49 protein-coding genes (2 of these 49 only partly in view) are annotated in these 57,671 nt (G+C 70.6%); 29 read left to right on the top strand and 20 right to left on the bottom strand.

Annotation, left to right across the window (positions count from 1 at the left end):
• Positions 1–1,500 carry the 5' portion of an aminotransferase class V-fold PLP-dependent enzyme gene (locus ACFVXA_RS07720; RefSeq protein ID WP_384395716.1) on the bottom strand. The gene continues 96 nt to the left of window position 1, outside the view, so the window shows 1,500 of its 1,596 coding nt (coding positions 1–1,500); its start codon is at positions 1,498–1,500; its stop codon lies off the left edge, out of view.
• Between the two features lie 224 nt (positions 1,501–1,724).
• Between ACFVXA_RS07720 and ACFVXA_RS07715 the strand changes: the two genes are divergently transcribed.
• The 10 genes from ACFVXA_RS07715 to ACFVXA_RS07670 all read left to right on the top strand — a co-directional run bounded on the left by ACFVXA_RS07715 (position 1,725) and on the right by ACFVXA_RS07670 (position 11,521).
• Positions 1,725–1,940: a DUF4177 domain-containing protein gene (locus ACFVXA_RS07715; RefSeq protein WP_362021348.1), complete on the top strand. Its 216-nt coding sequence runs from the start codon at positions 1,725–1,727 to the stop codon at positions 1,938–1,940.
• Between the two features lie 219 nt (positions 1,941–2,159).
• Positions 2,160–2,960: a VOC family protein gene (locus ACFVXA_RS07710; RefSeq protein WP_383910428.1), complete on the top strand. Its 801-nt coding sequence runs from the start codon at positions 2,160–2,162 to the stop codon at positions 2,958–2,960.
• 328 nt (positions 2,961–3,288) lie between these two features.
• On the top strand, positions 3,289–3,741 hold the full coding sequence (locus ACFVXA_RS07705; protein ID WP_383744344.1) for a Crp/Fnr family transcriptional regulator: 453 nt from the start codon (positions 3,289–3,291) through the stop codon (positions 3,739–3,741).
• Between the two features lie 89 nt (positions 3,742–3,830).
• Entirely contained in the window at positions 3,831–4,628 is a 798-nt protein-coding gene (locus tag ACFVXA_RS07700) for an N-formylglutamate amidohydrolase (RefSeq protein ID WP_362021357.1), read from the top strand.
• A 227-nt stretch (positions 4,629–4,855) separates the two neighbouring features.
• Positions 4,856–5,530 (top strand): amidohydrolase family protein, encoded by a 675-nt coding sequence (locus ACFVXA_RS07695; protein WP_390024197.1) that lies wholly within the window; start codon positions 4,856–4,858, stop codon positions 5,528–5,530.
• A gap of 66 nt (positions 5,531–5,596) precedes the next feature.
• Entirely contained in the window at positions 5,597–6,877 is a 1,281-nt protein-coding gene (locus ACFVXA_RS07690; RefSeq protein WP_390024195.1) for a DUF4032 domain-containing protein, read from the top strand.
• Between the two features lie 121 nt (positions 6,878–6,998).
• Positions 6,999–8,675 (top strand): FAD-dependent oxidoreductase, encoded by a 1,677-nt coding sequence (locus ACFVXA_RS07685; protein ID WP_390024193.1) that lies wholly within the window; start codon positions 6,999–7,001, stop codon positions 8,673–8,675.
• Entirely contained in the window at positions 8,672–10,114 is a 1,443-nt protein-coding gene (locus ACFVXA_RS07680; RefSeq protein WP_383744356.1) for an ATP-binding protein, read from the top strand. Before ACFVXA_RS07685 ends, ACFVXA_RS07680 begins: the two co-directional genes overlap by 4 nt.
• On the top strand, positions 10,111–10,461 hold the full coding sequence (locus ACFVXA_RS07675) for a UBP-type zinc finger domain-containing protein (RefSeq protein ID WP_362021371.1): 351 nt from the start codon (positions 10,111–10,113) through the stop codon (positions 10,459–10,461). Before ACFVXA_RS07680 ends, ACFVXA_RS07675 begins: the two co-directional genes overlap by 4 nt.
• Before the next feature lie 100 nt (positions 10,462–10,561).
• Positions 10,562–11,521 (top strand): threonine/serine dehydratase, encoded by a 960-nt coding sequence (locus ACFVXA_RS07670; RefSeq protein WP_362021374.1) that lies wholly within the window; start codon positions 10,562–10,564, stop codon positions 11,519–11,521.
• A gap of 201 nt (positions 11,522–11,722) precedes the next feature.
• Here the strand turns inward: ACFVXA_RS07670 and ACFVXA_RS07665 are convergent, their stop codons facing one another.
• On the bottom strand, positions 11,723–12,214 hold the full coding sequence (locus tag ACFVXA_RS07665) for a VOC family protein (protein WP_390024191.1): 492 nt from the start codon (positions 12,212–12,214) through the stop codon (positions 11,723–11,725).
• 127 nt (positions 12,215–12,341) lie between these two features.
• On the opposite strand from ACFVXA_RS07665, the gene ACFVXA_RS07660 reads away from it, so the two are divergent.
• On the top strand, positions 12,342–12,557 hold the full coding sequence (locus ACFVXA_RS07660) for a hypothetical protein (protein ID WP_362021380.1): 216 nt from the start codon (positions 12,342–12,344) through the stop codon (positions 12,555–12,557).
• Positions 12,558–12,757: 200 nt separating this feature from the next.
• Positions 12,758–13,057 (top strand): hypothetical protein, encoded by a 300-nt coding sequence (locus tag ACFVXA_RS07655; RefSeq protein ID WP_362021383.1) that lies wholly within the window; start codon positions 12,758–12,760, stop codon positions 13,055–13,057.
• Here ACFVXA_RS07655 and ACFVXA_RS07650 read toward each other — a convergent pair.
• Positions 13,044–13,511, bottom strand: a complete 468-nt coding sequence (locus ACFVXA_RS07650) for a hypothetical protein (protein ID WP_362021387.1) — start codon at positions 13,509–13,511, stop codon at positions 13,044–13,046. The genes ACFVXA_RS07655 and ACFVXA_RS07650 overlap by 14 nt on opposite strands.
• Positions 13,512–13,868: 357 nt before the next feature.
• Between ACFVXA_RS07650 and ACFVXA_RS07645 the strand changes: the two genes are divergently transcribed.
• From ACFVXA_RS07645 to ACFVXA_RS07635, 3 genes are all read left to right on the top strand, one after another.
• Positions 13,869–14,840, top strand: coding sequence for an LLM class F420-dependent oxidoreductase (locus ACFVXA_RS07645; RefSeq protein ID WP_362021390.1), 972 nt, complete (start codon positions 13,869–13,871; stop codon positions 14,838–14,840).
• A 290-nt stretch (positions 14,841–15,130) separates the two neighbouring features.
• Positions 15,131–16,342, top strand: coding sequence for a 4-hydroxybenzoate 3-monooxygenase (locus tag ACFVXA_RS07640; RefSeq protein WP_390024189.1), 1,212 nt, complete (start codon positions 15,131–15,133; stop codon positions 16,340–16,342).
• A gap of 160 nt (positions 16,343–16,502) precedes the next feature.
• Entirely contained in the window at positions 16,503–18,083 is a 1,581-nt protein-coding gene (locus tag ACFVXA_RS07635) for a serine/threonine protein kinase (protein WP_390024187.1), read from the top strand.
• On the opposite strand, the gene ACFVXA_RS07630 is transcribed toward ACFVXA_RS07635, so the two are convergent.
• From ACFVXA_RS07630 to tgmA, 3 genes are all read right to left on the bottom strand, one after another.
• On the bottom strand, positions 18,075–21,266 hold the full coding sequence (locus ACFVXA_RS07630) for an amidohydrolase family protein (RefSeq protein ID WP_390024185.1): 3,192 nt from the start codon (positions 21,264–21,266) through the stop codon (positions 18,075–18,077). The two genes, ACFVXA_RS07635 and ACFVXA_RS07630, sit on opposite strands and share 9 nt — an antisense overlap.
• A gap of 100 nt (positions 21,267–21,366) precedes the next feature.
• A complete protein-coding gene (gene tgmB, locus ACFVXA_RS07625; protein WP_362021401.1) occupies positions 21,367–22,320 on the bottom strand; it encodes an ATP-grasp ribosomal peptide maturase in 954 nt (317 codons plus the stop codon).
• Positions 22,321–22,335: 15 nt separating this feature from the next.
• Positions 22,336–22,527 carry a putative ATP-grasp-modified RiPP gene (gene tgmA, locus ACFVXA_RS07620; RefSeq protein WP_028804150.1) on the bottom strand — a complete coding sequence of 64 codons (192 nt, stop codon included), beginning with the start codon at positions 22,525–22,527 and terminating at the stop codon, positions 22,336–22,338.
• A gap of 261 nt (positions 22,528–22,788) precedes the next feature.
• On the opposite strand from tgmA, the gene ACFVXA_RS07615 reads away from it, so the two are divergent.
• The gene (locus ACFVXA_RS07615) at positions 22,789–23,031 is read left to right on the top strand and encodes a hypothetical protein (RefSeq protein ID WP_390024183.1); all 243 of its coding nucleotides are present in this window, start codon (positions 22,789–22,791) and stop codon (positions 23,029–23,031) included.
• Between the two features lie 398 nt (positions 23,032–23,429).
• Here ACFVXA_RS07615 and ACFVXA_RS07610 read toward each other — a convergent pair whose 3' ends face one another.
• From ACFVXA_RS07610 to ACFVXA_RS07575, 8 genes are all read right to left on the bottom strand, one after another.
• The gene (locus ACFVXA_RS07610) at positions 23,430–26,405 is read right to left on the bottom strand and encodes a glycoside hydrolase family 2 TIM barrel-domain containing protein (RefSeq protein WP_390024181.1); all 2,976 of its coding nucleotides are present in this window, start codon (positions 26,403–26,405) and stop codon (positions 23,430–23,432) included.
• Positions 26,406–26,460: 55 nt separating this feature from the next.
• A complete protein-coding gene (locus ACFVXA_RS07605; RefSeq protein WP_389746780.1) occupies positions 26,461–29,190 on the bottom strand; it encodes an alpha-mannosidase in 2,730 nt (909 codons plus the stop codon).
• Between the two features lie 59 nt (positions 29,191–29,249).
• The gene (locus tag ACFVXA_RS07600; protein ID WP_362021413.1) at positions 29,250–30,107 is read right to left on the bottom strand and encodes a carbohydrate ABC transporter permease; all 858 of its coding nucleotides are present in this window, start codon (positions 30,105–30,107) and stop codon (positions 29,250–29,252) included.
• Positions 30,104–31,048: a carbohydrate ABC transporter permease gene (locus tag ACFVXA_RS07595; protein WP_390024179.1), complete on the bottom strand. Its 945-nt coding sequence runs from the start codon at positions 31,046–31,048 to the stop codon at positions 30,104–30,106. The genes ACFVXA_RS07600 and ACFVXA_RS07595 overlap by 4 nt, the downstream gene beginning before the upstream one ends.
• Positions 31,049–31,055: 7 nt before the next feature.
• The gene (locus ACFVXA_RS07590) at positions 31,056–32,390 is read right to left on the bottom strand and encodes an ABC transporter substrate-binding protein (protein ID WP_390024177.1); all 1,335 of its coding nucleotides are present in this window, start codon (positions 32,388–32,390) and stop codon (positions 31,056–31,058) included.
• Between the two features lie 271 nt (positions 32,391–32,661).
• Positions 32,662–33,666 carry a LacI family DNA-binding transcriptional regulator gene (locus ACFVXA_RS07585; protein WP_390024175.1) on the bottom strand — a complete coding sequence of 335 codons (1,005 nt, stop codon included), beginning with the start codon at positions 33,664–33,666 and terminating at the stop codon, positions 32,662–32,664.
• A 324-nt stretch (positions 33,667–33,990) separates the two neighbouring features.
• The gene (locus ACFVXA_RS07580) at positions 33,991–35,151 is read right to left on the bottom strand and encodes an FAD-dependent oxidoreductase (RefSeq protein ID WP_390024173.1); all 1,161 of its coding nucleotides are present in this window, start codon (positions 35,149–35,151) and stop codon (positions 33,991–33,993) included.
• Between the two features lie 92 nt (positions 35,152–35,243).
• Positions 35,244–36,050, bottom strand: a complete 807-nt coding sequence (locus tag ACFVXA_RS07575) for a TetR/AcrR family transcriptional regulator (RefSeq protein WP_390024171.1) — start codon at positions 36,048–36,050, stop codon at positions 35,244–35,246.
• A gap of 261 nt (positions 36,051–36,311) precedes the next feature.
• On the opposite strand from ACFVXA_RS07575, the gene ACFVXA_RS07570 reads away from it, so the two are divergent.
• Positions 36,312–36,989 carry a DUF2238 domain-containing protein gene (locus ACFVXA_RS07570; RefSeq protein ID WP_390024169.1) on the top strand — a complete coding sequence of 226 codons (678 nt, stop codon included), beginning with the start codon at positions 36,312–36,314 and terminating at the stop codon, positions 36,987–36,989.
• A 57-nt stretch (positions 36,990–37,046) separates the two neighbouring features.
• Here ACFVXA_RS07570 and ACFVXA_RS07565 read toward each other — a convergent pair whose 3' ends face one another.
• A complete protein-coding gene (locus ACFVXA_RS07565) occupies positions 37,047–38,030 on the bottom strand; it encodes an aldo/keto reductase (protein ID WP_390024167.1) in 984 nt (327 codons plus the stop codon).
• 276 nt (positions 38,031–38,306) lie between these two features.
• Here ACFVXA_RS07565 and ACFVXA_RS07560 point away from each other — a divergent pair, with 276 nt between their 5' ends.
• The 5 genes from ACFVXA_RS07560 (at position 38,307) to ACFVXA_RS07540 (ending at position 44,778) form a co-directional block, all read left to right on the top strand.
• Positions 38,307–38,468, top strand: coding sequence for a cholesterol oxidase substrate-binding domain-containing protein (locus ACFVXA_RS07560; RefSeq protein WP_390024165.1), 162 nt, complete (start codon positions 38,307–38,309; stop codon positions 38,466–38,468).
• 304 nt (positions 38,469–38,772) lie between these two features.
• Positions 38,773–39,291: a DUF2231 domain-containing protein gene (locus tag ACFVXA_RS07555; RefSeq protein ID WP_362021436.1), complete on the top strand. Its 519-nt coding sequence runs from the start codon at positions 38,773–38,775 to the stop codon at positions 39,289–39,291.
• A gap of 497 nt (positions 39,292–39,788) precedes the next feature.
• A complete protein-coding gene (locus tag ACFVXA_RS07550; protein WP_362021439.1) occupies positions 39,789–41,183 on the top strand; it encodes a ricin-type beta-trefoil lectin domain protein in 1,395 nt (464 codons plus the stop codon).
• A gap of 46 nt (positions 41,184–41,229) precedes the next feature.
• On the top strand, positions 41,230–43,455 hold the full coding sequence (locus ACFVXA_RS07545; RefSeq protein ID WP_383748174.1) for an RICIN domain-containing protein: 2,226 nt from the start codon (positions 41,230–41,232) through the stop codon (positions 43,453–43,455).
• Between the two features lie 27 nt (positions 43,456–43,482).
• Positions 43,483–44,778: a ThuA domain-containing protein gene (locus ACFVXA_RS07540; RefSeq protein WP_362021441.1), complete on the top strand. Its 1,296-nt coding sequence runs from the start codon at positions 43,483–43,485 to the stop codon at positions 44,776–44,778.
• 60 nt (positions 44,779–44,838) lie between these two features.
• On the opposite strand, the gene ACFVXA_RS07535 is transcribed toward ACFVXA_RS07540, so the two are convergent.
• The gene (locus ACFVXA_RS07535; RefSeq protein ID WP_390024163.1) at positions 44,839–45,987 is read right to left on the bottom strand and encodes a glycoside hydrolase family 88 protein; all 1,149 of its coding nucleotides are present in this window, start codon (positions 45,985–45,987) and stop codon (positions 44,839–44,841) included.
• Positions 45,988–46,255: 268 nt separating this feature from the next.
• Complete coding sequence (locus ACFVXA_RS07530; RefSeq protein ID WP_362021447.1) at positions 46,256–47,095, bottom strand: DUF1206 domain-containing protein; 840 nt, start codon at positions 47,093–47,095, stop codon at positions 46,256–46,258.
• Positions 47,096–47,299: 204 nt separating this feature from the next.
• On the opposite strand from ACFVXA_RS07530, the gene ACFVXA_RS07525 reads away from it, so the two are divergent.
• The 6 genes from ACFVXA_RS07525 to ACFVXA_RS07500 all read left to right on the top strand — a co-directional run bounded on the left by ACFVXA_RS07525 (position 47,300) and on the right by ACFVXA_RS07500 (position 53,426).
• Positions 47,300–48,223, top strand: coding sequence for a MurR/RpiR family transcriptional regulator (locus tag ACFVXA_RS07525; protein WP_383748166.1), 924 nt, complete (start codon positions 47,300–47,302; stop codon positions 48,221–48,223).
• 451 nt (positions 48,224–48,674) lie between these two features.
• Positions 48,675–49,052, top strand: a complete 378-nt coding sequence (locus ACFVXA_RS07520) for a hypothetical protein (RefSeq protein WP_362021610.1) — start codon at positions 48,675–48,677, stop codon at positions 49,050–49,052.
• Positions 49,053–49,103: 51 nt separating this feature from the next.
• Entirely contained in the window at positions 49,104–50,006 is a 903-nt protein-coding gene (locus ACFVXA_RS07515) for an MBL fold metallo-hydrolase (RefSeq protein WP_390024161.1), read from the top strand.
• Between the two features lie 244 nt (positions 50,007–50,250).
• A complete protein-coding gene (locus ACFVXA_RS07510) occupies positions 50,251–50,565 on the top strand; it encodes a DUF1232 domain-containing protein (protein ID WP_390024159.1) in 315 nt (104 codons plus the stop codon).
• A 35-nt stretch (positions 50,566–50,600) separates the two neighbouring features.
• Positions 50,601–51,953, top strand: a complete 1,353-nt coding sequence (locus tag ACFVXA_RS07505) for a CAP domain-containing protein (protein ID WP_390024157.1) — start codon at positions 50,601–50,603, stop codon at positions 51,951–51,953.
• Between the two features lie 225 nt (positions 51,954–52,178).
• Positions 52,179–53,426 carry a serine hydrolase domain-containing protein gene (locus ACFVXA_RS07500; RefSeq protein WP_390024155.1) on the top strand — a complete coding sequence of 416 codons (1,248 nt, stop codon included), beginning with the start codon at positions 52,179–52,181 and terminating at the stop codon, positions 53,424–53,426.
• A gap of 17 nt (positions 53,427–53,443) precedes the next feature.
• Here ACFVXA_RS07500 and ACFVXA_RS07495 read toward each other — a convergent pair whose 3' ends face one another.
• The 3 genes from ACFVXA_RS07495 to ACFVXA_RS07485 form a co-directional block, all read right to left on the bottom strand.
• The gene (locus ACFVXA_RS07495; RefSeq protein ID WP_390024153.1) at positions 53,444–55,789 is read right to left on the bottom strand and encodes a glycoside hydrolase family 65 protein; all 2,346 of its coding nucleotides are present in this window, start codon (positions 55,787–55,789) and stop codon (positions 53,444–53,446) included.
• Positions 55,786–56,526 carry a beta-phosphoglucomutase family hydrolase gene (locus ACFVXA_RS07490; RefSeq protein WP_362021467.1) on the bottom strand — a complete coding sequence of 247 codons (741 nt, stop codon included), beginning with the start codon at positions 56,524–56,526 and terminating at the stop codon, positions 55,786–55,788. Before ACFVXA_RS07490 ends, ACFVXA_RS07495 begins: the two co-directional genes overlap by 4 nt.
• A 65-nt stretch (positions 56,527–56,591) precedes the next feature.
• A complete protein-coding gene (locus tag ACFVXA_RS07485) occupies positions 56,592–56,987 on the bottom strand; it encodes an SgcJ/EcaC family oxidoreductase (RefSeq protein WP_362021470.1) in 396 nt (131 codons plus the stop codon).
• A 105-nt stretch (positions 56,988–57,092) separates the two neighbouring features.
• On the opposite strand from ACFVXA_RS07485, the gene ACFVXA_RS07480 reads away from it, so the two are divergent.
• Positions 57,093–57,671 carry the 5' portion of a nucleoside/nucleotide kinase family protein gene (locus tag ACFVXA_RS07480; protein ID WP_383748156.1) on the top strand. The gene runs 159 nt beyond the window's last position, so 579 of the gene's 738 nt are visible here — the first part of the coding sequence; its start codon is at positions 57,093–57,095; the stop codon falls past the right edge of the window.

The following is a 57,671-nucleotide window of genomic DNA, read 5'->3' as shown; positions in this document are numbered from 1 at the left end:
CTGCGACGGCAGGCCCACCGAGACGCGTACGGCGCCCGCCGAGGGCAGCTGGAGCAGCTCCAAGTACTCCTCCAGGGAGCCGAGTTGCTTGCGCGCGGCCGATCGCAGCCGGCGCAGGGGCAGCGCGAACGCCGCCTCTCCGGCGCCCGGGTTGCAGAAGCAGCCGGTACGCAGGGAGATGCCGCGCGCGGCGCTGTCGCGGGTGACGATCCGTTCGTCGACGATCCGGCCGTCCGCTCCGAGCAGGTTCAGCGCGACCGTGCCGCCGCGGGCCGCACCGCCGCCGCCCTCGGGGCCGTAGACCCGGACCATGGGGGAACCGTCGCTGTGGCGCAACGTCCTGAGTCCCGCGAGCAGTTGGCCGGTCAGCGCGGTGACATGGGCGTGCACACGGTCCATGCCGATGCGGTCGATCCACTCCAGCCCGGCGGTCACGTCCGGGATGGACAGGAAGTTGACCGTGCCGTCCTCGAAGGCCGCCTCGTCCTGCGCGAAGACGTGCCACTGCGCCTGGGCGCTCACCGCGTAGATCGTGCCGCCCGAGAACCAGGGGCGGCGCAGCTTGGCGAGGGCCTCCCGGCGGGCGATCAGACTGCCGATGCCGGTCGGGTGGCCGAAGACCTTGTACCAGCTGACCACGGTGAAGTCCGGGTGGAACCGGGCCAGGTCCAGCGTGTTGGCCGGCACGAAGGCGGCCGCGTCGAGCAGTACGTCGTAGCCGTGCTCCTGGGCCCTGGCGATCCACTCCAGGGGGTGCTGGACCCCGGTGAAGTTGCTCTGCGCCGGGTACGCCAGCAGGCCGCGCGAGCGACCGCCGCCGACGCCCCCGGGCCCGCCCGGGCCTCGGCCTCCCCGACGCCCCCGCAGCAGCCCGCCCAGTCCCCCGAGCCCGCCCAGTCCCCTGAATCCGCCCGGACCACCCGCCGGGCCCTGTCCGCCGCCCCGCCCGCGCAGCGGCCCGAATCCCTTGTCGCGTGCCGACAGCGCCGCCCGCAGTCGCTCTTCCTCGATCTGCAGGCCCGGCCCGCTCACCGGCACGTACGCCGTCGCGGCTCCCCTGGCCCGTGCGTACTCGCGCAGACCGTTCACCGAGTTGTGGTTGTCCAGCGACATCACCAGCCTGCTGCCACGCGTGAACGGGTAGGCCTCGCCGACCAGGCGTAAGGCGCCCGTCGCGTTGGGGGTGAAGATCACGGCGTACTCGGCGGGATCGGCGTTGAAGTGCCGCAGGACGGCTTGGCGGGCCTCGGTGAGCAGGCGTCCCGACGCCCGGGAGGCCGGGCTCTCGGAGTGCGGGTTGCCGAACAGCCCGCCGGTGATCCGCTCCGCGCTGCCCGTGACCAGCGAGCGCGGAGGGAGTCCGGCACCCGTGTGGTCGAGATAGGTGTGCCGGCCCTCGTCGAGGTAACCGAACTCCCGTGTCCGCAGTTCGGCGAAGCCGCCCGCCCCGTCTCCACCGGAGGCGTCGCCTATGTGGTCGGTGGTCTGTGTGCGTCCCATCGTTCCCCTCCGCCCGACCGGCCCCCTCGCACGCGCGAGCGACCGGCTGCCGTCCGGCCCTCATCATCCGCCCCCGCGCCCCACGCGCGGGGGCATCCGCACCATCTCCGAAGCTTCGACGAGGCCTGGCGTCAGGGGGACCCGCCCCTGTGCCGGCGCGCCGATCAGTGATTGGGTGGGCCAGGCCACGCCCGTCCAACGAACCGCAGGAGAGCCTCACAGCCATGAGCAGCCCCTACACGTACGAGTACAAGGTCGTCACCTTCCGGGAGTCGCTGATCGGCGACGCGCTGGACAGCGACAAGCTGGAGAAGGTCCTGAACAAGCACGCCGAGGACGGATGGCAGCTCAAGGCGATCACCTCCGCCGACGTCAAGGGCCGCATAGGTCCCGGGGCCGTCGAGGGCCTGCTCCTGACGCTGGAGCGGCCGCGCCGCTAGAGCCTGTGTGGTGCGCGGGACGCCGATGCGGGGGATGCTGGAGCTGATGGGACAGCGGATCCGCAGGTGCTACTGACGCCGTCGGAGGCCTCCCGGCACGGGAGGTCTCCGAGGGCTGGTCCGAAGGCCTCGCACGACGGGGCTGACGCAGGGCGCCTGCCCAGGGCCTGGCACCCGACCGCGACCGCTGCCGGCGAGTGATGTCAGGACGGTACGGCGATGAAGAGCGACGGAAAACTCCATGAGGTCGTCACCACTCACTCGGTGTTCGGTGCGCCCTGCTGGGTCAGTCTGGCCACACGCGATCTGCGCGCCGCCGAGACCTTCTACCACGCCGTACTGGGCTGGAAGTTCGACTCGGGCAGCAAGATGGGCGAGCAGTACCGGATCGCGCGTGTCGACGGAGTTCCCGTCGCGGGGGTCTCCGAGGCGGGCTTCGTCGCGAAGACGGCCGTCGCCTGGACCCCCTACTTCGCCGTGTCCAGCGCGGACGAGACTGTCGCCAGAAGCCAGGAACGCGGCGGCACGACCGCGGTCGGGCCGATCTCGCTGCCGCCGGGACGCGCGGCGCTGCTGGCCGACCGGGACGGCGCGGTCTTCGGCATCTGGGAGGGCGAGCTGGTGGCCGGCTGGGAGACGTGGCGGCGCGCCGCGCCCGCCTTCATACGGCTGCACACCCGTGACGCCTTCGACGCCGCCATCTTCTACGGGGAGGTCCTCGGCTGGGCGTCCTCGGAGGCCGGCTGCTGCGAGGTCCGCTACGAGGAGAACGAGGTCGTGCTGCGCAGCCAGGGGGAGATCGTGGCCCGGATCCACTCGGGCGCGGTGGAGGCGGCGCCCGATCCCACCATCAGGCCGCACTGGCAGATCCACTTCGCGGTCACCGACGTGGAGGCCTGCGCCCGTGCCGCGCGGGCCAACGGCGGGACCGCCCATCAGCAGGGGGTCGGCTCGACGGAGGCGGTCCTCAGCGACCCCGACGGAGCGCACTTCACCGTGACGTCCAAGGACGCCCGATGAGCCTGGCCCCGCAAGCCCCACAAGCCCCGGCTGCCGGCTGATGACTCAAGCCCCGGCCGCCGCCGTACGGCTCACCGCCGGATGACTCAAGGCCCGGCCACCAGCGCCTCACCCAGCGCCGTGCGCCCCAGCGGACGTACGGGCCCTGCCGGCTCTCGGGCGCTGGGGACGCTGACGTGGCCTGTGCGCACGCGGCGGGACGCAGTCGGGGGGCCCACGACGCGACGGAATCCGCGGATCGGGCTCCAATAGAGGGTGACGGGACACAACCGGTACGACAGGTGCCGCCCACCCTTGCGGTCCCGCGGCGGCGCGATGGAGGTCCGCGATGCCCACTGCTCTCCGGCTGCTGCCCGCCCTCTCCCCCGACCATCGCGAACGGCTGATGAGTGTGGCCCGCGAGGTGTCGTTCCCCGCGGACGGAAGGATCTTCGAGGCAGGGGGTGTCGCGGACCGTTTCTGGGTGGTCCGCTCCGGGACGGTCTCGCTGTTCCAGCAGGTCATCGCGAACAGACGCATCTCGGTCGCGACGCTGGGACCCGGTGATCTGCTCGGCTGGTCGTGGTTGTTCTCGCCCCACACCTGGGATTTCGGCGCCGAGGCCTTCAGCCCCGTACGCGCCTACGAGTTCGACGCCGGCCAGGTGCGGCGCCTGTGCGACGCGGACCCGACGCTGGAGCTGTCCCTGACCCGGACGATCGGCGCCATCCTGGCCCACCGGCTGGAGACGACGCGCGCGGCACTGATCGAGCACTACGCGCGCCACGGCGGTGCGGGCTGACACCGGGTCCGCGGGCAGGCGTCCGGACATGCGGCGCACCCGAAACGGGCTGGGAGCACGCACCCGCCGGGCTGGGATAGGAATCTCGTATGGACGACACCCTGGATTCCTTCGAGCTTCTCCCCGGCGCGGTCCACTCGCCGGTGATCCTGCACGTACCGCACTCCTCGCGGCGGATTCCGGCGCCGCTGCGCGACGGCATTCTGCTCGACGACGACGCGCTGGAGCGCGAGTTGGACCACATCACGGACGCGCACACCGCGAAGCTGGCCGAATCCGTGGCGGAGGCGGCCGCACACACACCGTGGCGGTTCGTGAACCGGATGTCCCGGCTGGTGGTCGACCCCGAGCGCTTTCCCGACGAACGGGAGGAGATGCTGGCCGTGGGGATGGGCGCCGTCTACACCCGGACCACGCACCGCGCGCCGCTCCGCCGCGCCGACACCGATCCCCGCCCGCTCATCGACCGGTACTTCCACCCGTACGCACGGGCGATGACGCAGGCGGTGGCGGACCGGCTGGCCGCCACCGGGCGAGCCGTGATCATCGACGTCCACTCGTACCCGACGGCACGGCTGCCGTACGAACTGCACGGCGACGGGCCGCGGCCGCCGGTCTGTGTGGGCACCGACCCGTTTCACACGCCGCCCGAACTGGTCGCCCTCGCGGAGAAGGCGTTCGCCGGCCTGGGGGGTGTGGGGATCGACAGCCCGTTCTCCGGCGCGTATGTCCCGTTGCGGTTCTACGAGCGGGAGCCGCAGGTCACGGCTCTGATGGTGGAGATCCGGCGGGACACGTACATGACCGAGCCGGGCGGCCCGGCGGGTCCGGGGCTGGCGCGGATCGCCGCGGAGCTGACGACCCTCGTCGACGCCGTGGGCGGGTAGTCGCGGCGCCGGGACACCCCTAGGGTCAGGGTGAGCAATCGCTTAGTCAGGGCAGGGGCTTCAGGGAGGGCACGGGATCATGCCGGTCGTCGACGCGTGGATGCAGCACCCCACACTGCGCCACTCCAACCACGAGATGTTCGAGTCGCTGCGCCGCTGGACGGGCATGGAGCCGCTGAAGGAACCTGCCGGTCGAGGTCACGGTCGCCGCGCTGGCGGCGGCCGACGTGGAGACCGGCCTGTCGTCGGCCTGGTACGGGCCTCAGGGATCCCTCATCGGCAACGACGAGGTCGCCGAGTTCGTCGACCGGTCCGACGGGCGGCTGCGCGGCGTCGCGGGCGTCGATCTGACGAAACCCGTCGCGGCCGTACGGGAGCTGCGGCGGGCCGTCGAGGAGCTGGGCTTCGTGGCCCTGCGGCTGGTGCCCTGGCTGTGGCAGCTGCCGCCCACCGACCGGCTCTACTATCCGCTGTACGCCGCCTGCGTCGAACTCGGCGTCCCCTTCTGCACACAGGTCGGGCACACCGGACCGCTGCGCCCCTCCGAGACCGGCCGGCCCATCCCGTACATCGACCAGGTCGCTCTCGACTTCCCCGAACTGACCATCGTCTGCGGGCACATCGGCTACCCATGGACCACCGAGATGATCGCGGTGGCCGACAAGCACGCGAACGTCTTCATCGACACCAGCGCGTACACCGCCCGCCGCTATCCGCCCGAGCTGGTGGAGTATCTGCGCGGCCGGGGGCGGCGCAAGGTCCTCTTCGGCACCAACTACCCGATGATCACGCCGACTCGGGCGCTGGAACACCTCGCCGACCTGCGCCTCGACGAGGAGACCACCGAGCTGTTCCTGTCGGGCAACGCCCGCCGCGTCTTCCGCCTCGCGGATCATTCGTAGATGCTGGAGCGCGTCACACGCTCGACTTCGTCACACGCTCGACTTCGAGAGGAGAGCAGCCCGTCCATGGCTTTGCAGATCAGCGCCACCAATCCCGAGCATCCCGCGCTCCTGCTCGAACTGCCCTGGCAGCTGCCCCTGGAGGAATGGCCCGAGCACCATCTGGTGCCGCTGCCGCGCGGCATCTCCCGGCACGTGGTGCGCTACGCGCGCGCCGGCGCCGAGGTGGTCGCCGTCAAGGAGCTCGCCGAGCGGCCCGCGGTGCGCGAGTACGAACTGCTGCGCAGCCTGGACCGGCTCGGCATCCCGGCGGTCGATCCGCTCGCCGTGGTGACCGGGCGCGCCGACGCCGCGGGGGCGCCGCTCGAGCCCGTGCTGATCACCCGGCACCTGGGCGGTTCCATGCCGTACCGGTCGATGTTCGAGACGACGATGCGGCCGGCCACCATGCACCGCCTGATGGACGCGCTCGCGGTGCTGCTGGTGCGGCTGCATCTGGCGGGGTTCGCGTGGGGCGACTGCTCGCTGTCCAACACACTGTTCCGGCGTGACGCCGGGGCGTACGCGGCCTATCTGGTGGACGCCGAGACCGGCGAGCTGCACCCCCGGCTCAGCGACGGGCAGCGGGAGTACGACCTCGATCTCGCCCGGGTCAACATCAGCGGCGAGCTGCTGGACCTGGAGGCGGCCGGAGCCCTGCACCCCTCGGTGGACCCGATCGAGTTCGGCCAGGAGATCTGCGCGCGCTACCGGGGCCTGTGGGAGGAGCTGACCCGCACGTCCGTGTACCCGGCGGGCAAGCACCACTACATCGACCGCCGCATACGCCGCCTCAACGACCTCGGTTTCGATGTGGCCGAGATGCAGATAGCGCACTCCTCGAACGGGGACACCGTCACCTTCGTGCCCAAGGTCGTCGACGCGGGCCACCATCAGCGCCAGCTGCTGCGGCTGACCGGGCTGGACACCGAGGAGAACCAGGCGCGCCGGCTGCTGAACGACCTGGAGAGCTGGATGGCCACCCAGGACGACTACGCCCCGGGCGACCCTTCCTCAGGCTCCCGGCTTCGCTCGGGGCACCCCTCCGCCCGCCCCGAAGTCCTCGCCCACCGCTGGGTGCGGGACGTCTTCCGGCCGACCGTCCGGGCCGTGCCACCAGACCTGCGCGGCTCCATGGATCCGGCCGAGCTCTACCACGAGCTGCTCGAACACCGCTGGTTCCTGTCCGAGCGCGCCCAGCACGACATCGGCCTGGACACGGCCGTCGAGGACTACGTGACGCACGTCCTTCCCCGGGTCCGCGACGCGCTGCCGCCACGGGCCGACGCCCCCGCGCCGCCCGCGTGAGTCCTCGGTTTCCGAGCAAAGGTGACCGATCGTACATACGATTGAGGCGGTACCGGCCGGGTGGCCCGCAGCGGCGGGCCCGCGGCCGGGACGACACTGACCCGCTCGGGGTGGGAGACGCATGGCACAGGCCGCCAGTCCGGCGCGGACCGTCATTCTGACCGTCGATGACGATCCCGGGGTGTCGCGCGCCGTCGCCCGCGACCTGAGGCGCCGCTACGGCGCCTCGCACCGTATCGTGCGCGCCGAGTCCGGGGATGCCGCGCTGGACGCGCTGCGCGAGCTCAAGCTGCGCGGCGACCAGGTGGCGGTGATCCTCGCCGACTACCGGATGCCCCAGATGAACGGCATCGAGTTCCTGGAGCAGGCGCTCGACGTGTATCCGGGCGCGCGCCGGGTGCTGCTGACCGCGTACGCGGACACGAACGCGGCGATCGACGCCATCAATGTCATCGATCTCGATCACTACCTGCTCAAACCGTGGGATCCGCCGGAGGAGAAGCTCTATCCGGTCGTCGACGATCTGCTGGAGGCGTGGCGGGTCAGCGACTACCGGCCGGTGCCGACCTGCAAGGTGGTCGGGCACCGCTGGTCGGCGCGTTCCTCGGACGTACGGGAGTTCCTGGCCCGCAACCAGGTGCCCTACCGCTGGTACTCGTCCGAGAGCCCGGAGGGGCAGCGGCTGCTGGCCGCCGCCGGGCAGGACGGGGAGCGGCTGCCGCTCGTGATCACACCGGACGGTACGCCGCTGGTCGAGCCCGAGGATCCGGAGCTGGCGGCGCGGGTGGGGCTGGCCACGACGCCGACGGAGGAGTTCTACGACCTCGTCGTCATCGGCGGCGGTCCTGCGGGGCTCGGGGCCGCCGTGTACGGCGCGTCCGAGGGGCTGCGGACCGTCCTCGTCGAACGGTCGGCGACCGGCGGACAGGCGGGCCAGAGCTCACGGATCGAGAACTATCTCGGCTTCCCCGACGGCGTGTCCGGGGCGCAGCTCACCGACCGGGCGCGGCGGCAGGCGGCGAAGTTCGGGGCGGAGATCCTCACCGCCCGCGAGGTGACCGGGCTCGACGTCACCGGGGCCTCGCGCACCATCCGCTTCTCCGACGGTTCCGCGGTCGCCGCGCACGCCGTGATCCTGGCGACCGGGGTGTCGTACCGGCAGCTCGACGCTCCCGGTCTGGCGGATCTGACCGGGTGCGGGATCTTCTACGGTTCGGCGCTGACCGAGGCGACCGCCTGCCAGGGCCACGACGTGTACATCGTGGGCGGGGCGAACTCGGCCGGGCAGGCCGCCATGTTCCTGTCCCGTGGAGCCAAGTCCGTCACCATCCTCGTCCGCGGCTCCTCGCTCTCCGCGTCGATGTCGCACTACCTGGTCCAGCAGATCGGCGAAGCGCCCAACATCAGCGTGCGCACCGGCACGGTCGTCGAGTCCGCGCACGGGACTGGCCATCTGGAGCAGCTCACGCTGCGCGATGTGGCGAACGGGCACACCGAACTCGTCGACGCGCAGTGGATGTTCGTGTTCATCGGCGCGGCCCCGCTCACCGGCTGGCTGGAGGGGACCGTGCTCAGGGACGCGCGCGGATTCATCATGACCGGTCCGGACATGACGCCCGACGGGCAGCCGCCCACGGGCTGGGAGCTGGACCGGCCGCCGTACCACCTGGAGACCAATATTCCCGGCGTGTTCGTCGCCGGGGACGCGCGCGCCGAGTCCGCGAAGCGGGTGGCGTCCGCGGTCGGAGAGGGAGCCATGGCCGTCATGCTCGTCCACCGTTATCTGGAACAGTCATGAGCGGGCAGCCTGTGCCGTGCAGCCCGGCGGAGCTCAGCACCCTGTTCCTGTTCGAGAAGCTGGACGCCGACCAGCTCGACCGCCTCTGCCGCGAGGGCCGGGTGGAGGTGTTCGAGCCCGGTCCCGTCTACACCGAGGGCGATCCGGCCACCTGCTTCTTCGTGCTCCTCGAAGGCACGATCGTGATGTCGCGCAGGGTCGGCGGCGACGACGTGGAGATCAGCCGCAGCTCCCAGCGCGGGGTGTACGCGGGGGCCATGCAGGCCTATCTGGCCGGTGCGGACCAGGCCCGCTACAAGGGTTCCGCACGGGTCACCGAGCCCTCGCGGTTCTTCGTCCTGCCCGCCGAGACGTTCTCCGCGATCCTGCGGGACTGGTTCCCGATGGCCGTCCATCTGCTGGAGGGGATGTTCTTCGGCAGCCAGAACACCCAGCGGGCCATCGGGCAGCGCGAACGGCTGCTGGCGCTCGGCTCCTTGTCGGCCGGTCTGACGCACGAACTCAACAATCCGGCCGCGGCGGCCGTACGGGCCACCTCCGCACTGCGCGAGCGGGTCGCCAAGATGCGCCAGAAGCTCGGCGCGATCGCCGCGGGCCCCTACAAGCGCCACACTCTGGAGATCCTGGTCGAGATCCAGGAGCGAACCGCCGAGAAGGTCGCCAAGGCCACGCCGCTGACCCCGCTGGAGGCCTCCGACCGGGAGGACGCGCTCGCCGACTGGCTCGACGACCACGACGTCGCGGGCGGCTGGCAGCTCGCTCCGACGTTCGTGCAGGCGGGGCTCGACACGGACTGGCTGGACCAGGTCGCGGCGGCCGTGGACGAGGAGACGCTGCAAGGCGCGGTCCACTGGCTGAACTACACCGTGGAGACCGAGCTCCTCATGAACGAGATCGAGGACTCCACGACCCGTATCTCGCACCTCGTGGGCGCGGCCAAGCAGTACTCGCAGCTCGACCGGGCGCCCTACCAGGTCGCCGACGTGCACGAACTGCTCGACAGCACGCTGCTGATGCTCTCCGGGAAGATGGGCCCCGGCGTCAAGGTCGTCAAAGAGTACGACCGGACGCTGCCGAAGATCCCCTCCTATCCGAGCGAGTTGAACCAGGTGTGGACGAACCTGATCGACAACGCCGTCTCGGCGATGGGCGGCGAGGGGACGCTGACCGTGCGCACCGCGCTCGACCACGACAATCTGCTCATCGAGTTCCGCGACACCGGTCCGGGGGTGCCGGTGGAGATCCGCGACCGCATCTTCGACCCGTTCTTCACCACCAAGCCGGTGGGCGAGGGCACCGGGCTCGGCCTGGACATCTCGTGGCGGATCGTCGCCAACAAGCACCACGGAAGCATCCATGTGGAGTCCGTGCCCGGCGACACCCGTTTCCAGGTACGTCTTCCGCTCACCGTCACGGACACCTCCGAGGAGCCGTCATGACCACGCCCAGCGGAATCGACCCCAGCGTTCCACCGAGCGGTACCGGCTGCACCGACTGCGACGCCGTCGGCGGCTGGTGGTTCCATCTGCGCCGCTGCGCCCAGTGCGGTCATATCGGCTGTTGCGACGACTCGCCCGCCAAGCACGCCACCGCCCACGCGCAGAGCACCGGGCACCCCGTCATCCGCAGCTTCGAACCGGGCGAGCGCTGGTTCTGGAACTACGACACGTCCGAGCTGTACGAGTCCGGACCGGCCCTCGCTCCCCCGGAGAGCCACCCGGCCGACCAGCCGACGCCCGGACCGGCCGGGCGGGTTCCGGCGAACTGGGCCGAGACGCTGCGCTGAACGGAGTTCCGGCACGGCGGGCGACCGGGTCCTCAACTGGCCTCCGGGTACTGTGAGTTGCGTACAGCCGCGTTCGCGCGGAGGAAAGGGGGGCGCTGTCGTGATCGGTGTCGCGGATATTCGGGCCGTGGCCGAGCGGATCGCCGGGCATGTCGTACGAACGCCCACGGTGACGAGTCCGGGACTCTCCTCGCTGCTGAACGCGCCGGTCACCGTGAAGCTCGAACTGCTGCAGCGCACCGGGTCGTTCAAGGCACGCGGCGCGACGGCGAGGCTGCTCGCGCTGAGCGAGGCCGAGCGTGCGGCGGGGGTCGTCGCGGTGAGCGGCGGCAACCACGGCATCGCGCTCGCGGTGATGGCCGCCGCCCTCGACGTGAAGGCGACCGTGGTGATGCCCCGGTCGGCGTCGGCACGTGCCGCCGAGATCGTGGAGTCGGCCGGTGCCTCGCTGCGGCTGACCGACGGCATGGACGAGGCGTTCGCGCTCATGACGCGGTTGCGGGCCGAGGGGCTGACGCCGGTCCACCCGTTCGACGATCCGCTCGTGATCGCCGGACAGGGCACCGTCGGCCTGGAATTCGCCGAGGACGCCGGCGAGTTCACCGATGTGCTGGTCAGCGTCGGCGGCGGGGGCCTGATCTCCGGCGTCGCCGCGGCGCTCCGGGAGTTGCGGCCCGGAGTGCGGATCTGGGGCGTGGAGACGGAGGGCGCGCAGGCCATGTCGGAGGCGCTGGCGGCGGGCGGTCCGGTGCCGGTCGCGTTGTCCTCGATCGTGACCACGCTCAGCGCGCCGGCCGTGTCCCCACTGACGTACGACCATGTCCGCGCCCTGGTGGACGAGGTCCTCGTGGTCCCCGACCGCGAGGCGGTGCGGGGCACGCTCGAACTCGCCGACCACGCGAAGGTGTGGGCCGAGCCGGCCGCGGGCTGTCTGCTGCCGGCGGCCAGGCGCGTGCTGGAGCGGGTGGGCGACGGGGCCCGGCTCGGGCTGGTGCTCTGCGGAGGCAACGCGACCACCGGAGACGTGATGTCCTGGGCGGACCGCTTCGATCTGCGCTGAGCCCTTCGGCGCCTCGACCTTCGCTGAGCCCTTCAGCGCCCCGACCTGCGCCGCTCCCTTCGGCGCACCGCCCTGCACGGACGGGGTCCTGAGCGCGGCGACCGTGCGCGGACGGCGAGCCGATGCGGACCCGAGCGCACCGAGCGTCCGCAGCCGCCGAGCCGATGCGGCCCGGAGCGCACGGAGGGCGGACGCCGAGCCTCAGCGCACCGTACTGCCGTACATCTCGCCGAGCGGTTCGGCGAGCAGTTCGACGCGGGCGCCGTCGGGGTCGCGGAAGTAGAGCGACGTACCGCTCTCCTCCGTGTACGCGATTCCGGCGGCGTCGAGTCGCTCACGCAGCCGCCGCCAGGTGCTCAGGTCGACCGAGATGGCCAGGTGGTGCAGTCCGCCGAGCACCTCCGCGTAGGGGCCGAGGTCGAGTCCCGGGAAGTCGAAGAAGGCGAGCAGGTTTCCGTTGCCGAGGTCGAAGAAGAAGTGGGTCGAGCCCTTGTAGTCGCGGTTCTCGATCACCTCCGTGAGGGGGAACCCCAGGACGTCCTGGTAGAACCGCACCGTTCGCTCCACGTCCGAGGAGAGCAGCGCGACATGGTGCACACCTCGGGCGGAACTGGCCGGCCTGTCCTGCATCAGATGGGCGTCCCGAATCCGCTGACGCTCGGCGTCGATCGCTGCAAGGTCCACCGGATCCATCAGAAGCTCCTCACGCGGGGAGTAGCCATGCACTTGATACTGTATTCAACCACTCCGTGACCACTCCGGGCAGCCCTGCGGGGCTCGTCCGGATGCGGGCCGCGGCGCACGGGACGATGCTGGATATATGTCCGGACGAGCTCCTTTGGTCGTGCATCCGCCGCTGGACACCGGCGGTCGCGAAGTGACCGCCCGGGGTGAAGACCTCGGCGTGGCCTTCTCCGACGAGCAGCTGATGGAGTTCCTGGGCCGGGTCGGCCTGCCCGACGCGGAGGATCTCCTCGACGATCCGGCGTGGGTGAAGTGGCGTGGGGGTCACGCGCACTACTACGGGGCGGCTTAGTACCGCACTGCTACGGGGCCGCTCAGTGCTGCACTGCTAAGGGGGCCGCCCAGTACTGCACCACTACGAGGTCGCCCCGTACTTGGGCGGGCTCACTCGACTCGCGCTCGCGCTGCTCCGAACGGGGGGCGCGGTCACTCGACTCGGTGGGCGGCCGCACGGAGGCGTACCACCGGTGCGTACGAGCGCGTTGCTCCGACATGGACACCACCCACACAGCACTGCGCCGCGTGCCGACCCGCACGTACAGCACCGGCCCGTACGCGGAACTGACCAACGACTACCGGATCCATCCGCCGATCTACGCCCAGCTCGTCGCGGAATGGCGGGCCGAGGGCCGCGTGGTTCCGGAGCATCGCGAAGTCCTCCGCGAGGTGCTGTGGGCTTCCTTCGCCGCTCCCGGCTCGGCTCCCGTTCCGGGGGTCGCCGAAGCCGAGCCCGTCCCGGCGGTTCCCGTGCCCCGGGGTCTCCCCGAGTGGGTGAGGGTCACTCCTCGCTGAGGGGCGCCAGGACCGCCAGCGTGCCGTTGGCCTGACGCAGCGCCAGCTCCAGCGGAAGGGCGGGATGCAAAGCGCCGGTGCCGTCCGGAGGGATGATCCACTCCAGGAATCCCGCGGACCGGTACGGCGGCGGTACGGCGATCCACGACCCCTTGCCGAGGTGGCGCAGTCCCGACCCCACCCAGCGGCTGCCCGGGTCGGGCGGCAGGAAGAAGCCGACCCGGCGGGCCGCGCAGTCCACCAGCGTGGGTCCCGGTACCTGCAACGGGTCGGACCACAGAATGTCCAGGGCCAGCAGCCCCAAGGGTTCGGGAACGCTCAGCACGTCCCAGAAGCGCCCGGCTTCCAGGAGCACGCCGCCGCTGCCCTGGTCCCACTCCCGCTTGCACGCCCGGGGGTCCGTGGCCGCCGCGGCGAGCCACTCCACACTTTGCATCCACATCGCGTTCGTCATGGCCCACTCCGGGATATTCCACTCCGCTCGGCAGGCGCGGAGAAAGACACAGCCAGGAGGCCCTCGGTCACCCACCACCCCCTGGGCATATGCATGTTGGTAGATATTTCTACGTGGCGGAAGGGGTGGCGCGGTATGGCGTTTTCCCCAGGCGGATCACCGCAGGTGCCGGGGCCCCAGGGCCCCGGGACTCGCGACTCCGGGAGTCCGGGAGGCCGGGAGTCCGGGAGTCCGGGAGTCCGGGAGTCTGGGAGTCCGGGAGTCCGGGGGCGGCGCGGCGGGGCCGCCGCGGCCGAGGGCGCCTCCGGCCGGGTACGCGGAGGTGTACAGCAGGCAGGAACGGGTTACTCGCACTTTATGGTGCAATTCGGATACACGATGATGACGGAACAGGCCGGCCCCCGTGACCTCGTCGACCATGTCGTACGGGCCGAGGAGGTCGGCTTCGACTTCTCGGTGACGTCGGACCACTACTTTCCGTGGCTGCGGGCACAAGGGCACTCGCCGTACGCGTGGAGTGTGCTCGGCGCGGCCGCCCAGGCCACCTCGCGCATTCCGCTGATGACGTATGTGACCTGCCCGACCTTCCGCTATCACCCGGCCGTGGTGGCGCAGAAGGCGGCGACCCTGCAACTGCTGTCACAGGGCCGGTTCCGCCTGGGTCTCGGCTCCGGCGAGAACCTCAACGAACATGTGGTGGGCGGCGGTTGGCCCGCCGTCGATGTGCGGCACGAGATGCTCGAAGAGGCGCTCGGGATCATCCGTGCCCTGTTCGACGGGGGTCACGTCAACCATCGCGGGACACACTTCGACGTGGAGTCGGCCAAGCTCTGGGACCTGCCGGACGAGCCGCCGCCGATCGGCGTCGCCGTCTCCGGCGAGCGGTCCTGCGCGCTGGCGGGGCGCCTCGCCGACCTCGTCATCGCCACGGAGCCCAAGCCCGACCTGCTCGCCGCCTTCGACCGGCACGGCGGACAGGGCAAGCCCCGGGTGGGTCAGCTGCCGGTCTGCTACGACCCCGACCGGGACGCCGCCGTCCAGCGGGCGCACGAGCAGTTCCGCTGGTTCGGCGGGGGCTGGAAGGTCAACGCGGAGCTTCCGCACCCCGACTCCTTCGCCGGCGCCACGCAATTCGTCACGCCGGACGACGTCGCCGCGTCGATCCCGTGCGGCGACGATCCCGAGACCTTCGTGGAGGCCCTACGGCCCTTCGCCGAGGCCGGCTTCACCGAGGTCGCCCTGGTGCAGATCGGCGGCGACAGCCAGCGCGACTTCCTGGACTGGTCGGCGAAGACGCTGCTGCCCGGGCTGCGCGACGCCTTCGCGTGACAGTCGCCCCACCGGACGGGCGAGCCGAACCGCCTGACATGCCCGGGGCGCCGGCAGCCCGACCGGGCCGGGGCCTCCTCGCCCCTCCGGGCCAGGGCGGCCTCGGCGCCCGACCGGACCAGGCCTCGGCGCCCGACCGAGCCGAGGCCCTGGCGCCCGACCTAGCCGCGGCCCCGTCGCCTGACCGAGGCCGGGCCCCGTAGCCGCCCAGGCCCCGGCCTCGGGCCCCTCTGCGGCATCAACACACGGGCAGTCGTCGCACGTTGACGGGTCATCGTCATAATGATCGAGTGATTGCGCCCTCCCCCACACCCGTACAACGTGTTCCCGTCGTCATCGTCGGCGCGGGACCGGCCGGTCTCACCCTCGGCAACATCCTGCGCGCCGCGTCCGTCGACTGCGTGGTCCTGGAGACCGAGACACGGGAGTTCATCGAACAGCGGCCCCGGGCGGGGTTCATCGAGGAGTGGGCGGTACGGGCCCTGCGGCAGCAGGGACTTGCCGGTCGGCTGGTGGAGCGGGCGCAGCCGCACAGCGAGTGCGAGTTCCGGATCGACGGCGAGCGGCACCGGTTCCGGTACGCGGAGCTGACCGGAGACCGTCACTTCGTCTATCCACAACCGCTGTTGGTGACCGACCTGGTGCGCGAATACGCCGACGTGCGGGGCGGCGACATCCGGTTCGGCGTACGGGACGTCGCTCTGCACGCGATCGACGGCGATCAGCCCTCGGTGCTGTACACGGACCCGGCGACGGGTGAGCGTCGGCGCATCGAGTGCGAGGTCGTCGCCGGCTGCGACGGCGCGCGCGGGGTGACCCGCACCTATGTCCCGCCGGAGCGCGGCTCCATGGCCCGCTACGACTACGGAGTCGGCTGGCTGGCGCTGCTCGCCGAGGCCCCGCCGTCCTGTGACTGCGTCGTCTTCGGTGTCCACCCGCGCGGATTCGCTGCCCATATGGCCCGCGGCCCCCAAGTCACCCGCTACTACCTGGAGGTGACGCCCGGCGACGATCCGGAGAACTGGCCGCACGAGAGGGTGTGGTCGGAGCTGCACGCCCGGCTGTCGGTGACGGGGTCCCCGCCGCTTACCGAAGGACGGCTGATCGAGAAGCGGGTGCTCGACATGCACAGCTATGTCGTGGAGCCGATGAGGTACGGGCGGCTGTTCCTGGCCGGCGACTCCGCCCACCTGGTGGCGCCGATCGCCGCCAAGGGCATGAACCTGGCCCTGCATGACGCGCTGGTCCTGGCGGACGCGCTCGTCGCCTACTTCGGGACGGGTGACGGCAGCGGGCTGCGCGACTACTCGGCGGCCTGTCTCGGGCGCGTGTGGGAGTACCAGGAATTCTCGCAGTGGTTCGCGGAGTTGCTGCACGGCCCGTCGTCGGGCGACCCCTACCGTGCGGGGTCCGCGGGTGCGCGGCTGCGGCGGATCCTCGGCTCGCCGGTCGCGGCGGCCACGTTCGCAAACTCGTACATCGGCAAGGGCGCCGCGTGGTGAACCCGTACGGCCTGTCGGCCTGAACCTTTCGCACGCGTGGGCGACCGGCGCGGAGTCAGGGAAAAACAGGCATCGGGAACCGTTCCCCATTGAACACTCAACGTCACACCCTCCGTACTTCCGGGAAAGGTGAGAGCCCGGTGCGCAGCGAGGGATGACCATGGTCAAGGTGCAGGACTTCACGGGCGAGTTGGTCGCCGGAAGATACCGACTGCTGGATGTCGCCCACCGGGAAGAGGGCCGCGTCGGCTGGCTGGGGCAGGACGTCGCCTTCGGACGGCCGGTCGCCTTGACCCGCTCGCTGCTCCCGGACCACCGGCGCGAGGAGTCGGAGCACAGGACCGCCGCCCGGATCCTGCGCGCGTCCGAGCGCCTGGCGCTGGTCTGCCCCGGCCAGGTGGCCGGCGTCCTCGACGTGATCGAGGAGAACGACTTCGTGTGGACGGTCACGGAGCGGCCGCCGGGCGCTCCACTCACCGAGCTCCTCGGGCGCGGTCCCGTGAACTACGTCCGGGCGGCCCGTATCGGGCTCGGCCTCCTCGATGTCCTCGCCACCGCCCATCGCGCGGGGGTGACGCACGGCGATCTCAGCCCCGGCCAGGTGTACGTGCACGAGCGGGGCACGGTCACGGTGAGCGGATTCGGACTCATGGGGGCCACCGCCTCGCCACGGGTCACCGCGCCGTCGTACGCCTCCCCGGAGCAGGCCCGTGGCGAGGGCACCGGGCCTGCGGCGGATCTGTGGGCGCTGGGCGCGATGATGTACGCGATGGTCGAGGGGCGGCCGCCCATCCGGGACCGGGGACGGCTCGACGCCACGCTGCGCGCCGTGAACCGACTGCCCATCAGGGCCCCGCTGAGCGCTGGAGCGCTCGCCCCCGCCATCCAGGGTCTCCTGCGCAGGGACCCCCTGGAACGCGTGCCCGAGCCGGTCGTACGTGAGGCCCTCCGGCGCATCCTCAAGGAGGACGACGCTGAGGACGCGACGTCGACGGCGCCTCTGCCGCCCCTCCGGGACGCCGGCGGGAGCGGTCGGCGGACGGTCCGCCGGCCGCTCCTGCTGGGCGGGGCGCTGGCCGTCACCGCCGTCGGTTTCGCCGTGCTCGTCGCGGCGGGCGGACTGTCCGGCCAGGACACCTCCGCATCCGGCGCGGCCCCCTCACGCATCGCCTCGGCCGGCCCCTCCGCCGGCTCCACGGATCCCGCCACCCTTCCCCAGGGGACACCGTCGGCGTCGCCCACGCCTTCCCCCTCCCTCACCGCCGGTGAGAAGGTGCCGTCCGGCTTCCGCCGCTACCAGGCGTCCGAGGGCTTCTCCATCGACCTCCCCCAGGGCTGGAAACCCCTCCGGACCACGAACTCCGCCGACCGGACGTACCGGGTAACCTTCGGCGCGAGCGGTGACCCGCGCACGCTCGCCGTCACCTACAGCACGTGGCTCGGCCCGGATCCCGTCGCGGTCTGGAGCGCGCTGGAGCCCTCCCTGCGCGCCGACTCCACCGGCTACGAGCGGGTGGGCGACATCCGGGCCGTGACCTATCGCGGCCGCAAGGGTGCCGACATGGAGTGGCTGTCGGTGTCCCAGGGAGTCCGCGAGCGCACGTACGGCCGCGGTTTCCTCATCGGTGACCACCGGGGCTTCTCACTGCGCTGGACGACCCCGGCCGACGACTGGAACTCCGCCACCAACCGTCGGGCCCTGGATGTCTTCCTCCAGTCGTTTCAGTGGACGTCAGCGTGATCCCGGGTCGCAACAGCCGTCCCTGCGCATGAGGCGTCCGACGTCGAGCCAGTCGTCGCGCGTCGCCGCGCTCCGCGACGACGGCTCGAACGCGGCCACCAGGTCCGCCGTCTCGTAGGGCGTCCCTCCCCTGAGCACCGACACCGTCCGTACGAGCGTGTCGAAGTCCGTGAACGGGTCGCCGTCCACCACCGTCAGGTCGGCGAGCTTCCCCGGCTCCACGGTGCCGAGTTCACCGTCGAGCCCGAACAGCCGGGCGGGCAGCGCGGTCGCGGTGCGCAGGGCCCCGGCCGGGGAGAGGCCGCCCCGGTGCAGGGCGCGCAGGCCCAGGTGCAGGGAGAGACCGACGGGGACGAGCGGCTGGTCCGTGCCGAGCGCGACGAGACCGCCCGCGGCCAGCACACGCCGGTAGATGTCGGTCTCGGTGCGCAGCGTGTCGAGTTGGGCCGCGGTCGGCGGCACGCCCGCCGACTGCCGCACCGCGGCGGAGTCCCAGGGCGGCATCACGGCGGTCACGCGGGGGTCGTCGGCGAGTGCGGGATCGGCGCCGATCAACGGGGCGGAGGTGAACGGCGTGGCGATCAGGGCGAAGTTGACGCCCCGGGTGCTGTAGATCTCCACGACATCGTCGTAGGCGCGCCCGGCCGCGGTGATCGCGTGTCCGAACTCGGCTCGCTGGGTGGCCTGCAGATGGGTCGTCAGGTCCTGGCCCAGCTGGACGCCCGGCGACAGGAGGTGGCTTCCCGAGCGGACTCCCAGGCGCTCGTGCGCGAACCGTGCCGCCTCGGCCATCACCCAACCAGGAGCCCGGACATAGGTCTTGACGAAGTCCCAGTCCAACGCCGCGCCCCGCTCGAGCGAACGTCGCAGCCCGTCCTCGGTGCGGTGGGCCCGCCCCATGCTGTACGCGACGCGGGAGCCGTCGAGCAGTTCGCCGGTCGTCAGCAGCCGGGGTCCGGCGAGCTGTCCGCCGGCCACCGCCTCGCGGATGCGGGCCTGTTCGTAGGCGAACCCGCCGAGGGACACGGCGGTGGTGATCCCGTAGGTCAGCTGGCCGGCGGTCTGGCGTCCGCCGTAGGTGCTCTGCCACGGGTGGGTGTGCGTGTCCCAGAGCCCGGGGACGACGGTGCGGTGCGAGGCGTCGATCCGCCGCAGCGCGTTGTGCCGGGCGGTCCGGTGCGGTTCGACGGAGGCGATGCGTCCGCCGCGCACGACGATGTCGACGTCGTCGCGCACCGCCTCGCCCGTGCCGTCCCACAGCCGCCCGGCGTGCACCACGGTGTCGGCGAGGACGGGGCGCGGCCGGTCCAGCGGGACGCGCACGGTGCGGGCGTCGCGTCCGTCGACGCCGATCAGTTTGAGGCGGCCGCCCGACAGATACAGCAGCGTCCTGGAGTCCGCGGACCAGGAAGGGTGGTCGGCGGGTTCGGTGGTGAGGGTGCGCGGTTCGCCCTGCGGTGTGCCGTCGGGGCCGACGGGCAGCAGGCACAGCGCCGATTCGACGACGACCGCCATCCAGCGCCCGTCGGGCGACCAGACGGGCCCGGAGTCGTAGCGGTCGGCGAGGGAGACATGGGGGGCGACGGCGTGCAGGCGGTCGGCACCGGTCGTGGTGTCGACGATCCGGATGAGGTTGTAGCCCTCGCGGAAGCGGAGGTTGAGGCGGTTGCGGTCACACAGTGCGAGGTACCGTCCGTCGGGGGACCAGCTCGGTCGGCCGGGCAGCCCGCCGCCGCCGAGCGGCGTCACCAGCACGCGTTCCTCGCCCGTGCCGAGGTCACGTACGACGAGCCGCCCCGTCATGTCGAGGCAGGCGAGCCGCGCGCCGTCCGGCGACAGTGCCGGATGCACCCGCCCGCCGGTCGCGAGGGCGGTCTCCTCACCGGTGGCGAGATCCCGCCGGTACACGCCGAGCAGTCCGTCGCGGTCGTCGGCGTACACGAGCGACCGTCCGTCCCGCGCCCAGACCGGTGCGAGGAGGTAGCGAGTGGGCGGGGCCTGCCGGAGCCGCTCGGGTCGGCGGCCACCCGATGTGTCCGCCAGCCACAGCGAGTTGAGGGCGGCGAAGGCGACGCGCCGGCCGTCGGGAGACAGCGCGGGCAGATGGATGCCCCGTACCGGGCGCACCCGCGCGTCACCGAGGTCGTACTTCTTGACCTGGTACCGAGGCCGCTCCACGGGCAGCACGCCCTCGAAGGGGATCGGCTCCACCTCCTTGGGCCTTTCGGGGCGTACGAGGGTGAACCGGCCGTTCAGCGTCAGCAGCAGCTCTCCCGCCGCGGTCCAGCGCGGGGGTACGGGCGCGATGTCTCCGGCCACGGCGACGGGCACTCCGTCGACGAGGAGGGTGCAGGAGCCGTGGGGTGCTGCCGTGGTCCGCAGATGGGCCAGGCGGCGGCCGTCCGGTGCGAGGGCCGGCGTCATGACTTGCGCGGTCTCGGTCTCGGTGTGGGCGACGGTGACCGGGCCCGCGCCGTCGGCCGGGACGGCGGCGACGGTGCGGGCGTCCACGCCGAGTCCGAAGGGTGTGGTGACCGCCTTGGCCCGCACGAACAGGATGCGCTTCCCGTCCGGCGACCAGGTGGGGTCGAAGTCCTCCCACGCGCCGTCCTGCAGGGGGCCGTCCTGCCCGGAGAGCCCGGTGACGCGGGTGAGTTCACCGCTGCCGAGGTGCAGGACGTGGATACGGTACGGGCTCCCCTGCACCGGGTCGCCACCGCGCTCGGAGGCGAAGGCGATCCGGCTTCCGTCGGGCGACCAGGCCGGGCCACGGTCGTCCCAGGGCCCGTCGGTGCGCCGGCGCAGCTCCGATCCGTCGGGACGCATCGTCCACACATGGAAGCCACCGCCCCGGTACGCGCAGAACGCGATGAGCTCGCCGTCCGGGGAGTACGCAGGCCGGTTCGGTTCCAGGTCGGCCGGGGTCAGCGGTACGGCACGGCCGCCGGTCCGCGGCAGCGACCACAGCACGTTCTGCGTTTCGGCGATCAGCCGGTCGCCCGTGGGTGAGAGCGTCGCCGAGCCGTTGGTGGCCTCGGTGAAGGAGAGGGAGAGACCGGCACGTGTCCGGGCCGTCGCCGGGGCCGCGCCGAGGGCGGTGGCGGCCCCGGCGACGCCTGCCGCGGCGAGCAGTTGACGGCGGGAGAGGGGAAGGGCTGCGGTACCGCTCCGGTCGCGTTCCATGACAGAGCACGCTTACGCATCTCAAAGCCCTTGAGCAACAGCGCCATTCGCGCCAAACGGGTACGGCGGCCGCCGGACACTGGGCTGCGGTGGAGGAGAGTCAGTGCCCTTCGGGGATACGGTGCCCGGGTCTTCGCCGCGCCAGCCATTCGGCTACCGCGTCGGCGATGGGCTGTCCCGTTTCCAGTTCGACGAAGCCGAACTGACCTCCCTGGTTGCCCTCCAGGAACCACCAGACGCCTTCCTTGTCCTCGGCGAAGTCGAAGGCGGCATAGGCGAGTCCGGTGAAGGCGAGGTACTCGTGGACCGAGCGGGTGATGCGGTCGGGCACCGCGATGGGTTCCCAGAGCTGTCCGGTGTCACCGAACCGCCCGTCGACCTGGCCGGGTTCGGCGGCCTTCCGGGCGGCGAACAGACGGGTGCCGACGCCGGTCAGCCGGATGTCGGCGCGCTTGGGGATGTACTGCTGGAGGAGCGCGGGGCCGGCCGCCACGCCGGAGAAGTCCGCGCCGGGTCCGATGAGCGTGGTCGGCAGGGCCACCGGCGGTTCGCCGGGCGGCGGACCCGACGCCGACTTCACCACCACGTCCCCGTACTCCTCCACGAACTCCTTGGCCACCCGCGGAGCGGTCGTGATGATGGTGGGGGGCACCGCGAAGCCGCTGCTGTGCGCGACCCGCAACTGCCAGGGCTTGTGCCGGGCCTGCTCGGCACGGCGCGGATGGTTCATCCAGCGGGTCGAGGCGGAGTAGAGCATGCCGAACAGGGCCTGCCGGGTCTCGGCGGTGAGCCACGGCGAGGGTTCGGCCGCGTGCGCCGCCGGCTCGCCAGGCCTGCGCACCCACACGGAGCGCAGGCCTCCCATGCTGAGGACATGGCCGTTGACCGACAGATAGCCGTCGAAGTCGCCGTGGGCGTAGTCGGCGGACAGCACCGCCTTGCCGGGCAGGTCGGCGGGGTCGAGGCGCACCATGGGCACGCCCCGCTCGTGCAGTTTGGCCACCACCATGTCGGCGGTGACGTCCTGCTCAGCCGTGAGAATGAGTACGGTCATGCGCGCGGGCGGCCGTCAGTCGTCGAAGTGCGTCTGGGAGCCGGCCGTGGACGTCGTGGTGCCGGTGGCCATCAGCAGCGCGCGGTCGCTGACGGCCGGTCGGCCGTCGGGCAGGACATTCAACTGGAGGGACACGTCGAAATGGTACGGGGGTACTGCGGCCGACTGCCCTGTGGGCAGGGCGTAGTTGAGAGTGAACGGTCGCACGAAAGATCCTCCCGCGGTCTCACGATGCTCGACGCCCACCCATACGTGTCACGACCGTAAGGAATTCATCACTTTCCGCCACATCGGGGTGGAGGTCATCACATCGCGTCGATTCCGGCTTGCTCGCTTCGTCTGGTTGGGTGTCCGCTTGGCCTTGGTCTACGCGTGTCTGCTGTGAATCCGCCCAGAGCTACGGCCAATGCTTCATCCTCCGTGACATGAACGCCCCACCATCCCAAGAGAGTTCCCGGTGACCTCGACGTGCTTTCCTCGCCCGAACCAGGGCGTCAGTCGGTCACCCGCACCACCGCCGTCGCGCCCGCACGCACCGTCGGGGGTCGCCGGCTTCCCGACGACCTCGAGACAGCGGGAACAACCGGAACGACACCGCCTGGAAGTCGGCGGCAGCACGACCTTGAGGAAGAGCCGGAAATGACCGTCCTGCTCACCGATCAGCGCGCCGCGCTCGAAGAACTGCGGCCCGACGGCGGCCTGTTGCTCTAGAACCCGGCGGGCGCTCTTGCCGGGGCCGGAGTCGAGGTAGACGAAGCGGGCGCCGCCGTGGGAGTTGCCGGTGCCGACCCCGGTGCCCGCGCCGAAGGTCCAGCCCGTGCCGCCGTTCTCGAAGCCCGGGGTCGGCGAGGGCGAGTTGGGGGCAGGCGGCGGATGCGGTGCCCGACGGAGGACCCGCGCCGTCTCCCGGCACCGCCGTGGCCGACGGTGCGGGGGCCCCGCTGTTCGTCTTCCACGGCAGCTCAGGCATCCGTATCGCGCACCACCACTACGACAAGGGCCTGAGCACTTCTGTGGTGTCGGACTGGTCCCGGCACCGGACGTCCTCCGCGCCCGTGCTCAGGTGCCGGGAGACCTACGCCGCGCCGCGCACGGAGTGGACCGTGTGGCTAACCCGCCGCGATACGCAGCCTGATCGTGCGGGATTCGGGGCGAAGCGCGAAGTCAGGCCACACATCCGGTCCGCAGGCCCGTGAGCCGAGTCCGTGCTGGGCCGCATCGATGATCAGGTGACTCGTCGTCGAATCCGGAAGCTCGAAGGGGTGGCCTGCTCGCGCGATCTGCTGTGGGGTGTGGCGGCTGAGCGTGAAGCCGGGGCGACGTCCGTGCGTGTCCGGGAAGGCCACGACGCGCAGCAGCTTCGTGCCCGCACTCGTCAGCGTCAGCTCTCGCAGCTGGGAGCGGTGCCCCGTCTCCTGGGGGCGCGCGTAGTCGACGCAGAGGTCGCGGACGGTGGAGGTGAAACGGCCGGTGCGTGCCGCGCGGAGGCTGTCGGGGTAGGACTCGAGTGGGCCGAGGCCGAACCACTCGGCGCCGTCGACGGGAGCCGCGCCGTCGGGCAGATCGAGACGAATCCCGATCCGCGGCCACACCGTCAGCCAGCCGCTCGACGGCTGGATCTCCACACGCAGGTCGAGTTCGTCCCCCTCGAGCGACCAGAGGGACTCCACCATCACCGACAAGGCGGAGTTCGCGGCGGAGACTTTGTCGATCGTTCGCAGGGCGTCCGCGGTGCGCTCCACGGACACGCGCCGTGTGGTCAGCCGGTCGAGCCCGTCGCGACGCCACAGTTCGGCGTTGGAGACCCCGGCGATGCCGGCGTCGCTCTCCTCGACTTCTTCGGACGCGGCCTCGTCGTTGTCGGTCGGGGCACGGAACAGTTCCAACCGCGGGCCCGTCACAGCGCGGCCGGCGAGGCGCACGAGGGATCCGTCGAGGAACTCGGCGATTCCCAGCGTCAGTGTTCCGTCGCACTGCCGCCAAGTGGTCCGGGGCCGGACACCAGGCGCCGGACGACGCGTCGAGCGGTCCAGCTGGGCGGTCGCGATCACATGCCCCTCGCGCGCCCACGCCGTCCCGGCCGCCAGGACCGCGTCGAGGGTGAGCCATGTTTCCGAGTCCTGCGACACCGGGATCCGTGGAAGCGGCACACGCGCCGACTCGCCTGCCGCGAGGACGGGGACCTCCAAGTCCCCTGACTCCACGAGCGTCCCGTCGTGCTCGACGCGCCAGCGAAAGCGCAGGTCGGACGTGTCGGCCGAGTGCCGCAGGTTGACAATCGCGACGTCGCCGCCGTCGAAGGTGAAGCGGAGGGGCTGCACGACCGCCTTGTACTCGTGGAGGCTGGGAGTCGGGACGTCGTCGCTCAGCAGCATTCCGTCCATGACGAAGTTGCCGTCGTGTACGACCTCTCCGAAGTCGCCGCCGTACGCGTAGTAGGGCGTACCGTCCGGGGTGGTCGTCAGGATGCCGTGATCGCGCCATTCCCATACGAAGCCGCCGTGCAGCCGTGGATGCGCGTGCGCCAGTGCCTCGTACTGGTCGAGCGCTCCCGGTCCGTTCCCCATCGCGTGGGCGTACTCGCAGAGCAGGAACGGCTTGGCGCGCTGCCGGGCGGCCTGCGCGGGTGTGCAGTTCAGCAGCGGCGAGCGGGAGCCTTCGGTTGCGATCCGCTCGGTCTCGAGCACCGACGGGTACATACGCGAGTAGATGTCGGTGTATTCACCCGCGTGGTCACCTTCGTAATGGACAGGTCGTCCGGTGTCGCGGGCGTGGACCCACGCCGACATCGCGGCGAGGTTGCTGCCGGTTCCCGCCTCGTTGCCGAGCGACCAGATCACGATGCTGGGATGGTTCTTGTCCCGTTCGACGGTGCGCTGGATGCGGTCGAGGTATGCCTCGCGCCACGCCGGGTCATCGCTTGGATTGCCCACCCAGTCGAGCTTGTCGAAGCCGTGTGCCTCGAGATCGCATTCGAGGACGACCCAGAATCCGAGTTCGTCGGCAAGGTCGAGCAGCCGGGGATGCGGCGGGTAGTGGCTGGTGCGGATCGCGTTCACGTTGAACCGCTTCATGCGGGCCAGGTCTTCGCGGGCGTGCTCCTCGTCGAAGACGCGGCCGCGCTCGGGGTGGGTCTCGTGGCGATTCACCCCGTGGAACACGACGCGGCGACCGTTGACCAGGAACTGGCCGCCGCGGATCTCGACCGTGCGGAAACCTGTCCGCAGGGCGACGCACTCGGCGGCCGTCGACACGGTGACCTCGTACAGGCGAGGCTGCTCGGCCGACCAGGGCTCCACGCTCTCGACGTCCAGCGGGGCGACGTCGGCCGCTGTCGCCCAGACCTGCTCGATGCCGAGTTCCGGGAGGCGAAGGGTGACCGGGAATGCCGCCGCATCGGCGGTGACCTCCGTCTCGATCCGTCCGTGCCCCTCCTCGAACCCTGTTCGCAGCCAGACGTCCTCGATGCCTCCGGCCGGCCGTGCGATCAGGGTGACATCGCGGAAGATGCCCGGCAGCCACCACTGGTCCTGGTCTTCGACATAGCTGGCCGCCGACCACTGGTGCACCCGCACCGCGACGACGTTGTCGCCCGGCCGTACGGACGAGGTCACGTCGAATTCGTGGGCGAGCCGGCTGCCGCTGGCGCTGCCGATCTCGTCGCCGTTCACCCACAGCCTGAAGAGCGACTCGACGCCGTCGAACCGCAGCACGACGCGCTCGGCTTCCGACCAGTCGGCGGGCACCTCGAAGTGGCGGCGATAGTCGCCGGTGGGGTTCTCGTCCGGGACATGGGGCGGGTCGATCGGGAACGGGAACTGAATGTTCGTGTAGATCGGCCGGCCGTAGACTCCGTCGCCCTGGAGCACCCAGTGGGAGGGCACCGGGATGCTGTCCCAGCCGCTGTCGTCGAAGCCTTCGTCCGCGAAGTCCTCCGCCGCCCGCGCCGTCGGCGACAGACGGAAACGCCAATTCCCGTTCAGCGAGAGCGAGGGGGCGTCGGAGTGCAGCCAGGAGCGCGCCGTGCGCAGCGCGCCACGCCCTGGTGTGGTGTCCGAAACATGGCCGGCAAGCTGGGAAAGCACGAGGTCACAACTCTTTCCTGGTAACAGCGGATCCTTTTCGCGTGGTCGCGGTCGGCTACCGGACCACGACCGTTCGGATCTCCCACGGGCCGAGGGCGAGTTCGAGTCCGTCCGCGACCGGCGTCGTGGAGAGCGGCCGGCCGAGCAGGTCGACCGTGGTGGCTTCGGTGAAGGCGCCGGTCACGCGGGCGGTCGCGCCCGTGTCGCTCATCGCGGCCAACCGGAGCTCGGTGCCGGCACCGCGCTCGTCGGCGGCGACGCGGCGGACGCTCGAGACGAGGATGTCCGCGCCGTCGACCCGCACGCCCGCCGCGTCGGGGGGCAGTTGGCCTTCGGCGGGTGCGGTCCCGCGGCCGACCAGCACGTCGTTGCGGAACTCTTCGGCGAGAGCGACCGCGTCCGCGCCCTGCCAGCCGGTCGCCGAGGGCACGACGGCGAAGCGGTTCTCGATGCGCACGCCGAGATCCTGCGCACCCGGTGCGGGGATCTCGCTCGCCGCGGGCTCGTCGCGGAGTGGATGGATGTTGACGCTGATCGAGCCGATCGCGCGCAGCAGGGTGATGGCGAGTTCGGAGCCGTCGCCGACGAGTTCGTACTCGCTCGCGTGGTCGAGCAGTACGTTGGCGGCGCCCGCCGACACGAAAGAGCTCGCGGGGAAGGTCGGGATCGGGTATTCGCCCCAGCCGCCCTCGGCGGTGAGCCCACGCTCGGTGACGGCGAACTGCCCGGCGGACGCGGACACGGCAGCCGGCTCGGGCAGCGGCAGGTGGAAGCGCAGCCGGTGGTCGGCCGACTGGTTCAGGAACGACGTGGAGACGCGTACGAACGGTTCACCCGCGCGCACCTCCACGAGTGTCTCCACCGGGGTCCGCACGGTCTGACCGCTGCGCAGGTCGCGCTCGCAGGAGAGCGCGGTGGGCCATGCGTAGACGCGGGTGACACGCGTCCTCGAACGCAGCGGGCCGCTCTCGAGGAGTTCGACGGAGACCTCCGCCGGCTCCGACACGAGCACATCCTGTGCCGGGGGCGCGTAGTTGTAACTGTCACCGCGGTCGCCGCCGTCGACGAGGCGGCCGACTCCGTGCAGCACGGTGCCGTCGGCGCCGGTCACGTCCAGGGTGCCGTCGGCGGCGATCGAGACCTCGACCAGTCCGTTGGACAGGGCGCGGGCCGTGCCCGTCGCGGGTGCGTACGTCGTTGACGGCGCGGCCGTCCGGTCGCCGGGCTCGACCCGGAAACTCGCCAGCCCCGAGGCGGGGACGGTCACGGGCACAAGCGCGGTCGCGCGAGCTTCCTCCAGCGTCAGCACCCTCCACTCCCCCGGATGCGCGGCGGCCGCGGCAGCGACCTCCCGGCGCAGGATCAGCAGGTCGAACGGTCCGCCGGCCGGCACCTCGGCGAGGTGGAAGACCAGGGACCCCGGGGTGAGTTCGTAGTGGTCGATCAGTCGGCCGAAGAGCTCGCGGCGGTGGATGCGGCGCAGCACCCGTTCGAGCTGCGAGGCGTCCATGCGCTCGTCGCTGAGCACGGTCGGGGCCTGGGAGATGAGCTGCACGGGATGCGCCGAGCCGTCGGCGGCGGTCGCGGCCAGAACGGTTCCCTCGGGCGGGGCCACGACATCCACCTCGACCAGTGCCGTGCGCGGGAACGGCAGCGGGTTGGCGACCAGATAGCCGTCGCTCGGCACCAGGGCGGCGGGCTCGGCGAGGGCCGCGTCCCGGACCGCCCGCGCGGTGTGCGTGGCTTCGGCGAGACGCGCTTCGACCTGATCGCAGGTCTCGTCGGTGCCGGAGCCGACGACCGAGTCGTGTGCGGTCGACTCGATGATCTTGTGCCATGCGAGGGAGAGGAACGGTGAGTCGTCGCGCCGGGACCACAGGGCGTTCACCCGCTCGGCGTGGTCGACGGTGCGCTCGGCGACGGCCATCCGCTGCTTGAGCCCGAGCCGCACGGAGAGCACACCGGGGAGGATGTTGCCGCGCACATGGCTGCGCAGTTCACCGGTGACGACGGTGGAGACCTCGTCGCGCACGTGCCCGCGGATGTACTCGTCGAGCGTCGCGATGGTGATGGGGCGCTCGTCGCTCGATGCGCGCCGCAGCCAGGTAGCGAGCTGCGGGTCGGGGGCGTTGTGGTCGGTGCCGGCCATCGCCAGCACCGGGTCGTCACCCCACCGGTCAGCTGTCATCTCCGCGTACTCGCCGAGCGCGCGCCCGATCTGGTCGGGCACCAGCAGGACGTCGAGGCCGTTGTCGTATCCGTCGAAGAGGAACTCGGTGCGCACCTCGGAGCCGTCGGGAGCGCGCCAGCGGAAGGCGTGTCCGTCGACAGAGCCGGGAACTCCGCGCCACAGCGCCGCGTGCCGGATTCCGGCGCGTGCCAGGATCTGCGGCATCTGCGCGATGTGGCCGAACATGTCCGGCAGGTATCCGATGGGCATCGAGCCGCCGAGGTCCGCCGCGGCCGCCCATCCCATCTGCAGGTTGCGCACGATGGTCTCGCCGGAGCAGAGGAACTCGTCGAGCAGGATGAGCCACGGTCCGATGGCGAGCCGGCCGTCGGCGACCAGGGCCGCGACTCTCTCCCGGTTCTCCGGTCGCATCTCCAGGTAGTCCTCGATCGCGGCCATCTGCCCGTCGACGGTGAACCGGAAGTCCGGGTTCGCCTCGGCCGTCTCCAGCACGGTGTCGAGAGCGGCGACCAGGCGGTGCCGGAACACCTGGAAGGGCTCGTACCACTCCCGGTCCCAATGGAAATGGGGCACGAAGACAGCGGAGTTCTGCATGACGGGAGAGACCTTCTGTTGGCGAGGGGACGCGGGAAACAGGAGAAGGGGGTACGGAGTTACTTGAGGGACCCGGAGGCGAGCCCGGTGCGCCAGAACCGCTGGAGGAGGATGAACACGATGATCACGGGCACGATCGAGACCAGTGAGCCGGTGATCACGGATTCCTGAAGGAGCGGCGCACGGGCGGTCTGACCGTTCCACTCGTAGAGGCCGAGCGTGATCGGGAAGAGCGACTCCTTCTGCAGCATCACCATCGGCAGAAAGAAGTTGTTCCAGATGGCGACGAACTGGAACAGGAAGATGGTCACCAGCGACGGCGTCATCAGCCGGAACGCGACGGAGAAGAATGTGCGGAACTCGCCGGCGCCGTCCAGGCGCGCCGACTCGATGAGCTCCTGGGGGACGGCGGCGGCGGTGAAGATGCGGGCGAGGTAGACGCCGAACGGGCTGACGATGCTGGGCAGGAACACCGCGAGGTAGGTGTTGACGATCCCGGTCGCCGAGAACAGCAGGAACAGCGGCAGCGCGAGCGCGGTGGTGGGAACGAGGACGCCGCCGAGGATGACGGAGAACAGGAACTCGCGGCCCCGGAACTGGAACTTGGCGAGCGCGTAGCCGCACAGCGCCGAGATCAGGGTTCCGACGGCCGCTCCCAGCACTGCGTAGATCACGCTGTTGAGAGCCCACCGCCCGAAGATGCCGTCGCTGCGGCTGAACAGGGTGCCCAGGTTGTCGAACAGGTCGAAGTGCGAGAACGCCAGTCCGTTGGTGGAGGCGAGGTCGCCCTGGGGCTTCGTCGCCGCGACGATCAGGAAGTAGATCGGCAGCAGGAAGTAGATCGCCAGGAGGAGCATCAGAGCCAGGGCGGCCGAGCGGCTGACGCGGCTCTCGCGGATCAGGGGCTGGTTGCTCACAGTCCGGCCCTCTTCGAGGTCAGTCGCATGAACCCGAAGCTCAAGACGAAGGTGATGACGGCGATGACCACGGAGATCGCCGCCGCCTGCTGGTAGTTGTTCCCGGAGGCCACCGCGTACGCGAGCATGTTCGGTGTGAACGTGCTGGAGATGTTCGAGGAGATCTGGCGCAGTACGGCCGGCTCGGCGTAGAGCTGCAGCGTGCCGATGATCGAGAACACCGTGGTGAGGATGATCGACGGGGCGATGATCGGGACTTTGATCTTCCAGGCGATCGCCCAGTTGCCGGCACCGTCGAGCTTGGCGGCTTCGTAGAGCTCCTGCGGGATCGACTGCAGTGCCGAGAACATGATCAGCATGTTGTAGCCGGTCCAGAGCCAGGTGGAGACGTTCGCCGCCGACCACAGCACGGCACCCGGCCCGAGGAAGTCGGGCTGGAGACCGATGCCTTTCAGCAGATCGACGACCGGGCTGAGCTGCGGCGAGTAGAGGTAGGACCACATGATCGCGGCGATGACGCCGGGCACGGCGTACGGCATGAACGCCGTGATCCGGAAGAACGACTTGAGCTTCAGCAGGGGGCTGTCGAGCAGCAGCGCCATGATCAGCGCGACGAACAGCATCACCGGGACCTGCACGATGCCGAACAGTCCGATACGCCCGATGCTGGACCAGAACTCGGTGTTCTGGAGCACCTGCGCGTACTGGTGGAAACCGCCGAAGGTCGTGTACGACGTGCCGTACTGGCCGCCGGTGCGGCGCACGACGCGGAAGCTCTGCCACATCGCGTAGGCGACCGGCACCAGGTAGAACAGCACGAACGGGAGGAAGAACGGGGTCACGAACGCGACGATGGTGCCCGCCCGGGGGCCACCGCCGTTGTGACGACGACGGCCCCCTGCCGCCACCACGCGGGTCGCGCGGGCTGCGATGTCAGTCATGCTGCGGTCACTTGCCCGCCGCGGCCGGGATCGCCTGATCCTTCATCGACTTCAGCGCGGCCGCCTGGGCGGCCGAGAGCGCGTCGGTGAGCGTGCCGCTGCCGGCTGCCGCCTTGGCCATCGCGTCCTGAAGCGCCAGGTTCACCGTCTTCTGGGTGGGTCCCCAGGTGAAGCTGGTGTCGATGTTCTTGGACGAGTCGGCGAAGACGTCGAAGATCTTCTCGTTGTTGTAGTACGGGACGCCCTTCGAGAGCGCGGGAAGCTTCGAACCGGCGGTGGCTGCCGGGTAGAGGCCGCCCAGCTTGTTCTCCAGCGCGAGGGCTTCCGGGTCGGTGTTCAGCCAGGAGTTGAACTTGACCGACTCGTACAGGTGCTTGTTGCCCTTCATGAACGCGACGGTGGATCCGCCCCAGTCACCGGATGCGGCGCTCGAGGCCCATGTCGGCATCGGCACGATCGTCCACTTGCCGGCCTGGTCGGGCAGGTTGTCGCGGAACATGCTGTAGCCCCAGGCGGCGCCGACGTAGCTGGCGATCTGGTTCTTCTGGTAGGCGGCGTACATCTGGGTCGAACCGTTGGCGAGGTCGGTGCGGACGAGCTTGGCGGCGATCAGCTTCTGCCAGTAGTCGGCGACCTGCTTGCTCTGGTCGGATGCGACGGTGACGTGCCACTTGTCCCCGGCGTAGTGGTACATCTCGGCATTGTTCTGCCAGAGGAGTCCGTTGAACCACTCGGCGTTGTTCGGGTCGAAGAACGTCATGGTGAGGCCGGGGTCAGCCTTGTGCAGCTTCTGCGCATCGGCCGCGTACTCGTCCCAGGTCTTCGGGATCGTGAGGCCGTGCTGCTTGAAGATGTCGCTGCGCACGTAGAGGGCCATCGGCCCGGTGTCCTGCGGGAAGGCGAACACGCCGGTGTCGCCGAAGCTGGTCTGCGACCAGGTCCACGGCACGAACTTCGACTTTGCCGCGGTGGCCGCCGAGCAGGCCGAGGCGTCCACGAAGGCGTTCTGGGTGCGCAGGTTGGGGAGCTCGTCGTAACCGACCTGAGCGAGGGCCGGCGCCTTGCCCGCCTTGAGGGCGTTGCCGAGGGTGCCGTACTGGTCGTTGGAGATGTTCTTCGTCTGAACCTGGATGTCCGGGTTCTTCTTGTTCCACAGGGCGACGACCTGGTCCATGCCCGGAACGGTGTTCCAGTATTGGAGGGTGACCTTGCCCTTCGCGGGCGCACAGGAGGCCGCTGACGCATGATCCGACGGAGCGGGCGACGAACACCCGGCGAGTACGGCCGTGCTGGCCGCCACGGCGACGACGGCGAGGCGGATGCGCGTGACTGTGTTGCTCATATCTTCCGTTCCAGAGAACGACTAGCGACGGTGCTAGCCGGGTCGACGGTGACACCTCAGGCGGAACGCCTTCTGGTTGGAATGGCAGGACGCAACGGTGTCGGTCCAAGCGCCGAGCGCCGTGGCGGTATCAGCAAACCATGCGGTCCGATCCGTGAGCGCTCCCGTGAACGTTCACGGGAGCGCTCACGGGTGCCTGGAATTGTTCGGAAGTGTGCGCTCCGGTGCGGTCGAGTGTCAAGACTTTGGAGTCACACACGAGTCCGGCAGGTTAAGCGGATCCGCCCAACCGCAACTCGGCCCGGACGATCAGGTCGTCGGCCCTGAGCGGGTCCACCCCGGTCAGCAGCCGTGCGACTTGGTCGATGGCGAGTGCGCCGAGCTTTCGCGTGTCGAGGGCGACGCTGGAGAGCGGGGGCTCGACGAGGGCGCCGAACTGCAGGCCGTCGAAGCCGATCACCGCGAGGTCCTGCGGGACGCTCCTGCCCAGCCGGCGCGCCTCGCGCAGGACACCGATCGCGATGATGTCGTTGAAGGTGAAGACCGCGGTGACCTCCGGATGGGCGGTGAGCAAGGCATCGAGCGCCGCTCCCCCTCCGTCGGCCGACTGATCCGCACCGACCACCAAGCCGGCGTCGATCCCGTACGCCGCCGCGGCCGTCGTGAACCACTGACGCCGGATGCTCGGCTCCGCGCGGCCGACGTGGTCGAGCATGCCGATGTGTTCATGGCCCGCGGCCACCAGGTGCGCGACCGCGGCGTGGACGCCCTCTTCGCCGTCGATCCGGATCGAGCTGAATCGCGCCGTGTCGTGCTCGCGCCCGATGAGCACCACCGGGATGCCACGGGTGAACCGCTCGAGTTCGTCGTCGGAGCAGCTGAAGTAGCCGACGACCGCGTCCACTTGCGAGGCGATCACCTGCAGCGTGCCGAGCTCCTCTTCGGCCCGGTCCGCGGTGTCGTATACGACCACGTGCCAGCCGCGGGTCCGCGCCGCCTCCAGGGCGGCCGCGGCGACCTCGGTGAAGAACGGGTTACGCAGGTCCGGGATCACCAACCCGATGGTGGTGGTGTCCTGCCGGACCAGACCACGGGCGAACCGACTGGGCCGGTAGCCGAGCTCGCGGGCGGCGTCGAGCACACGCTGCTTGGTGGAGGCCTCGATCTCGTCCTTGTCGTTGAGCGCCCGCGACACGGTCTGACGGGAGACCCCGGCGGACCTGGCGACGTCATGAATCGTGACCTTCCGGGGTTCCGTCCCCGATGACGACACCATCGCGCACCTCCTGCTGCTCACGGGTGCCGATGCGCCCGCAGGGGCTGAGTATGCCCGTGCCCGGCGCGGCGGCGCGATCTCGGGTGCTCTTACCTGGTTACCCGGAGGGGGCGGGCGAGGCCAGAGCCGTGTCGGGGTCGATCGGGGGCTCGATTCACTGGACCCGCCCTCGCGACTCCGCACGAGGTGGCTCCCCACCGGTGAACCCCGCGGCGTCGATGTAGGGGGCGTCGGGCGCGCTGATCGTGATGCGGGTGGGTCCCGCCCGGACGGTCCACCACCGCGCTCGGGAAGCGCAGGTACGTGGGCGGCGGCCGCTGTCCGTCACTCGGACTCGGCGCCGTAGGCGGCCATCAGGTCGACCAGGCTCTGCGGGGCGCTCGGGCTGAAGCAGATGTCGAGGTTGGCCGCGGATGCGATCGCCGCCTCCTCGGCGCGGGGGAAGAGTGCCTCCTCGTACGCGGTGAGGGCCTTCTCCACGTCGTCGGGGTGGGCGGCGATCGCGGTCGCGAGCTCGGCGCCGTCGAGCATGGCGAGGTTGGCGCCCTCACCCGCGAACGGGGACATCAGGTGGGCCGCGTCGCCGAGCAGGGTGACGCCGGGGGTGCGCTCCCAGCGGTGATCGACGGGCAGCGCGTGGATCGGACGGGCGACGAGCGCGCCGTCCGCGTCGGCGATGAGCCGCCGCAGCCGCTCGTCCCAGCCGTCGAAGTGGTCCAGGAGGCGCGCCTTGGCCGCTTCGGTGTCCCCCAGGTCGATGGCACCGGATGTGGCCCAGTCGGCCGGCACCCTCAGGGCGACGTAGATGTGCAGCGAGCCGTCGCCGTCGCGGTGGCCGAGGAAGCCCTTCTCCTCGCCGAGCGCAAAGAGCATGCCCCCGCCGACGACGGCGGCGCTCTCCGGATGCCGGGTGTCGGCGTCACGGAGGTGCGTCTCGACGAAGGAGACGCCGCAGTAGCCGGGGGTGGCGTCCGAGACCAGCGGCCGTACCTTCGACCAGGCGCCGTCGGCGCCGATCAGCACATCGGCGGTGAACGTCTCCGCGTCGGCGAGCGTCACCTCGTGACGGCCGTCGGCGAGCGTCCGCACGCCGGTGACTTTGGCGCCCCACCGGACCGTGCTCTCGGGGAGGGAGCCGAGCAGGATGTCGCGCAGGGCGCCCCTGGAGACCTCGGGGCGCTTTCCGCCCGCACCGTCGTCCTCCATCCGCAGGGTGGCGTTCTTGTCGAGGATGCGCATGGCCTCGCCGCCGTCGTGGATGATCGCGCGGAACTCCTCGTAGAGCCCGCCGGTGCGCAGTGCGGCCTGGCCGGATTCCTCGTGCATGTCCAGCATTCCGCCCTGTGTACGGGCGGTCGGTGACGCGTCGAGGTCGAAGACGGCGGCCTCGATGCCGTTGACATGCAGGACGCGGGCGAGCGTGAGGCCGCCGAGGCCGGCGCCGATCACGGCTATGGGGTGGTGCTGAAGTCGGTGGGTCGGCATGGGGGGTTCTCCTGGTGAGGTGACAACGGTCGGCGGTCGGCGACCGAGGGATTGGATGACGGTCGGGGGCGGACGACCATCAGGGACGACCATCAGGGCACGTCGGGCCCGTTGAGCCTGTCGGGCCCGTTGAGCCTGTCGGGCTTGTGGAGCGCGTCGGGCTTGTCGAGCGCGCCCGGGCTGTCGGGCTCGTCCGGGCTGTCGGGCCAGTCCGGCCTGGGTGTGTGCAGGACGCCGTTGATCAGGACGTGGAAGCCCCAGTTCAGACGGGCCTCGCCGGGGCCGGAGAGCAGTTCGGCGGCCAGCGCGGCGATGTGCGGGTGGCGGTTCTCGGAAGCCCCGCGGAGCGCGGCGGCGAGCGCCGCCCACTCGCCCTCGGCGTCCGCGGGATCCTTCTCTCCCGCGGCATGCTCGGCCGCGGTCGCCGTGGCGAACTGCAGCAGCACGTCGACTGCCCAGGCCGCCCGCGCACCGGGGACACCGCCCTCGCTCAGCAGCGACAGCAACGCCTCGACCAGATCCAGATAGCGCTCGCCGGACGGGCGGGCCACCAGCGCCGAGCGAGCCAGGCCCGGGTGCTCGAACAGGACCTCCGTGTAGGAGGTGAGCACCCGCACGAGACGGTCACGCCAGTCGCCACTCGCCCGGGCCGGACCCAGGTCGACGGCACCGAGCAGGTCGTCGAGCACCGCCGCGTGCAGCTCCGCGGTGTTGCGTACGTAGACGTAGAGCGAGGCAGGACCCGTGTCGAGCTCCTGGGCCAGGCGGCGCATGGTGACGCGCCGGAGCCCTTCGGCCCGCATGAGCGCGACGGCCGTCTCGATGATGCCGTCCCTGGTCAGGGCCGGTTTCGCCGGGCGCTCGCGACGGCTGGGGCGGGGAGTGGAGTGTGCTGTCACTCCACCAAGGTAACGAACATGTTCGTCGCGAACAAGTACGGCACGAACATGTTCGTCACGCCGTGCCCAGATGCACCCAGGTGGCCGTGCCCAAATGCACCCAGGTGCCCGCCCGCGCGGCCCTACTCATGCCCTTGCCCCAGGTGGCCGCCCGCGTGGCCGTACTCATGCCCTCACCCCAGGCGCCGGCGTGAGTAGCCGTACTCATGCCCTCGCCCCGGCGCTCCATCACGATGGGGCGACCTGACCAAGGAGTCCCTCATGCCCGAGCATCTCCTCGCCTCGCCCGCTCCCCGGCCGGGGTCCGACGATCGCGTACCGCGGCGCACACTGCCGACCGTGCTCGTCGCGCTCGTCATCGCGGGCATGGCCCTCTCCGCCTGGCGTCCGCACGACCCGACGACATGGCTGCTGGAGACGGTGTGGGTGCTGGTGGGGCTGCCGCTCGTCGTGTTGACCCGGCGCCGGTTCCCGCTCACGAATCTGCTGTGCTGTCTGCTCGCGGCGCACGCGCTCGTGCTCGCGATGGGGGGCCACTACACCTACGCGCAGGTGCCGTTGGGCGACTGGGTGCGGGACGGGCTCGGACTCGACCGCAATCCCTACGACCGGTTCGGGCACCTCATGCAGGGCTTCGTGCCCGCCGTCCTGGTGCGGGAGTTGCTCAGCCGGACCTCACCGCTGCGCGGCAGTCGCTGGCTGGCACCGCTGACCGTGTGCGCCTGCCTCGCCTTCAGCGCGATGTTCGAGATGTTCGAGTGGGCGGCCGCGGTGATCGGCGGACACGCGGCCGACGACTTCCTGGCCACCCAGGGCGATGTGTGGGACACCCAGTGGGACATGTTCTGCGCCCTGATCGGGGCCACCGTCTCGGTCCTGCTGCTGAGCCGCCTGCACGACCGGCAGCTCGGCGCGCTCGCCGCGACTGCCCGCCGTTAGCGGGGGAACGGGCGGCAGCACCCTCGGTGCTGCCGCCCGCGCATACGTCGGTCGCCCCTACCAGCGACTCTCCACCTGGCCCTTGATCCGCCGCTGGTAGAGGTCCTCGATCGCGTCCAGCGTCTTCTGCGGCAGCTCCGGCAGTTTCGCCGCCGCCGCGTTCACGCGGGCCTGCTCGGGCGAACGGGCGCCCGGGATCACCGTGGTCACGCCGGGCTGCTGGATGATCCAGCGCAGCGCCAGCTGGGCCGGGGTGAACCCGTCCGGCGCGAGGGCGGAGAACTCGGCCGCCGCCTCCACGCCCGTCACGAAGTCGACTCCGGAGAAGGTCTCGCCCTGGTCGAAGGACTCCCCGTGACGATTGAAGGTCCGGTGGTCGTTCTCCGCGAAGACGGTGTCCTTGGTGTACTTGCCCGAGAGCAGGCCGGAGGCCAGCGGGACGCGGGCGATGACGCCGACGCCCGCCTCCCGGGCGGCGGGGAGCACCTGGCGCAGCGGCTTCATGCGGAAGGGATTGAGGATGATCTGGACGCTCGCCACGTTCGGGCGGGCGATCGCGGTCAGCGCCTCGTCGCACGTTTCGACGCTCACGCCGTACGCGGCGACGCGCTCCTCCGCGACCAGGGTGTCGAGGGCGTCGAAGACCTCGTCGGAGGAGTAGACGGGTGTGGGCGGGCAGTGCAGCTGCACCAGGTCGATGCGGTCGACGCCGAGGTTGCGCCGGGAACGGTCGTTCCAGGTGCGGAAGTTGCCGAGGACGTAGTTCTCCGGGATCTGGTCGACGCGGCGGCCCATCTTGGTGGCGACCTGCACATGGAGGTCCGGCCTGCCCCGCAGGAACGAGGCGATGGTCTGCTCGCTCCGCCCGTCGCCGTACACGTCGGCCGTGTCGAAGAAGGTCACCCCCGACTCGGCCGCCGCCTCCAGTACCGCCAGGGCATCGTGATCACTCACCTCGCCCCAGTCGGCACCCAGCTGCCAGGTACCGAGACCGACGACCGAAGCGTGCTGACCCGACCTGCCGAATTCGCGCTCGTCCATGCCGCCAGTCTGACACTTCGCCGCCGTCCCCCGAGACGCGCCACCCGCCCCACCCACCGGCTGTGCGTCCGCGAAGCACCCCCTGGGAACCCCCTGTGAAGGCCGGCCACCCGGATGGGTGAAGCGCTTCGACGGTGAACTGATTCGTGTCAACTGCCCCTCGCGTGCCGTACATGACCGACCGTTTAAGAAGTGAAGGGCCGGACCCTCCACCTGGTCACGCCAGGGCTTTCCGCCGAGCGCAGCCGCGCTTCCGCGGCGGCGTTCTGACAGGAGTTGGAGCGCTTCCTACGCACTACGTACGACGGCGAACACGCTCTGCCACGCGTCGAGTGGTCGAGGGGCTGGGCCCGCACCGACGAGGAGGCATGGTCCGATGCGGAGGTCCTGGGCACCGCCGTACCCGCCTCCTTCGACGACGGCGAAGAGGGCGACTAAGGCTGGGAGGCGAAGAAGCCGAAGGAGCGGACTGGAACGCGACGGCCGCCGTACCCGTACTGGCCCGGCTCGAGCCGCCCCGGATGTGCGACAGCGCCTTCCTCAAGCGGCTGTTCGCGTGACCGGGAGGGCTGTCCGCAGGGGGCGTCGCGCGGTCGCCTCACTGGTGTCTCCCCCTCACTCCCGCCTCAGAAGAAGCTGAGAAGTTCCTGTGCCAGGCTGCGAGCCGCCGGGCGCCGGACGATCAACGCACCCACCCCGGCGCCCACCCTCCACAATCCAGCGTCTCCGGGAGACGAGCCTGATGAGCCTCACTGTTGTCAACGGTCTGCCCGCGCACGTCCTGTTCGTACATTTCGTCATCGTGCTCGTGCCGCTCAGCGCCCTGGCGCTCGTCGCGAGCGCGATCTGGCCACGCGTCGCCCGCCGACTGGGCGTCGTGCTGCCGGTACTGGCCCTGGTGACGCTGGCCAGCGTGCCTCTCACCACGCAGGCGGGCGACTGGCTGGAAGCGCACGTCGACAGTTCCGACCTGGTCCGCAGGCACGCCGCACTCGGTGACGGTCTCCTGCCGTGGGCCGTCGGCCTCTTCGTGCTGTCGGCGGCGGTCTGGTGGACGGCGCGGAGCGCGAGCGCCGTCCCCGAGAGCACCGGCGGCCCGGCCGCGCGCTGGACCTCCACGCCGGTCCGGATCGCCGCCGTCGTGCTGTCCCTGGCCGTGGCGACGGGTGCCGTGGTGGACGTGTACCGGATAGGCGATTCGGGCGCCAAGGCCGCCTGGCACGACGGATTCTCGAAGACGGCGCAGAGCCAGGGCGGCTGACCGACCGCGGGACGCCCGCACCGGCGCCGCCAGAGACGTTTTACGCCCCGCGCCGGTCGACCGGGGCAAGGCGGCCCTCTGGCGCCCCGCCCCGGTCGACCGGCAACGCCCCTTGCCGCCCCGCCCCGGCCAGCCGGCGCCCCTCGTCACCCCGCCCCGGTCAGCCGGCGCCCCTCGCCACCCCGCCGGGGTCAACGGGCAAGGCAAGGCCCCTTCCCCGGCAGGCCCCTTCCCCGGCAGCCCCCTTGCCGACAACCGCACGTCCCAGCCGAGGTTCTGCGCAGGCAGAGCCTCGGCTCTTCGTCGTCATCGGGGGGTCTCGGCGCGTTCAACTCCTTGGGAACGTCGCGCAATTCATGAGCACCTTTGCTTCATCTCTTGACGACTCTGGTGCAGACCTTTAAGTTCCCGATCACCACGGCTCCATGAATGCGCTTGATGTTCATGAACGTGAACTCCCCCACCATCAGCCTCCAGTGAAGGGCTGTGACCCCCTCATGACCAGACAATCCCTTGCGCGCTCCACCGCACTGCGTGGAACCCTCACCACCGCTGTGCTCGCGCTTTCGGCCAGTGCTCTGAGCGTGGCGCCCGCCTCCGCGGCCACCGGCACGATCACCGGTCTCGGGGGCAAGTGCCTCGATGTGGCCGGCGCGAACTCCGCGAACGGCACGGCCGTACAGCTCTACGACTGCAACGGCACCGCCGCCCAGCAGTGGACGGTCGGCTCCGACGGGACGATACGGGCCCTCGGCAAGTGTCTTGACGTCACCGGCAATTCGACCGCGGACGGCGCCAAGCTCCAGCTGTGGGACTGTTCGGGCGGGGCGAACCAGAAGTGGACGGTCACTTCGGCCCGCGACATCGTCAATCCGCAGGCCAACAAGTGCGCCGACGCCACGGGCAACACCTCGGCGAACGGCACCCCGATACAGATCTGGAGCTGCACGGGCGCCGCCAATCAGAAGTGGACCGCGCCCGCCGCCGACGGAGGAACGACGCCCCCGTCCACGTCCGCGCCGATGGCCGTCGCGCCGTACCTCTACAACGGCTGGGGCAACCCGCCCAGCCCCACGACTGTCATGAACGCGACCGGCGTCAAGTGGTTCACGCTGGCCTTCGTCCTCAGCAACGGGTACTGCAACCCGCAGTGGGACGGCAGCCGCGCCCTGACCGGCGGCGTCGACCAGCAGACCGTCAACACGGTGCGTGCCAACGGCGGCGACATCATCCCCTCGTTCGGCGGGTACAGCGGCAACAAGCTGGAGAGCTCCTGCTCCAGCGCCGGCGAGCTGGCGGCGGCGTACCAGAAGGTCATCAACGCCTACGGCCTCAAGGCCATCGACATCGACATCGAGGCCGACGCGTACAGCAACACGACGGTCCAGCAGCGCACGGTGGACGCGCTCAAGACCGTCAAGGCCAACAACCCGGGCATCAAGGTGTACGTCACCATCGGCACCGGGCAGTCCGGCCCCGACACCGGCCTCATCAACCGCGCCGCGGCGTCCGGGCTGACCGTGGACAGCTGGACGATCATGCCGTTCGACTTCGGTGGTGCGGGCCAGAACATGGGCACGCTCACCCAGCGGGCCGCGGAGGGCCTCAAGACCGCGCTGAAGAACGCGTACGGCTACACCGACGACCAGGCCTACCGGGACATGGGCATCTCGTCCATGAACGGCATCACCGACGTCAACGAGACCGTCACCACCGCCGACTTCCAGACCATCCTCAGCTACGCGCAGCAGCACCACCTGGCGCGGCTGACGTTCTGGTCGGCCAACCGTGACCGCCCCTGCTCCGGCAGTTACCCGAACAACGACACCTGCTCGGGCGTGGCGCAGAGCGCCTGGCAGTTCACCAGCATCTTCGCCAAGTACACCGGCTGACGGACGCGCTCCACCCTTTCACCCCCCATCACCACAGGAGAAATCCGTGCTCAGACGGAAGAGACTGTCCGGCCGCCACCGGATACCGAAGGTTCTGACCGTGGTCGCGCTCGTGGCGAGCACCGTGTCCGGCATCGCGTACGCCTCGCAGGACTCGGCGAACGCGCAGACCGCGGCGGCCGCCGCCCTGCCGACCGGCTACACCACCGTGGTCAACAAGGGCAGCGGCAAGTGTGTCGACGCCCGCTCGGCCGCGAGTGCCGACGGCACCGCCGTCCAGCAGTACGCGTGCAACGGCAGCACCGCCCAGAACTGGCAGCTGGTGGCCACCAGCGGTGGCTACTACCGGGTGAACAGCAACCTCGACGCCACCAAGGCCTGGGACGTCACCGGCGTTTCCACCGCCGACTCCGCGACCGTCCAGCTGTGGACGTACTCCAGCGGCAACAACCAGCAGTGGCAGCCCGTCGCCGAGGCCGACGGCGCCTACCACTTCGTCAACCGCAACAGCGGGAAGTGCCTGGACGTCCCCAGCGCCTCCACCGCGGACAGCGTGCAGCTGGCGCAGTACACCTGCAACGGCACCGCCGCGCAGTCCTTCACTCTGAGCGGAGGCGGCACGACGAACCCGCCGGGCACTCCGGACTTCGGTCCCAACGTGACGGTGTTCGACCCGTCGATGTCGTCGTCCAGCATCCAGTCCAAGCTGGACTCGGTCTTCTCCCAGCAGGAGACCAACCAGTTCGGCTCGGCCCGCCAGGCCCTGCTGTTCAAGCCCGGCACCTACAGCGCCAACGCCAACGTCGGCTTCTACACGCAGGTCGCCGGCCTGGGCTTCTCGCCGGACGACGTGACCATCAACGGTTCCGTGCACGCGGAGGCCGACTGGTTCCAGGGCAACGCGACCCAGAACTTCTGGCGCGACGCCGAGAACCTGTCGGTCAACCCCACGGGCGGCAGCGACCGCTGGGCCGTCTCCCAGGCCGCCCCGTACCGGCGCATGCACGTGCGCGGCAACCTCGCCCTTGACGACGGCGGCTGGTCCAGCGGCGGCTTCATCTCCGACACCAAGGTCGACGGGCAGATCCGGTCCGGCTCCCAGCAGCAGTTCCTCACCCGGAACTCGCAGATGGGCAGCTGGTCCGGCTCCAACTGGAACATGGTCTTCGTCGGCGACCAGGGCGCGCCCGCCCAGTCCTTCCCGACGTACACCAACGTCGCCAGCTCCCCGACGATCCGCGAGAAGCCGTTCCTGTACGTCGACAGCGCGGGCGCCTATCAGGTGTTCGTGCCCGGGCTGCAGAGCAACGCCGTCGGCACCACGTGGAGCGGGAAGACCCCGGCGGGCAAGTCCCTGCCGATCGACCAGTTCTACATCGTCAAGCCCGGCGCCACCGCGGCCGACATGAACTCGGCTCTCGCGGCGGGCAAGAACCTGCTGGTCACCCCTGGTGTCTACCACCTCAACCAGACGATCAACATCACGCGCCCCGACACGGTGGTGCTGGGCATGGGCCTGGCCACCTTCGTGCCGGACGGCGGGATCACCGCCGTCACCACCGCCGACGTGGACGGCATCGAGCTGGCGGGCCTGCTGATCGACGCGGGCACCACCAACTCCCAGACGCTGATGCAGATCGGCCCGGCCGGTTCGTCCGCCACCCACGCGGCCAACCCGACGCAGCTGTCCGACGTCTTCATCCGGATCGGCGGCGCCACGGTCGGCAAGGCGACCCAGTCGCTGGTGATCAACAGCGCCAACACGATCATCGACCACACCTGGATCTGGCGGGCCGACCACGGCAACTCCGGCACGGTCGGCTGGACCACCAACACAGCCGACAACGGCCTGATCGTCAACGGCAACAACGTGACCGCGTACGGCCTGTTCGTCGAGCACTTCCAGAAGACTCAGGTGACCTGGAACGGCAACGGCGGCAGAACGTACTTCTTCCAGAACGAGATGCCGTACGACCCGCCGAACCAGTCGTCCTGGATGAACGGCACCGGCAAGGGCTATCCCGCGTACAAGGTCGGCGCCTCCGTCACCACGCACGAGGCATGGGGCCTGGGCAGCTACTGCTACTTCAGCTCCAATTCGAGCGTGGTCGCGGACCGGGCCTTCGAGGTCCCGAGCGTCTCGGGAGTCAAGTTCCACGACATGGTGACCGTCTCGCTCGGCGGTGTCGGCACCATCAGCCACATCATCAACAACACCGGAGGACCGTCCAACTCCAGCACCAACGTCGCCAACCTCACCAACTACCCGTAGCCCCGCAGAGAAAGGATCGATCAGCGGATGCACACCATCAGATCCGGTCCCGCGCGCGCGGCCCTGCGGGTCCTCGTCCTGCTGGCGACGCTGCTGGGCCTCGCGGCACCGCCCGCCGCCCAGGCGAGCAGCGCGGCGACGCCGTTCAAGGTGCTCGGGCTCTACAGCGGCACCTACGACGCGGCGCACATCGACTTCGAGAAGGAGGCGAACGACTGGTTCCCCAAGCAGGCCGCGGCGAACGGCTTCACCTACACGGCCAGCAACAACTGGGACCTGCTCAGCAACGGCGGCGTCAACGCGTATCAAGTCGTCCTGTTCCTCGACGACTTGCCGCAGACATCCGCCCAACGGACGGGTTTCGAGACGTACATGCGCAACGGCGGTGCCTGGATGGGTTTCCATGTCGCGGCCTTCACGACCAACGCGGCGGGCTGGTCCTGGTACCACAACACGTTTCTCGGCTCGGGTAACTTCCAGTCGAACACCTGGGGTCCGACGACGGCGGTCCTGAAGGTCGAGGACCGTACGCACCCGTCCACCAAGAACCTGCCGGCCACGTTCACCTCGTCGGTCAGCGAGTGGTACAGCTGGTCCAACGACCTGCGGCAGAACCCGGACATCAAGATCCTGGCATCGGTCGACCCCAGCAGCTTCCCGCTGGGCACCGACCCCAACCAGTCCTGGTACAGCGGCTATTACCCGATCCTGTGGACCAACACGAAGTACAAGATGCTGTACGCGAACTTCGGCCACAACGCGATGAACTACTCGACCAACACGCGGCTGTCGTCGACGTTCGCCAGTGCCACACAGAACCAGTTCCTGCTGGACGGCCTGAAGTGGCTGGGCGGGGCGGACTCGACCACCCCGCCGCCCGCGGACTCCCCCTCGGAGACCGCCTGGTACTCACTGACGAACGCCGGCAACGGCACCTGTGTGGACGCCCGTTCGGCCGCCACGGCGAACGGGACCGCGATCCAGCAGTACGCCTGCAACGGCACCCAGGCACAGCAGTTCCAGTTCCGCTCGACCGACAGCGGCTACCGCCAGGTCGGGATCCGCGCCAACCCACAGCAGGTCATCGACGTGACCGGTGTCTCGACGGCCGACAACGCGGCGCTTCAGCTGTGGAGTTACGGGGGCGGGCAGAACCAGCAGTGGCTGCCCGTCAAGGAGAGCACCGGGCGCTATCACTTCACGGCCCGGCACAGCGGCAAGTGCCTGACCGCGGCGAGCGCGGCGACGAACAGCGTGCAGCTCACCCAGCGCACCTGTGACGGCTCCACCGCACAGAGCTTCACGCTCACCGCACAGCCCTGACCGATCAGCACAAGGGTGCCCCCACCGCATACCGGCGGTGGGGGCACCTGTCTGTCGCCGTCAGGAGCCGGCCAGGCGGGCCAGTTCGGTGCCGCCGAGCAGGAAGGCACCGACGCCGAAGTTCGCGGTGCTGTCGTACGTGACGGGCTGGCTGGACTCGGGGCGGTCGCCGACGTTCTGCACGTAGCCCAGGAAGCCGTCGGGGTGTACGGCGGTGCTGACGAGGCCGTTCCAGGCGCGGGCCGCGACGGGCAGGTACGCGGACCGGTCGACGAGGCGGGCGCGCACGGCGTAGGCGGTGCCGTAGAGGAAGAAGGAGGTGCCGCTCGTCTCGGGTCCGGGCAGGTGCGCGGGGTCGGCGAGGTTCACGTTCCAGAAGCCGTCCGTGCGCTGCACCCGTGCCACGGCCGTCACGAGACGGGTCAGCGTCTCCCGGTATTCGCCGGTGTGCCGCTCGCTCGGCGGGAGCGCCTTCAGGGTCTTGGCGTGGCCGCCGGTCACCCATCCGTTGCCGCGCGACCACACCACCGGCTTGCCCGACGGCGAGAGGATCCCGCCGGGCAGGAAACGCTTGTCGCGGTACCAGAGCCCGGTGCCGGCGTCGTACAGGCCCGGTCCGCCCTCGAGCCGCTTGGTGTGGTTGTAGAGGGCGTACAGCTTGTCCCCGTACCGGGGGTCGCCGCGGAGCACGCCGATCCGGGCGAACGGCGGCATCGCCATGTGCAGGGCGTCGTCCCACCACCAGTCGTCGTTCTTGTCCGGCTGGTCCGTGTAGACCATGCGGTGGAGCGACTCCTCGATGGCGGAGATCTTGCTCTCGTCCGGCTCGATCTCGTACAGGTCGAGGTAGGCCTGCCCGGCGTTGTGGTTGTCGGCGTGGCGCGTGGTGACACCGCCGCTGAGGCCGTACGCGTGCTTCTCGGCCCAGTTCCTGGCGTACGTCAGGTAGCGGGGGCTGCCGGTCAGGCGCTGGAGGGCGAGGAGTCCGCTGAAGAAGGTGGCGTTGGCCCAGCCGTTGTCGCCGGGGTCCGTGTGGGCGCCGATCCACTGGTCGGCCACGCGCCGCAGGACGGCGGTGATCTCGGCACTCGACGGGAGCCCGGGGGAGGCGGCGCGCGCGGCGGCCTGAGCGGTGCCCGTCAGGGAGGGCAGGAGGGATGCGGAGGCCGTGAGCGCGGCCGCGCCGGAGAGCAGGCGTCGTCTATCCATGTGAACAACTCCTACGGATGGGGACTCCCATCCTCAACTCCCGCCTCACGCGATGTCCATGGTCCGTCGTCAACTTGTCGCGAACCGAAGGGAGTTCAACTCAACGGCGTCGGTTCATGTGACGGAACCCGGGTCGCGGCGGCACGTTCGCCGGAGGGACGCCTTCCGGCGGCACGTTCGCGGAGGGGCTTGGTGCCTTCCGACGGCACGTTCACCGGAGGGACGCCTTCCGGCGGTACGTTCGCGGAAGGCATCCCTCGTCGCGTCCTCACACCTTGCGCCACCGCGCCATCGCGCAGGAGAACACCCCGAACAGGACGAGCCCCGCGGCGACGCAGGCCAGCAGCGACGGGCCCATCGGGGTCTCGCTGAAGGACCGGAGTGCGCCGTCCACACCCTTGGCCTTGTCGGGCTCGTAGTCCACCGCGGCCTGCAACGCGAACACGCCCACCGCCGCGAAGACCAAGCCCCGCGCCGCCCCGCCGACCACGCCCGTCGTGTCGACCACCATGCGTGTCCTCCGCGACATCTCGCCGAGCTTCAGGTCCTCCCGGTACTTGCGCAGCACCGCCCGGGCCGCGATCCACACTCCCGCCACGACGGCACCGGCTCCCACGGCGCCCACGATCCACTGCCCTGCGGGCCACCCCAGCGCCTTGGCCGTCACGTCCCGGGACTGCGCGTCGCCGGAGCCCGCGCCGCCCGCGCCCGCGGCGAAGGACAGCACGGAGTAGGCGACGAAGGCGTAGAAGAGACAGCGCGCGGCCGACAGCAGTCGCTTTCCGGCCTTGTGCCCGTCCCGCCCCGCCGCGCCGAAGAGCGCCTCGGACAGCCGCCACAGCGCCATCCCGACGACCCCCGCCCCCAGCGCCCACAACAGGACGGCTCCGAACGGTTTCGTGGAGATCTCCTGGAGCGCACCGCTCCGGTCGGCCGGGCGCCCGCCGTCTCCGAAGGCGATCCGCAGCGCCAGCACGCCCACCAGCACATAGATCACGCCGCGTGCGGCCAGCCCTGCCTTGGCCGCGCCTTCCCGCGCCGATCCCGTCGCCGCCCGGCGGGCACGAAGCCGACCGCTCCAGGTCGCCGACTGCGGATGTGCACTCATGGGCATCTCCTCCCCCTGTGTCTGCCCCTCACCTACACGGCACGCTCGGGCGACCGTCGAACGGGCAGGTCCTCGAGGGGAGTCGGGTACCCCGCAGGCGCGGGTGAAACGGGGGCCGCGCCCTCGCGTGTGGTGATACATGCCCAGGTCAACACGGTCCGTGAGCTATGTTGAGTTCTCGTGGGACACGAAGGAGGCGCTCCGGTGCCATCGCCGCAGCAGGCACGCGCTCAGGCATCTGCGATCACCTCGGGGAAGACCGCCCCGGAGGTGGGCGCGGCACCCATGTCCCAGCTCAGGGAGCTGTTCGACGGACCCCGGCTCTCGCCGGGGCAGCGGCGTATCGCCCAGTATCTGATCGAGCACATCACCGAGGCGGCGTTCCTGTCGATCACCGATCTCGCGGAGCGGGTGGGCGTGAGCCAGCCCTCGGTGACGCGTTTCGCCGCGGCGGTGGGCTTCAGCGGTTACCCCGCACTGCGGGAGAAGCTCCAGTCGATCGCGCTCAGCACCCTCGGCAGCGCGCCGGGCACGCCGGCGGAGGTCACGAGCAACGAACTCCAGGCGGCGGTGGACGCGGAGATCGAGAACCTGGAGAACCTGCGACGGGACTTCGCCGATCCGGACGAGATCATCCGCGTCGGCCGCGCGCTGTCGGAGTCGACACCGCTGACCGTCCTGGGGCTGCGGATCTCGGTTTCACTCGCCGAGTACTTCGCGTACGCCGCACGGCGCATCCACCCGGACGTACGCCTGGTGACCCGGGGCGGCAGCGTCGCCTACGACGCGTTGCTCCAGTCCCGCGCGGCCGGCGGCACCTGGCTGCTCGCCTTCGGGATGCCCCGGCACGCCCAGGAGACGCTCACGGCCCTGCGGGTCGCGCACAGCGCGGGTCTGCGGGTGGCGCTGATCACGGATCTGGGGCTCGGCCCGCTGGCGGACGAGGCCGACGTCACCTTCGCCACCGGCACCGGCTCACGACTCGTCTTCGACTCCTACGCCGCGCCGGTCGTCCTGTCGGCGGCGCTGCTGCAGGCCATGACCGACGCCGATCCGGAGCGGACGCAGGCGCGCCTGGAGGAGTACGAGCAGGTCGCCGAGCAGCACCACTTCTTCCTGAAGGACTGACTCCGCCCTCCTGAAGGACTGCCTCCGCCCTCGTCGAAAGTACGGCGCGGGCGAGCCCTGCCGCGCGTCCTCATCGATAGCGGCCCGGGCGAGGCCTGCTGCGGGACCCGCCCCCTTGCACGGAGCCCCTCTCTCCCCGCACCGCCTCTCCCGCACTGCCTGTCACCATGGCATCACGGGATCAATCACATTAAAGCGCGCATGAATGTTTTCATGTTCTTGCGCATCCGGCGGTATATATAAATACTTCTCGCGGATCGTGACCCGGAGGCCTCCTGGTCACCTCCATGACCACCCGGGGCCGTCCGCTCCTACCCGCATCGGGTCCCGGGTGTTCAGACGGGCCTCGCCTTCGCGAGCGCCCGTGGTGGCGGCCCCGGCCATCCCCTAGACCGGGGCCGCCCCAGATCTCGACGACCGTCCCCGCCGACGTAACCCGGAAGCGATGAACATGGCCCTGACGTACTCACCGATCACCTCGGACTGGCCGTGCCAGGTCAAGACCCCCGGCAGCTTCGACTGGGAGCGATCGGCGGTCAAGTGGCTGCGCGAGCTGGTGCCGACCCGCTACGCGAGCTACCCCGTCCTGCTCAAGCACCCCGTACTGCTCGCCCGCCACGCCCAGATCCAGGTGCAGCACGAGATCCGCGTGGCGCGGACCGCCCTGCAGACAGCCCGGACCGAACTGCCCTCCCTCGGCATGCACGAGGCGGTCATCGAGCACACCATCAAGCTGTACGCGGCGGAGGTCATGCAGCTCCAGCACATCGCCCGAAGCATCCGCGCGGTGACCCAGGCACTCTCGGACGGCAGCGCCGCGCGAAACTGAGGTCCCGGGGCTGAGCGGAGGTCCCGGCAGGACCGTCACTCAGGAGGCGTCGTGAACACGCACAGGCAGCCGTGGGGTGTCTCGGGTCCGGTGGAGGGCTCGGCACCGGCCCGGACCCTCGACGTACGGTGGATTCACGGCTCGCCGTCGGCCAAGCACAACACGGACCCCGACATCCAGGTCCACGCGTACGACGAGCACACGTTCATCCTCCGGCAGAACATGGCGATCGACTACGAGGCGCCGTTCCTGTTCCTGCTGTTCGGCGAGGCACGGGCCGTTCTGATCGACACCGGCGCCACGGCCTCGGCCGAGTACTTCCCGCTGCGTCGCGTGATCGACGAGGTGGTGGAGGAGTGGCTCGCGGCGCACCCCCGCGACGGCTATGAGCTGTTGGTGCTGCACACGCATCCGCACGGCGACCACATCGCGGGGGACGGCCAGTTCACCGGCCGCCCCGACACGAAGGTGGTGGACGCGGCACTGGACAGCGCCTGGGACTTCTTCGGCTTCCAGGACGATCCCGGGAGTGTCGCTCGGGTCGACCTGGGGGACCGCGTCCTCGAATGCCTGGCCACACCGGGCCATCACGAGGCGGCGGTGACCTTCTTCGATCCCTGGACCGGGTTCCTGCTCACCGGTGACACGGTCTATCCCGGACGCCTCTACGTCGAGGACTGGCCGGCCTTCACCCGTAGCCTCGACCGGCTCATCGACTTCTGTGCCGACCGGCCGGTCACCCACGTCCTCGGATGCCACATCGAGATGACCCGGCAGCGGGGCCGGGACTATCCGGTGCGCACCACGTATCAGCCCGACGAGCCGCCGCTGCAGATGACGACGGATCAACTACGCGACATCCGGGCGGCGATCGACATCGTCGGCGACCGGCCGGGACGCCATGCGTTCGCCGACTTCGTGATCTGCCGCGACGACGCTCCGGGCGGGGACTAGAGCCAGTCGTCACAGTCCCGCCCGTCCCACGGGGCCCTCCACGTGCTCTCGCCGCACCGGGCCCGGATCCGGGTTCGCCCGGTACGGGGCGGCACCGCGAACGGCCCACACCGACACCGCGAACGGCCCACGGACGCACTGCGAATGGCCCACAGGGACGCGGTAGGAAACGGCGTGGGCGGGAAGACGGAGAGCGAGCAGCCCGACGAGCGGACTGGACGGACGGGGCGGACGGGACGGTCTCATGGATTCCACAGCGTGGACGTTGATCCTCGTCGCCGCCGTGCTGGGTGCCGTCGCCCTCGCGGTGGCTATCGTGCTTCTGGTCCGGCTCGTCCGCGCCCGCCGTGACCTGCGGCGCGCGGGGCTCCCCTCCGGGCCGCGCTGGGTCTTCTGGGGTGCCGTCGTCTATCTCGTGCTGCCGACCGATCTGCTGCCCGACCCCGTCTATCTGGACGACATCGGCGTCCTGCTGCTGGCCCTGCGCTCACTGCGCGCGGTCCCGAAGGATGCGCTGCCCACCGTCCGCGGGAACCCGCGCGCCCCGACGGGACGTTGAGGTCTGTACCGAGCGGCGCGTCGACGGGCGGCACCATGAGCGAGTTGGTTCCCGGGGGCAACACGCCCCTGCCTGGCGGCATCCTGACCCTCAGGGTGCCGGGCCCCTTCGACGTATCGGCGCTCATCACCGACGACAGCGGAAAGGTGCGCGGCGACGGCGACTTCGTGTTCTACAACCAGCCGACCGCGCCCGGCGCCCGCCTCCAGGGCGAGCGGCTCACCATCGATCCGCCGAGGCTGCGGACCGGCGCGAGCCGCGTCACCGTGGTCGTCAGCCCCGCCGACCCCACGACACCCCTCGGCCGGCTGCCCGCGCCCACCCTGCACGTCACCGCACCGGACGGTCGTGCGCTCGCCCGGTTCACCCCGCCACGTCCACAGCGCGAGACCCTGCTGCTGCTCGCCGAGCTGTACCGGCGCGGCACCGGGTGGAAACTCCGCGCCCTGGGCCAGGGGTACGCGGACGGACTGGCGGGCATCGCGCGGGACTTCGGCGTCGATGTCACCGACGACCACGCCACGCCGGGGACGACACCGAGGGCGACGCCGGGTGCCCTGCCGGGCGGGGCGCGGGGCGCGACACGGAGCGCGACTTCGGCCGGCGCCGCCGACCCGGACGGCTTCCTCGGCCTGGTGAACCCCGCCCGCGCGGCGGCCGGTTCCCCGCCGGTCTCCCTCGACGCGCGGCTGTCGTCCGCGGCGCGGGCCCATGCCTCCGCCATGGCCGCGCGCGGAATCCTCGGTTCCGGCACTCCGGACGGCATCTCCGTCTACCAGCGTGTCATCGCGGCCGGATACCCGTATCTCACCGTCGGCGAGCACCTGGTCTCCGGCCCGCGCACCCCGCGCGAGTTCGTGGAGTACTGTCTCTCCGCCGAACAGTCCCGGCACACGCTGTGCGACCCCGTCTTCAGCCAGGCGGGCCTGGCGTACGCCGCCGACGGCCGCTCCGGCACCCTGTACTGGACGGCGCTGTGGGCGAGGCCCTACAGCCCCGCGGCGCTGGCCCGGACCGCCGACGAGGTCATCGCGCTCACCAACGCCGAGCGGACCGCGGCGCGTCTGCCGCCCCTGGCCGGTGACCCCCTGCTCACCACCGCGGCCCAGGCCCACAGCGCCGACATGGTGGCCCGCGCCTTCTACTCCCACACCGCCCCCGACGGCAGCCGGCCCTGGGATCGGGCCGCCGCCGCGGGGAGCACCCGCCGGACCATCGGGGAGAACATCGCGTGCGGGCAGCGCTCCCCCGCCGAGGTCGTCCGGGGCTGGATGGACAGCCCCGGCCACCGTGCCAACATCCTGAAGCCCGACTTCACCCACATAGGCATCGGTCTGGCCGGCGGCGGCGCTGCGGGCACGTACTGGACCCAGCTCTTCGGCGGCTGACCCACCGCTGCCGGACCGCCCGCGGCCCCGTCCGGACCGCGCGCGCCTCTCCTGCCGCCGCTTTTCCGCCAATCCACCGATTCGAATGCACCGTTTCCGATTCTTCGCCGGGCAATGCAACCCAGGCGCCCTCCCAGCGCGTAGAGATGATGCCGACGCCCGCGTCCGCGGGGCGGTTCGTGCCGGACATGCGCACCGGCAGAGGGAACACGGGAGAGATAACAGATGGTCTCAGGAACGGTGGGCACGGGTACGGCGCTGGGCGCGGTTCTGGTGTCACTTCTGGCAGCACCCGCGCAGGCCGCCGCGCCCGCGCCCGCGGGCGGCGCCGACACCGAACGGGTCACGGCGGCCGCCGGCTTGGCGGCGCCCGACGACGCGGGGCTGCGCACAGTGCTGCGCACGGCGCTGACGCAGGGAGCCCCCGGTGCGATGGCGAGAATCGACGACAACGGCACGGTGCACCGGCTGGTCGAGGGAGTCGCCGACCGCGCCACCGGCCGGGCCATCAGCACGAACGACCGGTTCCGCGTCGGCAGCGTCACCAAGTCCTTCTCCGCGGTGGTGCTGCTCCAACTGGTCGACGAGGGGAAACTGAACCTGGACAACTCGGTCAACAGCTATCTGCCGGGGCTGCTTCCCGACAACGGGATCACCGTTCGCCACGTGCTGAGCCACCGCAGCGGCCTGTACGACTACACCAACGACATGTTCGCCCAGACGGTCCCGGGCTTCGAGGCGGTCCGCAACAAGGTCTTCAGCTACCGGGACCTGGTGACGCTGTCCCTGGAGAAGCCGCGCACCAACGCGCCGGGCGCGGCCTACGCGTATTCGAACACCAACTTCGTGGTGGCGGGCATGCTCATCGAGAAGCTCACCGGCCACGCGGTGGGCACGGAGTACAAGAACCGCATCTTCACGCCGCTGCACCTCAGCAACACCTTCTATGTGCACCCCGGCACCGCGATCCCGGGAAGCCATGTCGACGGCTATCTCACCCCCGACGAGGCCGGCGCCGCCCTGGTGGACTCGACCGAGCAGACCGCCTCCTGGGCGCAGAGCGCGGGCGCGATCATCTCGACCGCGCACGACCTGGACACCTTCTTCTCCGCGTTGCTCCGCGGAAAGCTCATGTCCCCCGCCCAGCTGACGCAGATGCAGGAGTGGACGCCGGTCAGCAGCACCACGAGCTACGGCCTCGGTCTGCGCCGCCGCACCCTGTCGTGCGGGGTGTCCGTCTACGGGCACACGGGCACCGTGCAGGGCTTCTACACGTACGCGTTCACGTCGAAGGACGGCAAGCGCAGCGTCACCGCGCTGGCGAACACCTCGAACAACACCGATGTCCTGAACACGATGTACGGCACCCTGGAATCCGCGTTCTGCGGCAAGTCCACGGCCAAGGCCGCCACGCGCGCCGCGGCGCCCTTGGAGCGGAACGAGGACATCGCGCCCGGCATCGCCCGCGACTGACCCGACCCGGCCGCGCCTCACTCCTGACGGTTGGGCCGCCGGTGCGGCGGCTGGTCGGGCGCGGGGCGCAGCCGCTGGGCCGGGATGGGCAGCCCCTGGGGTTTGTCGGCGTCGACGGTGACGGGTACCCGGTGGTGGTGGATCTCCAGGGGGTCTCCGGCCATGAGCGTGTACGTGGCGGTGTCGGGCTCGATCTCCACCCGCAGCCGCCGCCCGAGGACTTCCAGGTTGAAGGCGAGGCGGCTGAACCGTTCCGGCAGCCGGGGCGCGAACTCCAGGGTGGCGCCGTGGTGCCGCAGGCCGCCGAACCCGGCGACCAGGGCCATCCAGGTACCGGCGAGCGAGGCGATGTGCAGGCCGTCGCGGGTGTTGTGCTCGAGGTCCTCCAGATCCATCAGCGCGGCCTCCACCAAGTAGTCGTAGGCGAGGCCCGGGTGGCCCGCCTCGACCGCTATCACCGCCTGGCAGCAGGCCGAGAGGGAGGAGTCCCGGACGGTGAGGGGCTCGTAGTAGGCGAAGTTGCGGGCCTTGTGCTCCTCGTCGAAGTAGGGGCTGCACTTGTACATCGCGAGCACCAGGTCGGCCTGTTTGACGACCTGTTTGCGGTAGATGTCGAAGTAGGGGAAGTGCAGCATCAGCGGGTACTGGTCGGGCCGGGTGGCCGCGAAGTCCCAGCGCTGGTAGCGGGTGAATCCGGCGTTCTGTTCATGGACCCGCAGTTCGTGGTTGTAGGGGATGTGCATGGCCTCGGCGGCGTCGCGCCAGGCCGCGCTCTCCTCGTCGTCGACGCCGAGTTCCGCGGCCCGCCGGGGGTGGCGCTCGACGACGTCCGCGGCGGCCAGCAGGTTCGTACGGGCCATGAGGTTGGTGTACGTGTTGTCGTCGGCGACGGCGCTGTACTCGTCGGGTCCTGTCACCCCGTCGATGTGGAACTTTCCCTGGTGGTCGTGGTGGCCCAGCGAGCGCCACAGGCGTGCCGTCTCGACCAGCAGCTCGACCCCGGTGTCCCGCTCGAACCGCTGGTCGCCGGTGACGGCGATGTAGCGGACCACGGCGTCGGCGATGTCGGCGTTCACATGGAAGGCGGCCGTGCCGGCCGGCCAGTACGCCGAACCCTCCGAGCCCTCGATGGTCCGCCAGGGGAACGCCGCTCCGCGCAGGCCGAGTTGGGCCGCCCTCTCACGTGCGGCGGGCAGGGTGTTCTGGCGCCAGCGCAGGGCCTCGGCGACGGCGCCCGGCGAGGTGTAGGTGAGCAGGGGCAGCACGAAGGTCTCGGTGTCCCAGAAGGCGTGGCCGTCGTAGCCGGAGCCGGTGAGCCCTTTGGCGGGTATCGCGCGCTGTTCGGCGCGGGCGCCCGCCTGCAGGACGTGGAAGAGGGCGAAGCGGACGGCCTGCTGGATCTCCTCGTCGCCCGCCACCTGGACGTCCGAACGCGCCCAGAAGTCGTCCAGATAGGCGCGTTGATCGTCGACGAGCGCCTGCCAGCCGCCGTGCCCGGCCGCCGCGAGCGCCGCGTCGACCTGGTCGCGCAGGGCGGGCAGGGACCGGGTGCTCGACCAGCCGTACGAGACGACCTTCTCCAGGCGCAGCGTCTGGCCGGGTGCCAGCACCGAGGTGACGGTGAGGCGGGCGATGTCGTCGCCGCTCTCACCGCTCATGGTGGTCGGCTCGGGCCCCCGTACGGCGTGGTCGGCGGCCGCGGCGACCCGTAGCCCACTGCGCCGGGTGCGGTGCACGAGCCGTAGCCTCCGGCCCGCCGCGAAGTGCTCCTCGGCCTCCAGCGGCGCCTCAAGGGCGATGGCGGCACGCGGGTCTCCGCTGTGCCCCGGCAGCTGCTCGTTGGCGACGAGTTCCGACTGCACGACGACCCGGACCCGGGCGTCGACGGCCTCGACCTCGTAGGCGACGGCCGCGATCGCCCGCTGGGTGAAGGACACGAGCCGGGTGGAGCGCACCCGGACCGTGGAGCCGGCCGGCGAGGTCCACTCGCAGGTCCGGGTGAGCAGACCGGTGCGCAGGTCGAGGACGCGCTCGTGGGAACGCAGCCGTCCGTAGCGCAGGTCGAACGGCTCGTCGTCGACCAGCAGGCGGATGATCTTGCCGTTGGTGACGTTGATGACCGTCTGACCGGACTCCGGGTAGCCGTATCCCGCCTCGGCGTAGGGCAGCGGGTGGACTTCGTGGACACCGTTCAGATAGGAACCCGGAAGGCCGTGGGGCTCGCCCTCGTCGAGGTTGCCGCGCCAGCCGACATGGCCGTTGGAGAGGGCGAACACGGACTCGCTCTGCGGCAGGAGGTCCAGGTGCAGGTCGTTCTCGCGCAGGGCCCAGGGCTCGACGCCGTACGACGTGTGGGTGATCACGCCCGCTCCCCCAGTTCCGCCAGATCCCGTACGACGATGTCCGCGCCGTGCGCGCGCAGGGCGTCGCCCTGTCCGACGCGGTCGACTCCGACGACGTACCCGAAGTGGCCCGAGCGGCCCGCGTCCATGCCGGCCAGCGCGTCCTCGAAGACGGCGGCCTCCTCGGCGACGACGCCGAGGTCCCGCGCGGCGGCCAGAAAGGTGTCCGGACGCGGCTTTCCCGGCAGTTTCCGCTCGGCGGCGACGACGCCGTCGATCCGTACGTCGAAGAGGGACTCCGCGCCTATGGTTCGCAGGATGTCGCGGCAGTTGGCGCTGGAGGAGACGACCGCGGTCCGCAGCCCGCTGTCCCGCACCGCTTCGACATAGCGCAGTGTGCCGTCGTACGCCTCGACGCCGTCCCGGTGGATCAGCTCCAGCAGCAGGTCGTTCTTGCGGTTGCCCAGGCCGTGGACGGTCGCGCGGTCCGGTGGGTCGTCGGGCTTCCCCTCGGGCAGTTCGATACCGCGTGCGGCCAGGAAGGTGCGCACGCCGTCGGCGCGGGGGCGTCCGTCCACGTACTCGTCGTAGTCGGCACTGTCGTCGAAGGGACGGAATCCGTCGCCGTCGCGCCGGCGCAGAAAGTCGTCGAACGTCCGCTTCCAGGCGGCCGCGTGGACCACGGCGGTCTTGGTGATGACCCCGTCGAGGTCGAAGAGGCAGGCCTGGATTTCTTTCGGAAGACCGAGCTCTGTCATAGGTGCAGTGTGCCCCGAGGGCCGGCGGCCAGCGGGTGGCGAACGACACACCTGATGGGGCCGGATCAGTCGTGCGGGTACGAATGGTGCTCGTGGGCGACCCTCCAACGCCCTTGTTCCTTGCGCAGTCCGAGCGTGAGCCGCAGGCGGAGGTCGGGCTGATCGGCGAACTCCTTCGCCGTCCCGCAGCGCAGCAGGGCGTGCGCGTACGCCACGTCGTCGCCCGCGGTGATGTCGAGGGTCTCGATCTCGAACGACGCCCCCTGGGCCTGCCACTCGAAGAACGGCGGCCAGGTCTCGCGGTACTCCTCGATGCCGCGGACCCCGCCGTAGGGCGGCGGGACGTCGAACATCACGATGTCGTCCGTGTGATCCACCAGCACACCGTCGAGGTCGCGCTGGTGAACGGCGGCGGCCCAGCGCTCGATCAGGGTACGGATCTGCTCCTCGTCATGGCTCATCCTCGATCCATGCCCCGTCCCGCTCAGGACTTCTCATCCGCTCCTTCGCGTGGATACTGGGGCCACGGTCCGGCTGCCACGGGCCGGTCGACGGGAGCGGCGGCTGTGGATGTGGAGCACGACGTCAAGGAGCCCGGGGCGCCCCTGAGGTTCGACGATCTCCTGGAGCGCGCGGCGGCGCTCGTGCGGCCGGGGCGGCGGGCCCTCCTCGGGATCGCCGGCAGTCCGGGATCGGGCAAGACGACGCTCGCCGAGCGTCTGGTGAGCGCGCTGAACGGCGCCGGGCCCGCCTGGGTCGCCCAGGTGCCGATGGACGGATTCCATCTCGCGGACGTCGAGCTGGACCGCCTGGGCCGGCGCGACCGCAAGGGCGCTCCGGACACGTTCGACGCGGCAGGGTACGCGGCGCTGCTGCGCCGGCTGCGCGAGGACGAGGACGGCCTCGTGTACGCACCCGGCTTCGAGCGGACCCTCGAGCAGCCGATCGCGGGTGCCCTTCCGGTGCCCCGCACGGCCCGCCTGATCATCACCGAGGGCAACTATCTGCTGCTGCGGGACGCCGACTGGGCTCGCGCGCGGGCGCAGCTGGACGAGGTCTGGTTCTGCGAGCTCGACGACGCCGAACGCGTACGGCGGCTGGTCGCCCGGCACGAGGAGTTCGGCAAGGACCACGACACGGCGGTG

The organism is Streptomyces sp. NPDC058246 (assembly GCF_042881985.1).
Lineage (GTDB): Bacteria > Actinomycetota > Actinomycetes > Streptomycetales > Streptomycetaceae > Streptomyces.
This window is presented reverse-complemented; position numbering and strand designations above follow the sequence as displayed.

Coding starts and splice junctions, on each gene's coding strand:
- ACFVXA_RS07715 (WP_362021348.1), top strand. CDS start 1,725: ATGAGCAGCCCCTACACGTACGAGTACAAGGTCGTCACCTTCCGGGAG.
- ACFVXA_RS07710 (WP_383910428.1), top strand. CDS start 2,160: ATGAAGAGCGACGGAAAACTCCATGAGGTCGTCACCACTCACTCGGTG.
- ACFVXA_RS07705 (WP_383744344.1), top strand. CDS start 3,289: ATGCCCACTGCTCTCCGGCTGCTGCCCGCCCTCTCCCCCGACCATCGC.
- ACFVXA_RS07700 (WP_362021357.1), top strand. CDS start 3,831: ATGGACGACACCCTGGATTCCTTCGAGCTTCTCCCCGGCGCGGTCCAC.
- ACFVXA_RS07690 (WP_390024195.1), top strand. CDS start 5,597: ATGGCTTTGCAGATCAGCGCCACCAATCCCGAGCATCCCGCGCTCCTG.
- ACFVXA_RS07685 (WP_390024193.1), top strand. CDS start 6,999: ATGGCACAGGCCGCCAGTCCGGCGCGGACCGTCATTCTGACCGTCGAT.
- ACFVXA_RS07680 (WP_383744356.1), top strand. CDS start 8,672: ATGAGCGGGCAGCCTGTGCCGTGCAGCCCGGCGGAGCTCAGCACCCTG.
- ACFVXA_RS07675 (WP_362021371.1), top strand. CDS start 10,111: ATGACCACGCCCAGCGGAATCGACCCCAGCGTTCCACCGAGCGGTACC.
- ACFVXA_RS07665 (WP_390024191.1), bottom strand. CDS start 12,214: ATGGATCCGGTGGACCTTGCAGCGATCGACGCCGAGCGTCAGCGGATT.
- ACFVXA_RS07660 (WP_362021380.1), top strand. CDS start 12,342: ATGTCCGGACGAGCTCCTTTGGTCGTGCATCCGCCGCTGGACACCGGC.
- ACFVXA_RS07655 (WP_362021383.1), top strand. CDS start 12,758: ATGGACACCACCCACACAGCACTGCGCCGCGTGCCGACCCGCACGTAC.
- ACFVXA_RS07650 (WP_362021387.1), bottom strand. CDS start 13,511: ATGACGAACGCGATGTGGATGCAAAGTGTGGAGTGGCTCGCCGCGGCG.
- ACFVXA_RS07645 (WP_362021390.1), top strand. CDS start 13,869: ATGGTGCAATTCGGATACACGATGATGACGGAACAGGCCGGCCCCCGT.
- ACFVXA_RS07635 (WP_390024187.1), top strand. CDS start 16,503: ATGGTCAAGGTGCAGGACTTCACGGGCGAGTTGGTCGCCGGAAGATAC.
- ACFVXA_RS07630 (WP_390024185.1), bottom strand. CDS start 21,266: ATGGAACGCGACCGGAGCGGTACCGCAGCCCTTCCCCTCTCCCGCCGT.
- tgmB (WP_362021401.1), bottom strand. CDS start 22,320: ATGACCGTACTCATTCTCACGGCTGAGCAGGACGTCACCGCCGACATG.
- ACFVXA_RS07605 (WP_389746780.1), bottom strand. CDS start 29,190: ATGCAGAACTCCGCTGTCTTCGTGCCCCATTTCCATTGGGACCGGGAG.
- ACFVXA_RS07595 (WP_390024179.1), bottom strand. CDS start 31,048: ATGACTGACATCGCAGCCCGCGCGACCCGCGTGGTGGCGGCAGGGGGC.
- ACFVXA_RS07590 (WP_390024177.1), bottom strand. CDS start 32,390: ATGAGCAACACAGTCACGCGCATCCGCCTCGCCGTCGTCGCCGTGGCG.
- ACFVXA_RS07585 (WP_390024175.1), bottom strand. CDS start 33,666: ATGGTGTCGTCATCGGGGACGGAACCCCGGAAGGTCACGATTCATGAC.
- ACFVXA_RS07580 (WP_390024173.1), bottom strand. CDS start 35,151: ATGCCGACCCACCGACTTCAGCACCACCCCATAGCCGTGATCGGCGCC.
- ACFVXA_RS07570 (WP_390024169.1), top strand. CDS start 36,312: ATGCCCGAGCATCTCCTCGCCTCGCCCGCTCCCCGGCCGGGGTCCGAC.
- ACFVXA_RS07565 (WP_390024167.1), bottom strand. CDS start 38,030: ATGGACGAGCGCGAATTCGGCAGGTCGGGTCAGCACGCTTCGGTCGTC.
- ACFVXA_RS07555 (WP_362021436.1), top strand. CDS start 38,773: ATGAGCCTCACTGTTGTCAACGGTCTGCCCGCGCACGTCCTGTTCGTA.
- ACFVXA_RS07550 (WP_362021439.1), top strand. CDS start 39,789: ATGACCAGACAATCCCTTGCGCGCTCCACCGCACTGCGTGGAACCCTC.
- ACFVXA_RS07540 (WP_362021441.1), top strand. CDS start 43,483: ATGCACACCATCAGATCCGGTCCCGCGCGCGCGGCCCTGCGGGTCCTC.
- ACFVXA_RS07535 (WP_390024163.1), bottom strand. CDS start 45,987: ATGGATAGACGACGCCTGCTCTCCGGCGCGGCCGCGCTCACGGCCTCC.
- ACFVXA_RS07530 (WP_362021447.1), bottom strand. CDS start 47,095: ATGAGTGCACATCCGCAGTCGGCGACCTGGAGCGGTCGGCTTCGTGCC.
- ACFVXA_RS07520 (WP_362021610.1), top strand. CDS start 48,675: ATGGCCCTGACGTACTCACCGATCACCTCGGACTGGCCGTGCCAGGTC.
- ACFVXA_RS07510 (WP_390024159.1), top strand. CDS start 50,251: ATGGATTCCACAGCGTGGACGTTGATCCTCGTCGCCGCCGTGCTGGGT.
- ACFVXA_RS07505 (WP_390024157.1), top strand. CDS start 50,601: ATGAGCGAGTTGGTTCCCGGGGGCAACACGCCCCTGCCTGGCGGCATC.
- ACFVXA_RS07500 (WP_390024155.1), top strand. CDS start 52,179: ATGGTCTCAGGAACGGTGGGCACGGGTACGGCGCTGGGCGCGGTTCTG.
- ACFVXA_RS07490 (WP_362021467.1), bottom strand. CDS start 56,526: ATGACAGAGCTCGGTCTTCCGAAAGAAATCCAGGCCTGCCTCTTCGAC.
- ACFVXA_RS07485 (WP_362021470.1), bottom strand. CDS start 56,987: ATGAGCCATGACGAGGAGCAGATCCGTACCCTGATCGAGCGCTGGGCC.